Origin of the sequence: Mesorhizobium sp. B1-1-8 (assembly GCF_006442795.2) — a bacterium.
Lineage (GTDB): Bacteria > Pseudomonadota > Alphaproteobacteria > Rhizobiales > Rhizobiaceae > Mesorhizobium.
On record NZ_CP083956.1, the window covers coordinates 1,640,113 to 1,696,265 of the forward strand.

54 protein-coding genes (1 of these 54 running past the window's edge) are annotated in these 56,153 nt (G+C 64.2%); 23 read left to right on the plus strand and 31 right to left on the minus strand.

Annotated features, from left to right (window positions below; all coding sequences use genetic code 11):
• Positions 1-27: 27 nt before the first annotated feature.
• From FJ974_RS08070 to sppA, 4 genes are all read right to left on the minus strand, one after another.
• The gene (locus FJ974_RS08070) at positions 28-999 is read right to left on the minus strand and encodes an ornithine cyclodeaminase family protein (protein ID WP_140534214.1); all 972 of its coding nucleotides are present in this window, start codon (positions 997-999) and stop codon (positions 28-30) included.
• 28 nt (positions 1,000-1,027) lie between these two features.
• Complete coding sequence (locus tag FJ974_RS08075) at positions 1,028-1,360, minus strand: LapA family protein (RefSeq protein WP_140534216.1); 333 nt, start codon at positions 1,358-1,360, stop codon at positions 1,028-1,030.
• Between the two features lie 66 nt (positions 1,361-1,426).
• Entirely contained in the window at positions 1,427-1,711 is a 285-nt protein-coding gene (locus tag FJ974_RS08080; protein WP_027165368.1) for an integration host factor subunit beta, read from the minus strand.
• Between the two features lie 77 nt (positions 1,712-1,788).
• Positions 1,789-2,742, minus strand: coding sequence for a signal peptide peptidase SppA (gene sppA / locus FJ974_RS08085; RefSeq protein ID WP_140534246.1), 954 nt, complete (start codon positions 2,740-2,742; stop codon positions 1,789-1,791).
• 294 nt (positions 2,743-3,036) lie between these two features.
• Between sppA and lptC the strand changes: the two genes are divergently transcribed.
• From lptC to ptsN, 6 genes are all read left to right on the plus strand, one after another.
• The gene (gene lptC, locus FJ974_RS08090; RefSeq protein ID WP_140534217.1) at positions 3,037-3,750 is read left to right on the plus strand and encodes an LPS export ABC transporter periplasmic protein LptC; all 714 of its coding nucleotides are present in this window, start codon (positions 3,037-3,039) and stop codon (positions 3,748-3,750) included.
• On the plus strand, positions 3,737-4,333 hold the full coding sequence (locus FJ974_RS08095) for an LptA/OstA family protein (protein ID WP_140534219.1): 597 nt from the start codon (positions 3,737-3,739) through the stop codon (positions 4,331-4,333). Before lptC ends, FJ974_RS08095 begins: the two co-directional genes overlap by 14 nt.
• Complete coding sequence (lptB, locus tag FJ974_RS08100) at positions 4,333-5,151, plus strand: LPS export ABC transporter ATP-binding protein (protein WP_140534221.1); 819 nt, start codon at positions 4,333-4,335, stop codon at positions 5,149-5,151. The genes FJ974_RS08095 and lptB overlap by 1 nt, the downstream gene beginning before the upstream one ends.
• Before the next feature lie 194 nt (positions 5,152-5,345).
• Positions 5,346-6,872, plus strand: a complete 1,527-nt coding sequence (rpoN, locus tag FJ974_RS08105; protein ID WP_140534223.1) for an RNA polymerase factor sigma-54 — start codon at positions 5,346-5,348, stop codon at positions 6,870-6,872.
• 278 nt (positions 6,873-7,150) lie between these two features.
• The gene (hpf, locus tag FJ974_RS08110; protein WP_140534224.1) at positions 7,151-7,738 is read left to right on the plus strand and encodes a ribosome hibernation-promoting factor, HPF/YfiA family; all 588 of its coding nucleotides are present in this window, start codon (positions 7,151-7,153) and stop codon (positions 7,736-7,738) included.
• Positions 7,739-7,799: 61 nt separating this feature from the next.
• Positions 7,800-8,264, plus strand: a complete 465-nt coding sequence (gene ptsN / locus FJ974_RS08115) for a PTS IIA-like nitrogen regulatory protein PtsN (RefSeq protein ID WP_042641064.1) — start codon at positions 7,800-7,802, stop codon at positions 8,262-8,264.
• Positions 8,265-8,351: 87 nt separating this feature from the next.
• Here the strand turns inward: ptsN and FJ974_RS08120 are convergent, their stop codons facing one another.
• Complete coding sequence (locus tag FJ974_RS08120; RefSeq protein WP_140534226.1) at positions 8,352-8,609, minus strand: DUF1150 family protein; 258 nt, start codon at positions 8,607-8,609, stop codon at positions 8,352-8,354.
• Between the two features lie 63 nt (positions 8,610-8,672).
• Positions 8,673-9,098, minus strand: a complete 426-nt coding sequence (locus tag FJ974_RS08125) for an Hsp20 family protein (RefSeq protein WP_140534228.1) — start codon at positions 9,096-9,098, stop codon at positions 8,673-8,675.
• A 198-nt stretch (positions 9,099-9,296) separates the two neighbouring features.
• On the opposite strand from FJ974_RS08125, the gene FJ974_RS08130 reads away from it, so the two are divergent.
• Both FJ974_RS08130 and FJ974_RS08135 read left to right on the plus strand, forming a co-directional pair.
• Positions 9,297-10,238, plus strand: a complete 942-nt coding sequence (locus FJ974_RS08130) for a nucleoside hydrolase (protein WP_140534229.1) — start codon at positions 9,297-9,299, stop codon at positions 10,236-10,238.
• A 269-nt stretch (positions 10,239-10,507) separates the two neighbouring features.
• Positions 10,508-11,671, plus strand: a complete 1,164-nt coding sequence (locus FJ974_RS08135; RefSeq protein ID WP_140539332.1) for an IS4 family transposase — start codon at positions 10,508-10,510, stop codon at positions 11,669-11,671.
• Between the two features lie 45 nt (positions 11,672-11,716).
• On the opposite strand, the gene FJ974_RS08140 is transcribed toward FJ974_RS08135, so the two are convergent.
• From FJ974_RS08140 to FJ974_RS08155, 4 genes are all read right to left on the minus strand, one after another.
• Complete coding sequence (locus FJ974_RS08140) at positions 11,717-12,331, minus strand: LysE family translocator (RefSeq protein ID WP_140539036.1); 615 nt, start codon at positions 12,329-12,331, stop codon at positions 11,717-11,719.
• A gap of 98 nt (positions 12,332-12,429) precedes the next feature.
• Positions 12,430-13,881: an amidase gene (locus FJ974_RS08145; protein WP_140539037.1), complete on the minus strand. Its 1,452-nt coding sequence runs from the start codon at positions 13,879-13,881 to the stop codon at positions 12,430-12,432.
• Positions 13,882-13,886: 5 nt separating this feature from the next.
• A complete protein-coding gene (locus FJ974_RS08150; RefSeq protein ID WP_140539038.1) occupies positions 13,887-14,789 on the minus strand; it encodes a ribokinase in 903 nt (300 codons plus the stop codon).
• Positions 14,790-14,979: 190 nt separating this feature from the next.
• Positions 14,980-15,885, minus strand: coding sequence for a methylated-DNA--[protein]-cysteine S-methyltransferase (locus FJ974_RS08155; RefSeq protein WP_226891514.1), 906 nt, complete (start codon positions 15,883-15,885; stop codon positions 14,980-14,982).
• Between the two features lie 115 nt (positions 15,886-16,000).
• Here FJ974_RS08155 and FJ974_RS08160 point away from each other — a divergent pair, with 115 nt between their 5' ends.
• Complete coding sequence (locus FJ974_RS08160) at positions 16,001-16,816, plus strand: class I SAM-dependent methyltransferase (protein WP_140539039.1); 816 nt, start codon at positions 16,001-16,003, stop codon at positions 16,814-16,816.
• Positions 16,817-16,881: 65 nt separating this feature from the next.
• On the opposite strand, the gene FJ974_RS08165 is transcribed toward FJ974_RS08160, so the two are convergent.
• Positions 16,882-17,376: a DUF2244 domain-containing protein gene (locus tag FJ974_RS08165; protein ID WP_140539040.1), complete on the minus strand. Its 495-nt coding sequence runs from the start codon at positions 17,374-17,376 to the stop codon at positions 16,882-16,884.
• Between the two features lie 22 nt (positions 17,377-17,398).
• Here FJ974_RS08165 and nth point away from each other — a divergent pair, with 22 nt between their 5' ends.
• Positions 17,399-18,205: an endonuclease III gene (gene nth, locus FJ974_RS08170; protein WP_140539041.1), complete on the plus strand. Its 807-nt coding sequence runs from the start codon at positions 17,399-17,401 to the stop codon at positions 18,203-18,205.
• Here nth and FJ974_RS08175 read toward each other — a convergent pair.
• On the minus strand, positions 18,199-18,654 hold the full coding sequence (locus FJ974_RS08175; protein ID WP_140539042.1) for a DUF2214 family protein: 456 nt from the start codon (positions 18,652-18,654) through the stop codon (positions 18,199-18,201). The genes nth and FJ974_RS08175 overlap by 7 nt on opposite strands.
• A 204-nt stretch (positions 18,655-18,858) precedes the next feature.
• On the opposite strand from FJ974_RS08175, the gene FJ974_RS08180 reads away from it, so the two are divergent.
• Positions 18,859-19,404: a GNAT family N-acetyltransferase gene (locus tag FJ974_RS08180; protein ID WP_140539043.1), complete on the plus strand. Its 546-nt coding sequence runs from the start codon at positions 18,859-18,861 to the stop codon at positions 19,402-19,404.
• 133 nt (positions 19,405-19,537) lie between these two features.
• Here the strand turns inward: FJ974_RS08180 and FJ974_RS08185 are convergent, their stop codons facing one another.
• The 8 genes from FJ974_RS08185 to FJ974_RS08220 all read right to left on the minus strand — a co-directional run bounded on the left by FJ974_RS08185 (position 19,538) and on the right by FJ974_RS08220 (position 23,021).
• Positions 19,538-19,936, minus strand: a complete 399-nt coding sequence (locus tag FJ974_RS08185) for a DUF1801 domain-containing protein (RefSeq protein ID WP_140539044.1) — start codon at positions 19,934-19,936, stop codon at positions 19,538-19,540.
• A gap of 75 nt (positions 19,937-20,011) precedes the next feature.
• Entirely contained in the window at positions 20,012-20,467 is a 456-nt protein-coding gene (locus FJ974_RS08190) for a DUF1801 domain-containing protein (RefSeq protein ID WP_140539045.1), read from the minus strand.
• On the minus strand, positions 20,439-20,693 hold the full coding sequence (locus FJ974_RS08195; protein WP_140539046.1) for a hypothetical protein: 255 nt from the start codon (positions 20,691-20,693) through the stop codon (positions 20,439-20,441). The genes FJ974_RS08190 and FJ974_RS08195 overlap by 29 nt, the downstream gene beginning before the upstream one ends.
• A 36-nt stretch (positions 20,694-20,729) precedes the next feature.
• Positions 20,730-21,122, minus strand: coding sequence for a VOC family protein (locus FJ974_RS08200; RefSeq protein ID WP_140539047.1), 393 nt, complete (start codon positions 21,120-21,122; stop codon positions 20,730-20,732).
• A 75-nt stretch (positions 21,123-21,197) separates the two neighbouring features.
• Positions 21,198-21,653, minus strand: coding sequence for an SRPBCC family protein (locus FJ974_RS08205; RefSeq protein ID WP_140539048.1), 456 nt, complete (start codon positions 21,651-21,653; stop codon positions 21,198-21,200).
• Complete coding sequence (locus FJ974_RS08210; protein WP_140539049.1) at positions 21,650-21,973, minus strand: ArsR/SmtB family transcription factor; 324 nt, start codon at positions 21,971-21,973, stop codon at positions 21,650-21,652. The genes FJ974_RS08205 and FJ974_RS08210 overlap by 4 nt, the downstream gene beginning before the upstream one ends.
• A 58-nt stretch (positions 21,974-22,031) precedes the next feature.
• Positions 22,032-22,532 carry an NUDIX hydrolase gene (locus FJ974_RS08215; RefSeq protein WP_140539050.1) on the minus strand — a complete coding sequence of 167 codons (501 nt, stop codon included), beginning with the start codon at positions 22,530-22,532 and terminating at the stop codon, positions 22,032-22,034.
• A 147-nt stretch (positions 22,533-22,679) separates the two neighbouring features.
• The gene (locus FJ974_RS08220) at positions 22,680-23,021 is read right to left on the minus strand and encodes a hypothetical protein (protein WP_226891516.1); all 342 of its coding nucleotides are present in this window, start codon (positions 23,019-23,021) and stop codon (positions 22,680-22,682) included.
• A gap of 181 nt (positions 23,022-23,202) precedes the next feature.
• Here FJ974_RS08220 and FJ974_RS08225 point away from each other — a divergent pair, with 181 nt between their 5' ends.
• On the plus strand, positions 23,203-23,787 hold the full coding sequence (locus FJ974_RS08225; protein ID WP_140539051.1) for an invasion associated locus B family protein: 585 nt from the start codon (positions 23,203-23,205) through the stop codon (positions 23,785-23,787).
• Positions 23,788-23,899: 112 nt separating this feature from the next.
• On the opposite strand, the gene FJ974_RS08230 is transcribed toward FJ974_RS08225, so the two are convergent.
• The 7 genes from FJ974_RS08230 to FJ974_RS08260 form a co-directional block, all read right to left on the minus strand.
• Entirely contained in the window at positions 23,900-24,592 is a 693-nt protein-coding gene (locus tag FJ974_RS08230) for a response regulator transcription factor (RefSeq protein ID WP_140539052.1), read from the minus strand.
• Positions 24,589-27,312 carry a sensor histidine kinase gene (locus tag FJ974_RS08235; RefSeq protein ID WP_140539053.1) on the minus strand — a complete coding sequence of 908 codons (2,724 nt, stop codon included), beginning with the start codon at positions 27,310-27,312 and terminating at the stop codon, positions 24,589-24,591. Before FJ974_RS08235 ends, FJ974_RS08230 begins: the two co-directional genes overlap by 4 nt.
• A 55-nt stretch (positions 27,313-27,367) precedes the next feature.
• Entirely contained in the window at positions 27,368-27,931 is a 564-nt protein-coding gene (gene kdpC / locus FJ974_RS08240) for a potassium-transporting ATPase subunit KdpC (protein WP_140539054.1), read from the minus strand.
• A gap of 11 nt (positions 27,932-27,942) precedes the next feature.
• Positions 27,943-30,036: a potassium-transporting ATPase subunit KdpB gene (gene kdpB, locus FJ974_RS08245; protein ID WP_140539055.1), complete on the minus strand. Its 2,094-nt coding sequence runs from the start codon at positions 30,034-30,036 to the stop codon at positions 27,943-27,945.
• Between the two features lie 227 nt (positions 30,037-30,263).
• Positions 30,264-31,967, minus strand: coding sequence for a potassium-transporting ATPase subunit KdpA (gene kdpA / locus FJ974_RS08250; protein WP_140539056.1), 1,704 nt, complete (start codon positions 31,965-31,967; stop codon positions 30,264-30,266).
• Between the two features lie 28 nt (positions 31,968-31,995).
• Positions 31,996-32,085 (minus strand): K(+)-transporting ATPase subunit F, encoded by a 90-nt coding sequence (kdpF, locus tag FJ974_RS08255; RefSeq protein ID WP_140539057.1) that lies wholly within the window; start codon positions 32,083-32,085, stop codon positions 31,996-31,998.
• A gap of 80 nt (positions 32,086-32,165) precedes the next feature.
• Positions 32,166-32,543 (minus strand): hypothetical protein, encoded by a 378-nt coding sequence (locus FJ974_RS08260; protein WP_140539058.1) that lies wholly within the window; start codon positions 32,541-32,543, stop codon positions 32,166-32,168.
• Here FJ974_RS08260 and FJ974_RS08265 point away from each other — a divergent pair.
• Entirely contained in the window at positions 32,507-34,300 is a 1,794-nt protein-coding gene (locus tag FJ974_RS08265) for an NAD(P)/FAD-dependent oxidoreductase (RefSeq protein ID WP_140539059.1), read from the plus strand. The two genes, FJ974_RS08260 and FJ974_RS08265, sit on opposite strands and share 37 nt — an antisense overlap.
• A 149-nt stretch (positions 34,301-34,449) precedes the next feature.
• On the opposite strand, the gene FJ974_RS08270 is transcribed toward FJ974_RS08265, so the two are convergent.
• Together FJ974_RS08270 and FJ974_RS08275 are read right to left on the minus strand one after the other, a co-directional pair.
• Complete coding sequence (locus FJ974_RS08270) at positions 34,450-35,676, minus strand: amidohydrolase/deacetylase family metallohydrolase (protein WP_140539060.1); 1,227 nt, start codon at positions 35,674-35,676, stop codon at positions 34,450-34,452.
• Between the two features lie 189 nt (positions 35,677-35,865).
• Entirely contained in the window at positions 35,866-36,231 is a 366-nt protein-coding gene (locus FJ974_RS08275; RefSeq protein WP_140539061.1) for a RidA family protein, read from the minus strand.
• Positions 36,232-36,396: 165 nt separating this feature from the next.
• On the opposite strand from FJ974_RS08275, the gene FJ974_RS08280 reads away from it, so the two are divergent.
• The gene (locus tag FJ974_RS08280) at positions 36,397-36,882 is read left to right on the plus strand and encodes a hypothetical protein (RefSeq protein WP_140539062.1); all 486 of its coding nucleotides are present in this window, start codon (positions 36,397-36,399) and stop codon (positions 36,880-36,882) included.
• Positions 36,883-37,196: 314 nt separating this feature from the next.
• Here FJ974_RS08280 and FJ974_RS08285 read toward each other — a convergent pair whose 3' ends face one another.
• On the minus strand, positions 37,197-37,451 hold the full coding sequence (locus tag FJ974_RS08285; RefSeq protein WP_140539063.1) for a hypothetical protein: 255 nt from the start codon (positions 37,449-37,451) through the stop codon (positions 37,197-37,199).
• Positions 37,452-37,692: 241 nt separating this feature from the next.
• Here FJ974_RS08285 and FJ974_RS08290 point away from each other — a divergent pair, with 241 nt between their 5' ends.
• The 9 genes from FJ974_RS08290 to FJ974_RS08330 all read left to right on the plus strand — a co-directional run bounded on the left by FJ974_RS08290 (position 37,693) and on the right by FJ974_RS08330 (position 55,680).
• Positions 37,693-39,186: an ATP-binding protein gene (locus FJ974_RS08290; RefSeq protein WP_140539064.1), complete on the plus strand. Its 1,494-nt coding sequence runs from the start codon at positions 37,693-37,695 to the stop codon at positions 39,184-39,186.
• A 160-nt stretch (positions 39,187-39,346) separates the two neighbouring features.
• Positions 39,347-45,079: a HAMP domain-containing protein gene (locus FJ974_RS08295; protein WP_140539065.1), complete on the plus strand. Its 5,733-nt coding sequence runs from the start codon at positions 39,347-39,349 to the stop codon at positions 45,077-45,079.
• A 27-nt stretch (positions 45,080-45,106) separates the two neighbouring features.
• A complete protein-coding gene (locus FJ974_RS08300) occupies positions 45,107-47,164 on the plus strand; it encodes a response regulator (RefSeq protein ID WP_226891518.1) in 2,058 nt (685 codons plus the stop codon).
• 205 nt (positions 47,165-47,369) lie between these two features.
• Entirely contained in the window at positions 47,370-47,810 is a 441-nt protein-coding gene (locus tag FJ974_RS08305; protein ID WP_226891520.1) for a helix-turn-helix transcriptional regulator, read from the plus strand.
• A 183-nt stretch (positions 47,811-47,993) separates the two neighbouring features.
• Positions 47,994-53,234 carry a YadA-like family protein gene (locus FJ974_RS08310; protein WP_226891522.1) on the plus strand — a complete coding sequence of 1,747 codons (5,241 nt, stop codon included), beginning with the start codon at positions 47,994-47,996 and terminating at the stop codon, positions 53,232-53,234.
• Between the two features lie 18 nt (positions 53,235-53,252).
• A complete protein-coding gene (locus FJ974_RS08315) occupies positions 53,253-53,876 on the plus strand; it encodes an invasion associated locus B family protein (RefSeq protein ID WP_140529643.1) in 624 nt (207 codons plus the stop codon).
• Positions 53,877-53,889: 13 nt separating this feature from the next.
• On the plus strand, positions 53,890-54,549 hold the full coding sequence (locus FJ974_RS08320) for a hypothetical protein (RefSeq protein ID WP_140529645.1): 660 nt from the start codon (positions 53,890-53,892) through the stop codon (positions 54,547-54,549).
• A 28-nt stretch (positions 54,550-54,577) separates the two neighbouring features.
• The gene (locus FJ974_RS08325) at positions 54,578-55,054 is read left to right on the plus strand and encodes a DUF4189 domain-containing protein (protein WP_140529647.1); all 477 of its coding nucleotides are present in this window, start codon (positions 54,578-54,580) and stop codon (positions 55,052-55,054) included.
• A 125-nt stretch (positions 55,055-55,179) separates the two neighbouring features.
• On the plus strand, positions 55,180-55,680 hold the full coding sequence (locus FJ974_RS08330; protein WP_140529649.1) for an invasion associated locus B family protein: 501 nt from the start codon (positions 55,180-55,182) through the stop codon (positions 55,678-55,680).
• A 12-nt stretch (positions 55,681-55,692) separates the two neighbouring features.
• Here the strand turns inward: FJ974_RS08330 and FJ974_RS08335 are convergent, their stop codons facing one another.
• Positions 55,693-56,153, minus strand: the 3' end of a protein-coding gene (locus tag FJ974_RS08335) for an ABC transporter permease (protein WP_140529651.1). It continues 592 nt past the right edge of the window; the window shows 461 of its 1,053 coding nt (coding positions 593-1,053); the start codon falls outside the window, past its right edge — the gene reads right to left on this strand; the stop codon is at positions 55,693-55,695.

The window sequence follows — 56,153 nt, forward strand, 5'->3', positions numbered from 1 at the left end:
TCCCTACTGCCTTACTGCCCTACTCCCTTACTCCCCTACCTTGAGCGCCTTGTAGACGGCGATGCCGGCGGCGAGGTCCTCGAGCGCGGCACCGACGGACTTGAACAGCGTGATCTCGCCTTCGCTCTGCCGGCCTTGTTTCTCGCCGCGCGCGAGTTCATGCAGGTCGGCGACGATCGCATCCGGCTTCAGCACGCCGGAGGCCAGCGGCTGGACGATATCTCCGGCTTCCTTGGTGGCGCCGGCGCGCGTGTCGACATAGACGCGGGCGCGCCGGATCGCGTCGTCGTCGCTTTCGCGCATTGCCGGCGTGAAGCTGCCGACCAGGTCGACATGGGCGCCCGGCTTCAGCAGTGCGCCCCTTATCAGCGGCGTGGTCGAGATGGTCGCCGAGGAGACGATGTCGGCTTCGCCAAGCTCGCTTTCGAGATCGGTGGCGGCGCTGGCGGCAAGGCCTTCAGCGCGCAAGCCGGCCGCGACCTTTTCGGCGTTGGCCGGCGTGCGGTTCCAGATGCGGATGGATGTGATCGGCCGCACGGCGGCATGCGCCCTGGCGAGAAAGGGCGACAGCGCGCCGGCGCCGACCACCAGCAACCGCGAGGCGTCCTTGCGGGCGAGGTAGGAGGCGGCAAGCGCCGAGGCGCAAGCGGTGCGCCACTGTGTCAGCCTCTGGCCGTCGATCAGCGCCTCGGGCTCGCCGGTGACCCCGTCGAGCAACAGGTAAAGCCCCATCACGGCAGGCTTGCCGATGGCGTTGTTGTCCGGTGACACGGTGACGATCTTGACGCCGATGTGGCCGCCCGCCGAGGCGCCGGCGGCGTTGAAATCCGTCCAGGCCGGCATCAGGAGCAGCGTCGAGGCGGCGCCGTCCGGGCGCTCGACGGCGTGATGATGGCGAACCGGCTGCACGGCGCGGTCGCGGAAAGCGGTGCGCAGCGTCTCGACGAGGCCTGGAAAAGTCAGCGCCTTGTCGACCTCGGCGGCCGAAATGGTCAGCATGGAAGGCTCCGTGTCGCCGTTGCGCCGGTCAGTTGGTCGGCTTCGGCAGCGCCGGTCCGTTCGGCGCCGCGGGCGCGCGGCTCACCGCCTGGCGCAGGTTTTCGGCCTCGAGGCCGCGCTGGCGCGCCAGCTTGCGGTAGCGGCCCTGCTTCACCCAGGTGGCCAGGCTGCCGACGATCATGCCGATTGCGAGCGCCAGGAACAGGAAGATGAAAAGCGGCAGCGTCAGCGTCAGCGCCGGATTGCCCGGATGGAACGGGTCGAGCGTGAAGGCGACCGGCCCGCGATTGGCGACGGCAAGCGCGACCAGGATGATGGCCAGCGGCACGAAGACCACGACGAGCACGAAGCGATTGAACATATGGACTTCCTATGGAAAGGCTGGCGCTGCCGCGGAGGCGTCGGTGGCTGCCCGCGGCGCGGCAGCCTATTTGCCGCCGTTCAGCCTTTCACGCAATTCCTTGCCGGTCTTGAAGAACGGCACCCATTTCTCCTCGACCTCGACGGATTCGCCGGTGCGCGGGTTGCGGCCGGTGCGGGCAGGGCGGTTCTTCACCGAAAAGGCGCCGAAACCACGCAGCTCCACCCGGTTTCCCTCGGCAAGCGCGTCGGTGATCTCGTCAAAGATCGCGCCGACGATGTTTTCGACGTCGCGCAGGAAAAGGTGCGGGTTGCGTGCAGCAATGATCTGCACAAGTTCGGATTTGATCATGAGAAGGTTCCCCGTAAACCACTGCGGTCATTTATCAGAATGATTTTATTGCTTTTTTCATTCGCCTCGACGGCACGTCAAGGGTGCCAGACCGAAACGAGACCGTCAAGAAACAAGCGGTCGGCGCCGAGCTCGTGGATGACATCGCCGCCGGCATCCGGCAGGCCGAGCGCGCTGGCGACGGCTTTTGTCATGCTCCTGGAAAACAGGAAGCCGCGTCCCTCCTTGTCTTTCCATTCGATGACCTTGAGCTTGGCATCGACGCCCTTGCTGGCCAGCCAGTCGATCGCCTCGGTCTCGCCGCCGACGGCGTCGACCAGGTGGTTGCCGAGCGCCTGGCGGCCGGTGAAGATCGAGCCATCGGCCAGGGCCAGCGCCTGCTCGCGGGTCATCTTGCGCCGCTCGGCGACGATGCCGACGAACCAGTCATAGCTGTCGAGGATGAGCTTGCGCACCATGGCGCGCTCGTCGTCATTGGTCGGCTTGAACGGCGAGGGCGAGGCCTTGAGCGGCGAGGATTTCACCTCCTCCAGCTTGATGCCGAGCTTGTCCATCAGGCTGCTGACGTCCGGGTACTGGATCAGCACGCCGATCGAGCCGACGATCGAGGTCTTGCGGGCAACGATATGGTCGGCCGCGCTGGCGATCATGTAGCCGGCGGATGCCGCCAGCGTGCCGACTTCGGCCACAACCGGCTTGTCGCCGGCGAGCTTGCGCACTTCCTCATAGATCGATTCGCCGCCGACCGTGGTGCCGCCGGGCGAATCGATCGACAGGATGACGCCCTTCACCGCTGCGGATTTGCGGATGGTCTCCAGCCTTTTGATCAGCTCCTCGTCCTCGGTGATGGTGCCTTCGATCTTGACCTTGGCGATGTGATTTGATGCCTGGCCGGCGAAATCGCCGCCGTAGATCCAGGCCGAAAAGGCGATCAGTGCCGCCGCCACAATCACGAATGCGGCCACGCGCCAGAATGTCAGTTTGCGGCGCAAGCGGCGGCGGTCGATCAGGTCGTCGGCTCTCATTGCCATCATCAGCCTCACAAGTCGGTGGGAAGAGACGCTTTTAAAGCAAGCGTCCGCGCGCGGCTACCGTTTCCTGACGTGTCCGATACCCCAGGCCTGGCCGGTAACGACACCTCACGAAAAATTAACGCAGCCTGTCCGTATCTGCTATGAAGAGCGACAGTCCTGCCGAATTCGTCTTGGTGGTGCGGTCGTAGCCGTCACATTTTTGCAGTTTTCCTCCGCTTGTGCTTGCTTGCGGGGGCCGGCATACCACCTATAGGCGGTGTTTGGCGGGCAAGGGTTCATTAGAAAACAGTCATGTTGGCACGATCTGACGAAACGAACGATGCCGAGACGGTGTCGGTTGCCGCGATGCAGGACGGCACGCGGGGCGACGCTTTCGATCGCGCGCAACGACACTCGCGGCGCGTCCGCGTGCTGAAATTCGCCGTGCCGCTGCTGGCCGCCGCGATTGCAGTGGCCTTTCCGGTCTATTCCTATCTGGCCGCGCCGGTGTCGGTCTCGATACAAACCGACGGCAGCGCCTTTTCGGACGGCAAGCTGGTGATGGCCAATCCCAAGCTCAACGGCTTCACCAAGCAGAAATTGCCTTATTCGCTGACGGCGACCAGGGCGACGCAAGATGTCGGCAAGCAGGCCATCATCGACCTCGAAGGCATCAAAGCCAAATTGCCCGTCGCCACCGACAATGTCGTGGCGGTCAACGCCTCGCATGGCATCTACAACCGCGACGCCAACACGATGGACCTCACCAGCGACGTCACGGTGACGACCACCGACGGCGTGGAAGCCAAGTTCAAATCGATCTTCCTAGACATGGGCAAAGGCTCTATGAAGACGAGCAACCCGGTCGACGTCAGCCGTAACGGGTCGCGCATCACAGCGGACTCGATGTCGGTCGAGGGGAACGGCAACGTCGTGGTTTTCGAAAACCGGGTGCGCGTCAACATCGATCCGGCCGGCCTGAAGGCGGCAGGGATAAAGAGCGGAGAGCAGAATGCGTCGCAGTAGTTCAGCAAGGCTTGCAGCGGCGGCCTCCATTTTGCTGGTGCTGGGGGCAGCGGCGGCACTTGCCCAGTCTGGCGCGTCCAGCCAGATTCCCGGGCTGAAATTGTCGGGCGACCAACCGATCCAGATCGAAAGCGACAAGCTCGAGGTCCGCCAGGCCGACAGTGTTGCCGTGTTCAGCGGCAATGTGACGGTCAACCAGGGGCCGACGCTGCTCAAGGCCGGCAAGATGACGGTCTACTATGTCAAGGATGCCAATGCTCCCAAGGGGGCCGCGGCCGGTGCGTCGGCGATGACCGGTGCCGCCAATATCGACCATCTGGTGGTCGAGAACAAAGTCTACATCAAATCGAACGACCAGATCGCCACCGGCGACAAAGGCACCTTCGACATGAAGACCCAGGTGCTCGTTCTTTCCGGTAACGAAGTCGTGCTCTCGCAGGGCGACAACGTGCTGAAGGGCTGCATGCTCACGGTGCAGATGAAGAGCGGTCTCGGCAATGTCGAGGGCTGCGGCAAGCGCGTCATCATGTCGATCACGCCCCAGAAGCAGGGCGCGCAGCAGCAGGGAGCGCAGCAGCAGTAATGGCCGGCGTCTCCTCGCTGCTGGCCCGTCTTCCCGGACGGGCCGCCAGCAAACAGGCTGCGCCGGTTACGGTTGGCGCCGACAAAGCGAAGTTCAAGGGCACCCTGATCGCCAAGGGCCTGACCAAGAGCTACAAGGGCCGCAAAGTGGTGAGCGGCGTGACGATCGGCGTGCGCGCCGGCGAGGCCGTCGGCTTGCTCGGCCCGAACGGCGCCGGCAAGACCACGTGCTTCTACATGGTCACCGGCCTTGTTCCGGTGGACGAAGGCATAATCGAGATCGACGGCTTCGACGTGACCTCGATGCCGATGTATCGCCGCGCTCGTCTCGGCATCGGCTATCTGCCCCAGGAAGCGTCGATCTTCCGCGGCCTCAATGTCGAGCAGAACATCCGCGCCGTGCTGGAAGTGGTGGAGAAGAGCCGCAAGGAGCGCGAGCGCACGCTCGACGAATTGCTCGAGGAGTTCCACATCAGCCATCTGCGCAAGGCGCCGTCGCTGTCGCTCTCGGGCGGCGAAAGGCGGCGCCTCGAGATCGCGCGCGCCTTGGCGACGCGACCGGCCTACATGCTGCTCGACGAGCCCTTCGCCGGCATCGATCCGATCGCCGTCGCCGACATCCAGCAGCTTGTGCGCCATCTGACGGCGCGCGGCATCGGCGTGTTGATCACCGATCACAATGTGCGCGAGACGCTCGGCCTGATCGACCGCGCCTATATCATTCATGCCGGCCAGGTGCTGACGCATGGCCGGGCCGACGAGGTTGTCGCCAACGCCGATGTCCGGCGTCTTTATCTCGGCGAAGGTTTCACGCTTTGAGCGGCATTCACGTTTCTGCGTGACGTCCGGGCCGATTTTCCGGGAATTTTTCCCGATTTCCCTTGCATAACGCTCCAGTAAGCCGGATTTGCTAGCGTTGCCTTGACAAGCAAAAGCCGGGCCAGTTTCTATGCCCGACCGGAGATTGTTTTCCGGCACAGTCCGATGCGTAGACGAGGCGTTTGAACAAACCCATGGCTCTGGCGGCCAAACTGCAGCTCAGACAGTCCCAGTCGCTGGTGATGACGCCGCAGCTGATGCAGTCGATCCGGCTGCTGCAGCTCACCCATATCGAGCTCGAACGCTTCATCGACGAGGAGATCGAACGCAACCCGCTGCTGGAGCGTGCCGAGCCGCAGGACGACGCGGCCGGCGACCCGTCGCAAAACAGCGAGGCCGCGCCAGAGCCAGCCGCCGGTGACGACTGGTTCGAGGCCGAGACGGAATGGAGCGCCAAGGCGATCTCGGACAAGCTCGATTCGTCGCTGGAAAACCTGTTTCCCGACGATCCCGGCACCAGCGAAAGGCTGGGGCCCGACCTTACGGCGCAATGGAAGTCGGCCTCAGGCGGCAGCGCCGCCTCCTCGTCGGAGGGCTTCGACGTCGGCGAGATGGCGGCAAGCGCGGTCACGCTGCGTGAGCATGTCGGCGAGCAGATCGCGCTTGCCTTCCCCGACCCTGCCGAACGGCTGATTGCCGGCGAGCTCGCCGACGGGCTCGACGAGGCCGGTTATCTGCGCGCCGACCTGAAAGAGGTGGCAGTGCGGCTCGGTGCGGACGCGGCGGCGGTGGCGCACGTGCTCGGCGTCTGCCAGACTTTCGAGCCGGCCGGGCTGTTCGCCCGCGACCTTGCCGAATGCCTGTCGCTGCAGCTTGCAACCCGCGACCGGCTCGACCCGGCGATGAAGGCGCTGGTCGCCAACCTCGAGCTGCTGGCCAGACGCGACTTCCACGCACTGAAACGCATCTGCGGCGTCGACGAGGAGGACCTTCTCGACATGCTGGCCGAGATCCGGGCGCTCGACCCACGACCCGGAACGGCGTTCTCGGGTGGGGCGAGCGACGCGATCGTCGCCGATGTCGAGGTGCGGGCGGCCAATGACGGCAGCTGGGCAGTGGAGCTCAACGCCGACACGCTGCCGCGGGTGCTGGTCGATCATGTCTATTTCGCCCGCGTCTCCGGACATGCCAAGGGTCAGGTGGAAAAGGATTTTCTGGCCGAATGCCTGCAAAACGCCAACTGGCTGACGCGCAGTCTCGACCAGCGGGCAAAGACAATCCTCAAAGTGGCCTCGGAAATCGTGCGCCAGCAGGACGCCTTCCTCGTCCATGGCGTGCGCCATCTGAAGCCGCTCAACCTGCGCACGGTGGCCGATGCGATCGGCATGCACGAATCGACGGTAAGCCGCGTCACCGCCAATAAATACATGCTGACGCCGCGCGGCGTGTTCGAGCTGCGCTATTTCTTTACCGCCTCGATCGCCTCCGCGGCCGGCGGCGACGCGCATTCGTCCGAAGCCGTGCGCGACCGCATCAAGCAATTGATCGACGAGGAAAAGCCCGTCGACGTGCTCTCCGACGACGCTATCGTCGACATGCTGAGGGAAAGCGGCGTCGACATAGCCCGCCGCACCGTCGCCAAATACCGCGAGGGCATGAATATTCCTTCCTCGGTGCAGCGGCGGCGCGAAAAGCGCGCGCTGGCCAACGTTGGACGCTGACAAGGGGCCGCTCGGCCGGATTTCCCCAAGGGTCCACGCTTCATTGACAAGCCGCAATGAAGTGGCTAGAAGCCCGCCCGCATGAGCCGGGCCACGATGCCCGCTCGCGAATGGGTCCGTCGAAACCAAGGCCTTGGGCGGCCAAGAAGGCGACTTGTGATCAACCGGAAAGTTCGGGTCTAAAATCGGCGCGCGTTCCGCCGCAAAGCTTGTGCGCGCGCACCACGGGTATAAACTCGGGACAGTTTGAAGCCTGAGCAAGGAAGGTCAGTTTTCAGATGAATCTGCGCATTTCGGGAAAACACATGGACATCGGCGATGCGTTGCGTACGCGCATCAACGACCGTGTCGGCGAGGCGATCGAGAAATATTTCGATCGGGGTTTTTCAGGACATGTCACTGTCATCAAATCGGGGTCGCGGTTTTCGGCCGACTGCATGGTCCGGCTCGATTCCGGCGCCTCACTGCAGGCGACCGGCGATTCCCAGGATCCCACGCTTGCCTTCGAGGCGGCGGCCGACCGCCTCGAAACGCGGCTGCGGCGCTACAAGCGCCGGCTGAAGTCGCGCAACGCCGGAAACGGCAATGGCGAGGAGGCTACCGACATCGCCTATACGGTGATGGCGCCGCTCGCCGACGATGAAGAAGATATTCCGGAGGATTTCGCCCCGGTCATCGTCGCCGAATCAACCATGACGCTCCGTACCATGTCGGTGGCGTCGGCTGTCATCGAGCTCGACACCAAGGACAGCCCGGTCTTTGTCTTCCGCAATGCCGGAAACGGCCACCTCAACATCGTCTACCGCCGGCCGGATGGAAACATCGGCTGGATCGATCCGTCGACGACCAAAGTCGCGCAGGGCTAAAAAGCCAGCCGCGCGAGGGGACGACGACTGGCGCGGCAGGCGAACAAGGGATTTTTCAAGCATGGATCTCAGCGATCTCATCAGCGTCCCGGCGATCATGCCGGCGTTGAAGGCGAATTCCAAAAAGCAGCTTCTGCAATTGCTGTCGGAGAGGGCGGCGGCGATTTCGGGCATTCCGGAGCGGGAGGTGTTCGACACCATCCTGCAGCGCGAGCGGCTGGGCTCGACCGGTGTCGGCAACGGCATCGCCATTCCGCACGGCAAGCTCGCGGGCGTCAAGCGGATTGCCGGCGTGTTCGCCAGGCTGGAGACGCCGGTGGATTTCGAGGCGCTCGACGACCAGCCGGTCGACCTGGTGTTCCTGCTGCTTGCGCCCGAAGGCGCCGGCGCAGATCACCTCAAGGCGCTGTCGCGCATCGCGCGCGTGCTGCGCGACGCCGACACGGTGGCCAAGATCAGGGGAACGCGCGACGCCGTGGCAATCCACGCGCTTTTGTCGGACACGCAGGCCTCGCACGCGGCCTGAAGCCTTCGAGATCAAAATCCTGGTTTTTGGATTAAAGCTGTAAGGGGCCGCCGAAAGCGGCCCTTTCCAATTCAGGCCATGACCAGGTCAGTGAATGGCGACCGTGGTCAGATCGTTCTCCCGCGCACCCGCCAGCGCCCGGTCACGGGCGTCGGAAAGCAGGATCGGCTGGCCGTTGGCGGCAAACAGCGCCCACAGCTCCAGTCCGGGAGCGATCTCGTCGAGGCCGGGGAAGCGGCCGCGCAGATCGTCGCTCGATACTTTCCTCAAATAGGCGACCGAACCTTCGCCGAGATGGGCGAATTCGCCACTGGTCATGGTGATAGTTTCATCAGTCCTGGTCATTTCAAGCCTCCTTGCCGCGAGAACGCCGCACAGGGCCGCCTCGCATAGAGCCATCGGCAAAGATCAGTCTTTCACCGATATGTTTATTTTCCGTACCAGCCGCTCGGCCTCGGGCCGATCGAGATCGATCGACAACAGGCCATTCTTCAGCTCCGCCGCGATCACCCGCATGCCGTCGGCCAGCACGAAGCAGCGCTGGAACTGGCGTGCGGCGATGCCGCGATGGAGGAATTCGCGCTCGGTGTCGTCGGTCTGACGGCCGCGCACGATCAGCTGGTTTTCCTCCGTGGTGACATCGAGATCGCTTTCGGCGAAGCCCGCGACGGCCAGCGTGATGCGCAGCCTCTCGGCCTTGCCGTCACCAGCGTTCAGGCGCTCGATGTTATACGGTGGATAGCCGTCACCCGACTTCGCCAGACGCTCAAGGGTCTTTTCCATGGCGTCGAAACCCAACAGAAGCGGGCTGGAGAAAGGCGTCATTCGGCTCATGTTACACTGTCCTCTCAAGAGCGACATAAACTGGAAAAACCCGGATGGCATTTTTCCCGATGGTCTTGATATGGTCCGCCGCGCGGTCAAGTTCAAGCCGTCTTCGTTGGAGCATGATCCTGTCCGAAAACCGGGTCCCACTTTTCGGGATCATGCTCTAAAACCCGCCCAAAAAGACTCCCCCAAAAAGGAATTGAAATGCCCCAATCACGCAGGATCATCATCGACACGGACCCTGGCCAGGACGATGCCGTCGCCATATTGCTGGCGCTCGGCAGCTCCGAGCTGGAGGTCGTCGGCATCGCAGCCGTTGCCGGCAATGTGCCGCTGAACCTTACCGAGAAGAATGCCCGCAAGATCTGCGAGCTGGCCGGCCGGCCCGATATCAAGGTCTATGCCGGCGCGATCCGGCCGCTGGCGCGCGAACTGGTCACGGCCGAAGAAGTGCATGGCAAGACCGGCCTCAACGGGCCGCAGCTGCCGGAACCGACCATGCCGCTGCAGGAACAATACGGCGTCGATTTCATCGTCGAGACGCTGATGAAGGAGCCGAGCGGCACGATCACGCTGTGCGCGCTCGGACCGCTCACCAACATCGCGCTGGCGCTGATCCGCGAGCCCAGAATCGCGCCGCGCATCAAGGAAATCGTGCTGATGGGCGGCGGCTTCTTCGAGGGCGGCAATGTCACGCCGACCGCCGAGTTCAACATCTATGTCGACCCGCAGGCCGCCGACGTGGTGTTCAAGTCGGGCATTCCGATCGTCATGATGCCGCTCGACGTCACCCACAAGGCGCTGACCAGCGCCAAGCGCACGAAAGCCTTTCGCGATCTGGGCAGCAAAGTCGGCACCGCAACCGCCGAAATGCTGGAATTCTTCGAGCGTTACGACGAGGAGAAATACGGCACCGACGGCGGGCCGCTGCACGATCCGTGCGTGATCGCTTATCTGTTGAAGCCGGAGCTGTTCAAGGGCCGGCGCTGCAATGTCAGCATCGAGACCAGTTCGGAGCTGACCATGGGCATGACCGTGATCGATTGGTGGGGGGTCACCAAGCGCGAGAAGAACGCCATGGTGATGCGCGACGTCGACCATGACGCCTTCTTCGCGCTGCTGGTGGAGCGGCTAGGGCGGCTTTAGCCTCCTTTCCTTTCCCCCTTGTGGGCCTTGTGGGGGAAGGTGGATCGGCGCGCAGCGCCGAGACGGGTGAGGGGTGTTGGAAGAAACTCAACACCTCGCTCCGTCCAGCACCCCTCATCCGACCGAGCTTCGCTCGGCCACCTTCTCCCATAACGCAGGGCTGTCCGGGGAAAGTGTTTGGTGAATCGAAATGCCGCAGGCGCATGCCCCGTAAGACGGGGATTTTCCGTCTACCTTCTGGTTGTCGAGACTCAGAAAGGGGACGGGGCATGCGCTTTACGCCTAGCATTCTTGGCAAGCTGGTTGAACCGATCAATCGCCGCCGCTTCCAGACGATTGTGGATAGCCATGGCGGGGACGCCTACGACAAGTCGTTCAGAAGTTGGGACCATCTCATGGTGCTGATCTATGCCCAGCTCAGCGGTAGTGCGAGCCTTCGCAGCCTGGAAGCCGGCTGGAACGCCAACGGCCAGCATCATTACCATCTGGGCAGTGACGTGTTGCGGCGCTCGACCTTGTCGGATGCCGGCCGCAGGCGCCCCGTCGCCGTCTTTGCCGAGATCTTCGGCCTGCTCGCCAACCAACTCGACCGGCAGACACGCCGTGAGGGCACCGCTATGCTGCGGCTGATCGATTCCACACCGATCCCGCTCGGCAAGTTGTGCGGCTGGGCCAAGTCGAACGGTCGCATCCGCGGCATGAAGATGCACGTCGTCTATGATCCCAACGCCGATTGCCCGCGCATCCTCGACATCACCGATGCCAACGTCAACGATGCCCAGGTCGGCCGCACGATCGCCATCGAGAAGGGCGCGACCTATGTGTTCGACAAGGGTTATTGCCATTACGGCTGGTGGACGCAGATCGCCGCAGCCCAAGCTTTCTTCGTCACCCGACCCAAATCCAACATGGGGCTCGAGGTGCTCTCCGAACGTCCCGTCAAGGTCGCGCGGGGCGACGGCTTCACCGTTCTCGACGACGCTGAGGTGAGCCTTGCCGGCAAAACCCACTGCAAGCTGCCGATCAAATTGCGCCGCCTGATCGTCAAGCGCCAGGACGGCGACACCATCACGCTGCTGACCAACGATCTCAAGCGCCCGGCCGTTGAGATTGCCGCGCTCTATAAGGGCCGCTGGCAGATCGAACTCTTGTTCCGTTGGATCAAACAGCATCTCAAGATACGCAGGTTCCTCGGCAACAACGACAACGCCATCCGCCTGCAGCTCTTCGCCGCCATGATCGCCTATGCGCTGCTGCGCATCGCCGCCCGGACCTACCGCATCGCCATGCCCATCCTGCGCTTCACCGATCTGGTTAGCCAATGCCTGCTCGAGCGCCGAAGAATCGAGGCCATCAACAAGCCGCCTCCGATCAATTCGAGCCGCCGAAGGGATCGAACATCCCCAAACCAGTTGGGCTTCGATTATGAATAACTTTCCCCGGACAGCCCTGCCCATAACGGGAGAAGGACAGGATGCTTACTTCGCCTTGGAGAGCGCCAGCCACAGCCCGCCGCCGATCAGGAAGCTGCCGCTGATCCTCGACATCAGCTTGACGCGGCTGGCCGACAGCAGGCGCCCGGCGCGACCGGCGGCGAGCGCATAGGTCGAATCCGACATCGCGGCAAAGATCATGGCGGTCAGGCCCATGACGACGATCTGCAGCGTGTAGTTACCGGCAGGAGCGATGAACTGCGGGAAGAAGGCGCCGAAGAAGACCAGCGTCTTCGGATTGCTGATCGCCACCAGAAAACCCTGCAGGAAAAAGCCGCCGCGCGGTTTCCTTGCCGTTCCGTCGGCGTTCAGCACGCCCTTGGCGCGAAACATCTGCACGCCCATCCACATCAGGTAGGCGGCGCCGATCAGCCTGACCCATTCGAACCAGTGGCCCATGCCGGCGATCAGCGTGTTGAGGCCAATACCGACGATGGCGATCATGATGGCGAGGCCTGCCTGGGTGCCGGCGACATTGGCAAGCCCTGCGCGCGCGCCGTGGCGCATGCTGTTGGCGATGATCAGCGTGACCGTCGGCCCTGGCACCAGGATGATGACGATGCAGGCGAGAACATAGGTGGCGTAAAGTTCCAGCGACATGGGATTTCCTCAACAGGGCGCAGGGATGCGGCTGAGGAAATCAATGCACAGCGCCGTTGCCGGCGCAAGCCGTCCGGACGTGGCAAGGGCTCTCCAGTTCAGCTCGCCCCGGCCCGCCATGGCAGCGTCGCTTCATAGGCAGCGCCGGCTCTCAGCACGGCGAGGTCGCCGCGCGGCCGCCCGATCAGCTGCATGCCCATCGGCCTGCCTCTTTCGTCGAAGCCGGCCGGCACGTTGAGCGCCGGACAGCCGCCCAAAGTGGCGAAGGCGGAGACCTGCATCCAGCGGTGATAGCTGTCCATGGTGCGGCCGGCGACCTCGCGCGGCCAGTGGGTGGCGACCTCGAAGGGAAAGACCTGGGCGGTCGGCAGGGCGATGAGGTCGAAGCGCTCGAACAGAGACAGCAGCGTCCGATGCCAGGAGGTGCGCCTGACGGTGGCGGCGTGGACCTGCGGCGCGGTGAGGCGCATCGCCTGCTCTACTTCCCATATAGCTTCCGGTTTCAGCAGCTTCCGCTTCGCCGGATCGTCATAGTGCGCTTTCAGCGCGCAGCCACTGCTTGCCTGGCGCAGCGTAACGAAGGCCTGCCACAAGGCCTCGAAATCGCCATCCGGCACCAGCGCTTCGCTTCCGTAGGATGCGTCGGCGAAGCGGGCGAGGGCGGCCTCGCAGAGATCGAGGATGCCGGGCTCCATCGGCAACTGGCCTTCGAGATTGCCGAGCCAGGCAATGCGACCGCCGGACGCCTTCGTCTCCAGGCCTTCGAGAAACGAACCCTGCCTGTCATGCGACAGCGGTGCCCGAGGATGATAGCCGGCCTGCTCCTCGAGGAGGAGCGCAACATCGCGCACGCTGCGGCCCATCGGCCCTTCGACGCCCATCTGCGCCTGGAAGACCTCGATGTCGGGCCCGGCCGGCACCAGCCCTTGCGACGGTCGGAAACCATAAACGTTGTTATAGGCGGCCGGATTGCGCAGCGAGCCGCCGAAATCGCTGCCGTCGGCGACAGGCACCATGTCGAGCGCCAGCGCCACCGCGGCGCCGCCACTCGAGCCGCCGGCGGTGAGTGCCGGATCGAAGGCGTTGAGCGTCGGACCGAAGACCGGATTGTAGGTGTTGGAGCCCAGCCCGAATTCCGGGACATTGGTCTTGCCGATGATGATGGCGCCGGCCTCGCGAAGGCGCTCGACGAAGAAGTCATCCTCGCCGGGGACGAAGTCGGCGAAGATTGGCGAGCCGAAAGTGGTCCTCAGGCCCGTGGTCAGGGCCAGATCCTTGATCGCGATCGGCAGCCCGAACAGCGACCCAGTCTGCTGGCCACCGGCCAGATGCGCGTCGGCTCGATCGGCCTCGGCCAGGATATCGGCGCGCTCGCGCAGCGAGACGATGGCGTTGACCAGCGGGTTCACCGCCTCGATGCGGTCGAGGAAGGCGGCGACCACCTCGCGCACCGACAGGCGCCTTTGCCTGATCGCATCGGCAAGATCGACTGCGGACTGGCGGCAGATGTCGCCGGCCGGCGGTACGGCATGTTTTGTCGAAGGGCGCATCGCCGTCACCGCACGGCCAAGGCGGCGTCGACATCCTTCGCCAGCGGAATTGCAGGCTGCGCGCCGGGCTTCAGGCAAGCCAGCGAACCGGCCGCGGCAGCGCGCGCCAGTGCCTGTTCGAGCGGCAGGCCGGACGACAGCCCGGCGCCGAAATAGCCGCAAAAGGTGTCGCCGGCGCCGACCGTGTCGACCGGGATGATCCTCAGCGCCGGAACGGTCAGGAATTGCTCCGGGGTGGCGGCCAGGACGCCGTCGCCGCCAAGCGTGACGACGACGGTGCGGCCGGTCCTGGCCGCAAAGTCGAGCATGCGCGCCGGCCGGTCGCGCCCGGAGAGCGACAGCGCCTCGCCATAAAGGTCGAATTCGGTTTCGTTGGCGACGGCGTAGTCGGCCTTGCCGAGAAAGCCAGCAGCCTCGACACGGAAAGGCGCGGTGTTGAGCACGCTGACGGCGCCCACCGCACGCGCGGCGTCGAGCGTGGCTTCGACCGTCTGCAGAGGGATCTCGTGCTGCAAAAGCACGACATCGCCCCTTTTCAGAAAGGCCTTGGCAAGGTCGCCCGGCACGACCGAATCGTTGGCGCCGGGCACCACGGCGATGACGTTCTCGCCGTCGGCGCCGACCAGGATCAGCGCGGTGCCGGTCGAGGCAAAGCTCTCGCCGACGCCGGAAAGATCGACATTGCCGGCCCTGAGCAGCGCCAGCGCCTCGGCGGCGAAGCTATCCTTGCCGACAGCGCCGACCAGGCGGACCGGGGCGCCGGCGCGGGCGGCGGCCAGCGCCTGGTTGGCGCCCTTGCCGCCGGGGGCTGTGGTGAAGCTGGAGCCGCGCACCGTCTCGCCGGGTTCCGGCAAGCGGTCGACATTGGCGATGAGGTCGAGGTTTATCGAGCCGACAACGATGATCAAGAAGCGCCTCCTGCTGGAGAGGGTCAGCCTTCGATTGAAGGCTGACCCTCTCCAGGTATTTGCTTTTTACGCAATTCCCGACGGAAAACCGCTAACACTTTTCCTGGAATCGCTGACTAAGCAGGAGGCTAGCCGTAAAGAGTGTCCGTTGCCAGATCACGCCGGCTGGAAGCGCGGCTTCTATCGGCATTCAGTGCGCAACCTGACCCGCCTCCCAACCGAGGATGGCGCGCTTGCGCGTCAGGCCCCAGTGATAGCCCGTAAGCGCACCGGACTTGCCGAGCGCCCGATGGCAAGGCACGACGAAGGACATCGGGTTGGCGCCGACCGCGGCACCGACCGCACGACTTGCGGTAGGATGGCCGATGCTGGCCGCGATCGAAGAATAGGTGCAAGCCTTGCCCATCGGGATGCGCAACAGCGCTTCCCAGACGCGCAGCTGAAAGTCGGTGCCGATCATCACCACGCGCAGCGGCTGGTCGGCGCGCCACAGCGTCGGGTCGAAGACACGCGCCGCATAAGGCTGGGTGGCGGACATATCCTCGACATAAGTGGCGTTCGGCCAGCGGCCGGACATGTCGGCGAAGGCCGCCCGCTCGCCGCCCGCATCGCAGAAGGCGAGGCCCGCCAGACCGCGGTCGGTGACCATGACCAGAGCAATGCCGAAGGGCGAGATGTGGTAACCGTAGCGGATAGTGAGGCCGGCGCCCCTGGTCTTGTAGTCGCCCGGCGACATCGCTTCGTGGGTGACGAAGAGATCGTGCAGCCGGCCGGGTCCCGACATGCCGAGTTCGAACGAGGTCTCCAGCAGCGGCATGCCGGAATCGAGCAGCCTGCGGGCATGGTCGAGGGTGACCGCCTGCAGGAAGGCCTTGGGCGACAGGCCGGCCCAGCGGGTGAACAGCTTCTGCAGGCCGGTCGGCGTCTCGCCGACCGCCTCGGCCAGGACCTCCAGCGAGGGCTGGTCGCGATAGTCGAGACTGATCTTCTCGATGGCGCGGCGCACGACTTCGTAGTCGCTGCCTTCAGGAGTGATGTCGTTTTGCAAGATCGCTGACGGTTTCATCTGCGTATTCATGGTCATCTGGGCGTTCATGGCAATATCTCCTTGACCGCGAATATCGTTCTTCCAGCGCTTTGCCACCACCCGAAACTTGCCTTCCCGCCGTCCATACCCAGATAGAGCTGGCTTCGAACCGACGAGGGCAATTGTGGCCGGCGAAAAGGTAAATCTGACCGGGGCCAGGGAGACTTTGCTGATGACGCTCTACGGCAAGGCGCTGGAGAGCCGGCTGCCCCATTCGCTGCTCAAGGATCGCATCGCCGACGAGGCGGTGCGCAAGATCGATTATGATTTCGCCAAGCTGAAGGTCGACGGCAATCTCGGCATAGGCTTCGCCATCAGAGCCAAGACGCTGGACATCGGTGTCCAGGACTTTCTCGCCAGAAATCCCGATGCCATCGTGCTGCACCTGGGGTGCGGGCTCGACACGCGCGTCTTTCGCGTCGACCCGCCGCAAGGCGTGGACTGGTTCGATATCGACTATCCTGAAGTCATCGAACTCAGGCACAGGCTTTACCCGTCCCGTGATAATTATCATCTGGTCGCCTCATCGGTAACCGAGCCGGGTTGGCTGGCGGCAGTGCCCCGCAACCGCCCGGCCGTGGTGGTGGCGGAAGGATTGACGCCCTATCTCCCCGCAGCCGAGGGGCCGCGCCTGCTCTCGCGACTCGTCTCGCATCTTGCCGGCGGCGAGCTGGTGTTCGACGCCTACAGCCGGTTCGGGCTGATGCTGATGCGTCTCAATCCAGCGATCAAAGCGACGGGCGCCGAGGTTCACTGGGCAATCGAGGATCCGCGTGAATTGGAACGAGCCATCCCGAAGCTTCGGTTTATCGAGGAGATCCCAGGCTACAAGCCGGAGCAAGGGGCTCGCATGAGCTGGTCCGCGCGATTGTTCATTGGTATTTGGAAGCTTATCCCGCCGATGCGGAAGGTCGGCAGGTTACTTCGCTATCGATTCTGAGGGGGTCGCTTTGTTTTGAGCATGATCTTGTCCGAAAAACCGGTAGCCACTTTTCGGGATCATGCTCAGCGAACCTTGGCGGTCGCCAATGCGCGCGAAAAGGCGGTGGCGAAGCTTTCGCGGGAATCGGGGTCCAGGAACCCGCCGATCGACACACTTTCCCCTTGTGCCTCCACAGCCATTCTTGTGATGCCGATCTCGGCATGGCGGGCGATCGAAAACCGTGTCCAGAACGGGTTGAAATGATGCGCCACCGAGCGGCCGGACGGCGCGGTCTTGCGGATGTCGAGGCTGGTGCGCGACACCGATATCTCCTCGCGGGCACGCGCGGCGCGGTAATTGGCGCGAAAGGCGACATAGACGGCGGCCACGTCGAGGCCGCAGAAGCCGAAGACCGGCCAGGCGCCGTGCGCCAGGAAGAACGCGCCGGTAACCAGCCAGCCGAACAGCAGCGCGCCCATCAGGATCATGAAGCCGGTGCGGCCGAGGGAGCGGTGGGGTGTCAGCAAGGCCTGGAAGAATGGCTCGTCGGCCTGGAACGAGGCGTTTGTGTCGCTCATGCGGGAATATTATAGGAAGGGAATGGCGCCTCCCAAGTCCAAAAAATCCTTGCCCGTCAAAAAATCATCGGCATCCAGCTCGGGCGGCCGCGCCAAAGCGAGCGCTCGGCCGCGAAAAGGTGCAACGCGCTCGCTCTACAGCCCGGCCGAGGTGCATGAGATCTTCCGGCGCTTTAGCGTGCAGCGGCCAGAGCCGAAGGGCGAGCTCCACTACGTCAACCCCTTCACGCTGCTGATCGCCGTGGTGCTGTCGGCGCAGGCGACCGATGCCGGCGTCAACAAGGCGACAAAGGCGTTGTTCGAGGTGGCCGATACGCCACAGAAGATGGTTTCGCTAGGCGAGGCGAAGGTCGGCGACTATATCCGCTCCGTCGGGCTTTGGCGCAACAAGGCCAAGAACGTCATCGCGCTGTCGAAGGCATTGATCGACGACCATGGCGGCAAGGTGCCTGAGGGCCGCGACGAACTGGTCAAGCTGCCCGGCGTCGGGCGCAAGACCGCCAATGTCGTGCTCAATGTCGCCTTCGGTCAACATACGATGGCGGTCGACACGCATATCTTCCGCATTGGCAACCGGATCGGGTTGGCGCCCGGCAAGACGCCGGAACAGGTCGAGGAGGGGCTGCTGAAGGTCATCCCGGCCGAGTATATGCGCCATGCGCATCACTGGCTGATCCTGCATGGCCGCTATGTCTGCAAGGCGCGCAAGCCCGATTGCCCGGTCTGCGTGATTGCCGACATCTGCAAGTCGGACGAGAAGACGACGAGCGTGCCGGCTCCGCTGGTGGAGATCAAGCCGCTCGACGTCGTCGCCGGCGAAATTCAGTAGCCGTAGCCGCGCGCCATCGCCCCGGCGAAGACCGGGATCAGCAGGAAGACGACGGCTTGCGCCCGGATATAGGTCTGTACCGACGCGAGTTCGGCCGCCGGCACTGCGAAGGACGGATTGGCGGTTGCCTGCCGGTTCCAAGAGATGAAGCGGACGGTCGGGACGATCGACAGCAGGCCGACGGTGGCGAAGGCCGCCATCTTCGCCCAGAACACCCAGTTGTGGACATAGAATTCCCAGCCCTTCAGGCCGTAGATGACGCGGCCGATGCCGACAACGATGATCAGCCCGGCAATGATGCCGTAGTGACGGTCGATGTCGGCCAGCCGCCGGATCGTCGGCGTCGCCAGTTCGCCGCGGATCAGAACCGACTCCATGCCGATGATCGCGGCCAGCGAAAACACCAGGAGATGATGGGCGATTGCCAGGACGAGATCGGTGGTGTCCATGCGTCTTCCTTCCTGTCGAACGGTTCTCGGATGGGCGGATCTGTGGCGGGCTGGTTGAGCCGGTCGCGAAGGTAGCATTGTTGAGCGAAATTCCCACGCCGGCCGCGATTTCCTGGCGCTGGAGGATGACATGCCCCGCCTTGGCCCTTGCCCGGCCCGGACAATTTGCTACGCGCGCCGGGTAGATCAGCGAGGCATTTTGCCATGGGCAATCCGCACTGCGTACCGGTCCTCGAGACGGAGCGAACCATCCTCAGAGCGCATAGGCTCGATGATTTCGATGCTTACGCCGCCATGTGGGCCGAGCCCGCCGTCACCCGTTTCATCGGCGGCAAGCCGCGCACGCGGGAGGAAAGCTGGATGCGCTTCTTGCGCCATGCCGGGCTGTGGTCGCTGATCGGCTATGGATTCTGGGCCGTCGAGGAGAAAGCGACCGGCCGCTTCATAGGCGAAGTCGGTTTCCACGATCTCAAGCGTGCCATCGAGCCGTCGATCGAAGGCATTCCGGAAGCGGGCTGGGCGCTGGCGCCGGAAGCCCAGGGACGCGGTTTCGCGACCGAGATCGTTGGCCGCGTCCTGGCCTGGGGCGACAAGGCATTCGACCGCGCGAAAACCGTCTGCATCATCGATCCGGAAAACACCGCCTCGCTGAACGTCGCGACCAAATGCGGCTACCGCGAAAAGCTGCGCACCACCTATCACGAAGCGGCGACGATCCTGCTTGAACGGCAGGCCAGGCCTGGTTCCTAAAACCTAGAGCGGTTCAGCGTTTGATAGAATCGCTGACCCGCTCTAAGTGTTTGTTTTGACGCAATTCCGGACGGAAAACCGCTACGCACTTTTCCTGGAATTGCGCTAAAGCATGTCGCGTGAATTTTGTGGATCATCGTCTGGCTTTGGCCCTGTTCAGGGCCACGGCGGCGCGAACGAGCGCCTTGAGCGCCTCCTCGTCGATTTCCTCGCCCTGGCGAAAGTCGATGGCACGCCTGGTGTTGCCCTCGAGGCTGGAGTTGAAGAGGCCGGAGGGATCCGGCAGCGCCGCGCCGTTGGCGAAGGTCAGCTTGACGACGGCCTTGTAGGTCTCGCCGGTGCAGATCATGCCGGCATCTTCCCAGACCGGCACCCCGCGCCATTTCCATTCCTCGGTGGCTTCGGGGGCGGCCTGCTTGATCAATGCACGGAGCCGGGAAAGCATCTCGCCGCGCCAGTCCCCCAACTGCTTGATCCTGCCGTCGATCAACTCGGACGGAGACTTGTCTTCCTGTGCACCACTTTCCTTCATGCGTGTTCTCCCTTTTGGATAAATTGATCGCCACCACGCCTCTTCGACGGGGACCGTGCTTGATCAACAGCGCACTTACATCCGCTCGCCCGGCAATTGGCTCGCCTGCTTTACCCAGTCGGCGAATTGCGCTTCGTCGAGCTGATCGCCCTCGCGGATGTTGAGATAGCGCGTGTCCTTGCTTTTGGATTCGCCGGCGGGAACGGGGTTGAGCGCCATGCCGCGGAAGAAAGCCACCTTGATGTATTTGGCAAAGCAATGAATGCCGAGAAACCAGCCCTGGTCTTCGACCCCATAGAGCGGCGAGTTCCACTTCACGGCCTTGCGCACGCCAGGCACAGTGCGCTCGATGATTTCATCGAGCCGGCGCCCGACCTCGCTCTTCCAGCCCGGCATGGCCGCGATATAGGCCTGCATGGGCGCGTCGCCATAGCCCGTGGCGATCCGCGGATTGCCGCCCGAAAGCATGACCGGCTTTGCCGATGTCGCCCTGGCGGCGATATCAGCCGATTTCCCGCGCGCCTTGGCCATCCTGTCCTCCTACGATGCGCTGCCTGTCTCGCCAGCCGACGGCATATGGCAAGACAAACATATAGAGGCCGCTGAACAGCAGCAGGAAGAGCGGCAGCAGCGGCGAGTAGACTACCCAGGCAGGAGGCGCTCCGAATGCCATGGTGGCGAAGTTGGCGACGACGGTCGCGGTAAAGATGATCGACAGCCAGCGGTGAGCCCGCCGTATCCACTTGCTCCAGTCCAAGGTTACCTCCTCTGAAAACGGCTGAAGGGCCAGGAATTACCAGCGCGCCAACTGGGTGATCTGGATAAGGTTGCCGCAGGTGTCGTTGAGCTGCGCGATGGTCGAGCCGGTCACCTCGGTCGGCGCCATGGCGAAGCTGCCGCCATTGGCCTTGATACGCTCATGGTCGCCATTGATGTCGTCGGTGAAGAGCATCAGCGCCGGCTGGCCCTGCTTGAAAATGGCCTGCTGATAGGCCTTGGCCGCCGGATTGTTGTTCAGCGCCAGCTGCAGTTCGGTTCCATCCGGCTCCTCCGCCGAGGCCACCGTCAGCCAGCGAAACGGGCCATTAGTGAAATCGGCTTTCTTGGTGAAGCCGAGCACGTCTGTGTAGAAGCGCAGAGCCTTTTCCTGGTCGTCCACATAGACACTGGTCAGTTTGATCTTCATGGCATGTCTCCGTTGCTTATGCTTGCGGTGAGCCGCTCCCCGCCAGGGTCCTGCTCTGAATTCCTGCTCGGGACTTCAGCTTGTCCGCTCGAGGACCTGTTGCAGATTGGCGAGAAACTTCCGCCATCCGAAGGCGGCGCCCTTGAATGCCTGCTGCTGATATGTCCGGAAGCCGGCCTGCTCCACCCGCAGACGGGTGCCCGCGCTGGTCGGCGCGAGGGTAAAAGTCACCACGCTTCTCAGGTTGAAGGTCTTGTCGTCATGGACATGGTTCCAGGTGTAGGACAGCATCCTGTTCGGTTCGATGGCGAGGACTTCGCAGTCCAGCACGCCGCCCCAGTCGCCACGCAGATTGAAACGGTGACCCACCTCGGGCTTGAAGTCGCTTTTCATCAGCCATTCCTCGATCAGATGCGGCTGCGTGAGCGCGCGCCAGATCTTCTCAGGCGGATGGGGTATTTCCCGCTCGACGACCACCGAGCGCGTCTCTTCCGCATCGGTGGAACGGGTTTCGGCAACACGATTGCTCATTGATCCATCCTATTGAGCAGATCCTCGAGGTTGTCGAACCGGGTCTCCCAAAACCCGGCCATGTGGCGGGTCCAGTCCATGAGCGGCGCAAGCGCTGCGATCTGCGCGCTGTAGTGGGTCTGACGCCCCTCATGCCGGTCGCGCACCAGCCCGGCTTCCTTGAGCACGCCGAGATGCTTCGACACGGCCGGCTGCGAAACCCCGGCCTGCGCCGTGAGCGCCCCGACCGTCTGCTCGCCCTGGCGGCACAGACGTTCGAAGATGGCGCGCCGTGTCGGATCGGCAAGCGTCCTGAAGAGCATGTCGTGCGCGTTCGACATTCCGGATCGATAACCTGTTGGTTATTGATTAACGTATAACCGCAGGGATATATGATCGTCAAGTGGGGGATGTGGAGCGCCGGCTGATGATCCTCGCCGGCGCGGTAGCCGGGATCGTCAAATTCTGCAGCAGCGTCGAAAGTTCCGGCTCATCGATGAGCAGCGCCGCATCGGCCGGCGGCAACCAGGCCCGCTGCCGGTTCGCGGCTTCCTGCCAGTTGGCCAATTCCTCGGTCACTTCCAGCAGGTAGACGGTGACATCGACACGGACGAAACCGTCGGCCATGCGCTTCCAGTAGGAATAGATTCCGGCAGGCTGCTTGGGCGACTTGCCCCGCACGCCGGCCTCTTCCTGAGCCTCGATGGTGGCTGCCTTGCGCCCGCTCTTGCCCTTCATCGGCCAGCCCTTGGGCACGATGAAACGCCTGGTCGTGCGGGAGGTGACCAGCATCACTTCAAGGCTGCCGTCCTCGCGCAGCCGAAAGGGAATGGCCGCCACCTGGCGGATCCGCTCTCCTTTCCTTGCCCTGCGCATTGCTTTGTTTTTGACTGTAGCCATCCCGAAACCCGGCCGGAGCAGCGGCTCCGCCGCGCGCCATCTGTGCACGGCACCTAGCGCCGCCCCTGCAAAACCCCAAAACCACCGCCTTGCAATCCGGCATTCCGGACAAGTAAGTCGGCTAATAAACCGAAAAAAGGCGGAATGTCAGGGGCAAACCCGCGAAATCGTGGTGCCAATCACCTGGGACCGGCAATTTTGCTTGACGACCGGCACTTCAGGGCGAGGCTTCGGCACGTTCTGCCGATCCTGTTCGCGGTACAGCTGCTGCTGTTGCTGGAACTGCTGCCGCTGCAGCTGGTTCCGGAGTGTTTGCAATTCGTTCTGCTGGATCAGCGTGTCGCGGTTCGTCGGGATGACGACCTGAGCCGAAGCATTTGAAGCCACGCCCCAAAGGCTGGCAGCCACCAGAGCCGCCGCGGTCAAAACCGTCAAAAAGCGAGGATGCGACATTGCTTCCTTCCCGCGTGAAAAATAGAACCCAGCCATAATATAGGGCCTTTGTCCGCATGTACCATGATTCAGGCGTGTGCATGCGGTCAGTTGATCGAATGTTCTGCCAAAGAAAATCTGGTGGGCCGTCCAGCATTGCGCTTGACGGGAGCGCTGGTTTCGCCGCCCTATCGCGCGGCCGTCCAGGCGGCTGGGTAGGCCGGGTGAAGAGGAATCCATGAAAACCAGGTACAAATTGTTCGTTGCGACGGTGGCTGTCGTAAGTGTCGCGGGTTTGCCGGCTTTCGCCGCACAGAACAAGGCGGCGCCGGCGGCCAGGCAGCCAGCCGACGCCGCGGCCAAGCCGCAACTACCGGGCGGCGCTTCGGCGCTGTCGGAGACGCATGGCGACTGGACAGTCAACTGCCAGGTCACCGGCACGAACAAGTCGTGCAGCCTGTCGCATCAGCAGTTCAACAAGCAGAGCGGTCAGCGGCTGCTGGCTATCGAACTGACGACCAAGACCGGCCAGGACGCCGCCGGCACGCTGGCGCTGCCCTTCGGGCTGGCTCTGGCCAGCGGCATTTCGCTCGAGATCGACGACAAGAAGCTGGAAGGAACCTTGCAGTTCAACACCTGCCAGGCTGTGGGCTGCCTGGTGCAGGTGTCGTTCGATGCCGACACGACATCGCTGCTGCAGAAGGGCACGACGCTGAAGATCAACGCCACGGCGGCGGATACGGCGCAGCCGATCGCTTTCACCATCTCGCTCAATGGATTTGGCAGCGCCCTCGCCAGGACGGCGGACCTCTCGGTGGATTAAGGCTGATTGTAGTTCCGGAGATGAGAACGATCGGCGGGTGCCGATCGCCGGGACCATCGGCGGGCGCCGATCGCGCACACCGGGACGATCGGCAAAATGCCGATCGCCCGTATCAATCCACCTCGCGCAAGCGGTAGCCGACGCCGGTCTCGGTCGTGATGTAGCGCGGCTGGTCCGGCGTCTTCTCGATCTTCTGCCTGAGCTGGCGGACATAGACGCGCAGATATTGGACGTCGGTGGCGTCACCCCAGATCTGCTTCATCAGGAATCGGTGGGTCAGCACCTTGCCGGCGTGCTGCACCAGGATACGCAGGATGTCGTATTCCTTGGGCGACAGTTTTACCTCGTCGCCCTCGACCTTGACGATGCGTTTGACCAGGTCGACGGAGAGGTCGCCGGTCTGGAAGACAGGCTTCTCGCCCTGCTGCTGGAATTTATGGCGCAGCGCCACGCGGATGCGGGCGACAAGCTCGTTCATGCCGAAGGGTTTTGTCACGTAGTCATCGGCGCCGAGCTCGAGCGCCGCCACAATTCCGGCCTCGTCGGTGCGGCTCGAAAGGATGACGACGGGAATGTCGAGGCCGTCATTGCGCCACGTGCCGAGCAGCTCGAGGCCGGTCATGCCGGGCAGGCCGAGATCGAGCAGTATCAGGTCGGGCTTTTCGGTTTGCATCAGTTCGATCGCCGCCTTGGCATTGGGCGCTTCGGAAATCGCATAGCCCTGGCTGCCGAGGCTGACGCGCAGCAATTTGCGGATCGGCGGTTCGTCGTCGACGACCAGGATGGAGACGTTCTGATGGGTCATGCCGTCTGGTCCAGCCTGGCTTCGCTCATGTCCGGCAGTTCAGCCGGCACCGGCATCTTGATGGTGAAGACCGCGCCCGGCCGGTCGGTGCGGTTTGCCGCCGAGATCGTGCCGCCCATCGCCTCGATGAAGCCGCGGCTGATCGACAGGCCGAGCCCGGTGCCGGCGCGCACCTGGTCGCCTTTGCGCACGCGGTAGAAGGTGTCGAAGATTCGCTCCAGATCGTCAGGCGGAATGCCCGGTCCCTCGTCCATCACCTGCAGGATGACGGAGCCGTTGCCGACCCAGGCCTGCAGTCGGATCGCCGAGCCGGGCGCGGCATATTTCGCGGCGTTGTCGAGCAGATTGAACAGTGCCTGCTCGAACAGCACGGGATCAAGTCGCAGCATCGGCAGATCCGGCGGAATGTCGGTCTCGATTTTGTGCTCAACGGTGATCTTTTCAGCGCGATTGAGCGCCGAACCGACGATGTCGCCGACATAGTGGAAGGCGTAGTTCGGCTCCATCGCGCCGGATTCGATCTTGGTCATGTCGAGCAGATTGGCGATGAAGCGGTTCAGCCGCTCCGATTCGTTGAGCACGGTCGACAGCAGTTCCGCCCGGTCCTTCTCGGGCAGCGCGGGCGCGAATTCCCGCAGCGTGCCTGCCGCGCCCATGATCGCCGCAAGCGGCGTCTTCAGATCGTGCGAAATCGAGGTGAGCAGCGCCGAGCGGAGCCGGTCGGCTTCGGCCGCCAGCCTGGCGCGGTCGACGTCGGCGACGAGCTGGGCGCGCTCGATGGCGACCGCCGCCTGGTCGGCAAGCGCGTCAAGCAGCCGCTGCTGTTCGAGGGTGAGCAACGGTCCCTGCTTGTCGTTGTCGAGGCCGACGACGCCGATCGCGGTTCGCCCCGTCCGCAAAGGCAAATAGAGGCGTTTGGCACCGGGCAGCGTATCGGCGCCGCGGCCGGCGGGGCGATCATGCTCCCAGGCCCAGCGGGCCGCGGCTATGTCGGCCTCGGCCAGCGTGTCGTCCGGTGGATAACCGGCTTTGACGGTGATGGTGCCGTTTTCGGGCAGAAGCAGCACGACGCGCAGTTTCAGCATCGAAGCGATCTGGAAAGCGGTGGCCCAGAGCACGTCGTCGAGCGTGCCGGCGCCGGCGAGCTTCTTCGAGAAAGAATAGATGTCTTCGGTGGCGCGTGCGCGCGAACGGGCGGCGACAGCCTGGCGCTGGACGCGGGCGGTCAGGTTGCTGGCGATGATGGCGACGACAAGGAAGACGGCAAAGGCAACGATGCTTTCCGGATCCCTGATCGTCAGCGTGTAGCGCGGCTCTAGGAAGAAGAAGTTGAAGGCGAGCGCGCTCAGGAAACAGGCGTAGAGCGCCGGCCAGAGCCCGAACGTTACCGCCGATGTCAGCACGGCCAGCAGCAGGACGCTGGCGAGATTGCGGACATCGAGGAACTGATCGAGGATCGAGCTGACGGCCAGCGCGCCGGCGACATAGGCAGTGGAGAACAGATAGGGCCAGATCTGAAAGGGCTTCTGCTCGGCCGCGGCCTTCACCCTCGCGGCCGGCGTTTCCACGTCGCGCTCGGTTCCCGAAATGACGTGGACGCTGATGTCGCCGGCATTGCGGATCAGATCATAGGTGAGCGAGCCTTCGATCAGCTCGCGCCAGCGCGGGCGGGTCGGCCTGCCGACGACGATATGGGTGAAGTTGTTCGTCGTGGCATGGCGAACGATGTCCTGCGCGACGTTCTGGCCCGGGATGGTCGTCACCTCGGCGCCGAGCTGCTCGGCAAGGCGCAGGTTCGTCGCCAGCCGGTCCTTGTCCTGCTCCGACATGCCGGCCAGGCGAGGCGTGTCGATATGAAGCGCCGTCCAGGGAGCGCGCAGCCGGTCGGCAAGCCTGCGCGCGTAACGGATGCGGGCGGCTCCGCCGGGGCGCGGATCGACGCAGACGAGAACCCTTTCGCCGGCAGCCCATGGTCCGGGAATGGCGTGCGACTGCATGTGGTTGAGCAACTGCTCGTCGACGCGCTGGGCGGTGCGCCTCAGCGCCAGCTCGCGCAGCGCCGTCAGGTTGCCTGGCGAGAAATAGTTCTCGATCGCACGCTGCGCGGTCTGAGGGAAATAGACCTTGCCTTCATGCAACCGCTGGATCAGGTCGTTGGGAGTGAGGTCGATGACCTCGATATCGTCGGCCTGGTCGATGATGGAGTCGGGAACGGTCTCGCGCACCCTGACGCGGGTGATCTGCGCCACGACATCATTCAGGCTTTCGACATGCTGGATGTTGAGCGTGGTGTAGACGTCGATGCCTTGCGACAGGATTTCCTGCACATCGAGGTAGCGCTTGGGATGCCGGCTGCCGGTCACGTTGGTGTGGGCGAGCTCGTCGACCAGGACCAGCGCCGGGCGCCGCTTCAGGACGGCGTCGATATCCATCTCGTCGAGAGTGCGGCCTCTGTACTCGACCTTGAGGCGCGGGATCACCTCATAGCCGTCGACCAGCGCCTGGGTTTCCTTGCGGCCGTGCGTCTCGACGATGCCGATGACGACGTCGATGCCGTCGGCGCGCCGGGCGCGGCCCGCCATCAGCATCTCGTAGGTCTTGCCGACGCCGGGCGCCGCGCCGAGGAAGATGCGCAGACGGCCGCGACCCTCCCGCTCGGCATGCTCCAAAAGCGCGTCGGGAGAAGGTCTGGTTTCGTGGTTGGTCCTGTCGTCGGCCATCAAGTCCAATCATGAATTGCGCCGGAGATCGTGTCGATCCCCGGCGCGGTGCAGACTACTTCAGGTCGTCCAGCGCCAGGTTGAGGGCCAGCACATTGACCACCGGCTCGCCAAGGACGCCAAGTTCGCGACTTTCAACATGGCTGTCGACGAGTGCCTTAACCTTGGCTTCGTCGATGCCCCTGGCCTTGGCGACCCTCGGCACCTGGAAATAGGCGGCCTCCGGGCTGATGTCGGGGTCGAGGCCGCTGCCTGAGGTGGTGACGAGGTCCATCGGCACCGGCGCGTTCGGATTTTCCGTCTTCAGCTTCTCGGCATCGCCCTTGATGCGCTCGATCAGCTTGGGATTGGTCGGCCCGAGATTGGAGCCGCCCGAGGAGGTGGCGTTGTAGCCGTCGCCAGCGGCGGAGGGGCGGCCATGGAAATAGCGGTCGCTGGCAAAAGCCTGGCCGATCAGTTCGGAACCGATGACCTTGCCGTCCCTGGTGATCAGGCTGCCATTGGCCTGGTTGGGAAACAGCGCCTGGGCGATGCCGGTCATGCCGATCGGATAGATCAGGCCGGTCAGCACGGTGAAAAAGACGATCATTACGATCGCCGGGCGGAGTTGCTTGAGCATCGGAGTGGTCCTTATGCGAGGCCGAGGGCGGTGACGATCATGTCGATCACCTTGATGCCGACGAAAGGCGCGATGATGCCGCCGAGGCCGTAGACGAGAAGATTGCGGCTGAGCAGGGCGCCGGCGCCGATGGCGCGGTATTTCACGCCCTTCAGCGACAGCGGGATCAGCGCGATGATGATCAGCGCGTTGAAGATGATGGCCGACAGGATGGCGCTCTGCGGCGTCGCCAGATGCATGATGTTGAGCGCCTGCAGCGGGCCGGCGGACAGGCCGGGCACGACATAGAAGACGGCGAACATCGCCGGGATGATGGCGAAATATTTGGCGACATCGTTGGCGATCGAGAAGGTGGTCAGCGAACCGCGCGTCATCAAAAGCGCCTTGCCGATCTCGACGATCTCGATCAGCTTGGTCGGGTCGGAGTCCAGGTCGACCATGTTGCCGGCTTCGCGCGCGGCGACCGTGCCGGTGTTCATGGCGACGCCGACATCGGCCTGGGCGAGGGCCGGCGCATCATTGGTGCCGTCGCCGCACATGGCGACCAGCTTGCCCTTGGCCTGCTCCTCGCGGATCAGCGACAGCTTGTTCTCGGGCGTCGCCTGGGCGAGGAAGTCGTCGACGCCGGCTTCCGCCGCGATTGCCGCCGCCGTCAGCGGATTGTCGCCGGTGATCATCACGGTGCGGATGCCCATCTTGCGCAGCTCGGCGAAACGTTCGGCGATACCACCCTTGACGATGTCCTTGAGGTACACGACGCCAAGCAGGCGGCCGTCGCGCTCGACCGCCAGCGGCGTGCCGCCGGCTTTGCCGATCTCGTCGGCGATGGCCCGCAGGTCACGGATCGTCTCGCTGCTGGGCCGCGTGCCGTGGGCGGCGACGGTCGCCTGGTTGACATGAGCGAGCACCGCGTCGACCGCGCCCTTGCGCACGGATGAGCCGTCGATGTCGACGCCGCTCATGCGGGTTTGCGCGGTGAAGGGCACGAAATTGGCGTGCAAAGTCGCCATGTCGCGAGCGCGGATGGCGTATTTTTCCTTGGCCAGCACGACGATCGAACGGCCTTCCGGAGTTTCATCGGCCAGCGAGGCAAGCTGCGCGGCGTCGGCGAGCTCCTGCTCGGTGACGCCCTTGACCGGGCGGAACTCCGTCGCCTGGCGGTTGCCGAGCGTGATGGTGCCGGTTTTGTCGAGCAGCAGCGTGTCGACGTCGCCGGCGGCCTCGACGGCGCGGCCGGACATGGCCAGCACGTTGAAGCGCACCAGGCGGTCCATGCCAGCGATGCCGATGGCCGAGAGCAGCGCGCCGATCGTGGTCGGGATCAGCGTCACGAACAAAGCGACGAGGATCGTCACCGGGATGTAGCCGCCCGAATAGGCGGCGAAGCTCGGGATGGTCGCGGTCGCCAGCACGAAGATCAGCGTCATGCCGACCAGCAGGATGTTGAGCGCGATCTCGTTCGGCGTCTTCTGGCGCTCGGCGCCCTCGACCAGCGAAATCATGCGGTCGAGGAAGGTGTGGCCGGAGGCGGCGGAAATGCGCACGCGGATCCAGTCGGACAGCACCTGGGTGCCGCCGGTGACGGCAGAACGGTCGCCACCGGATTCGCGGATGACGGGGGCGGATTCGCCGGTGATCGCCGCTTCGTTCACGGAAGCCACGCCTTCGATCACTTCGCCGTCGGACGGGATGATGTCGCCGGCTTCGACCAGCACGACGTCGCCGACTTTCAGGCTGGTGCCGGGCACCAGCTTGAACTTGGTCCGGCCCTCGCCGTTGAGCAGCTTGGCCTGGGTCTCGGTGCGCGCCTTGCGCAGCGAATCGGCCTGCGCCTTGCCGCGGCCTTCGGCCACCGCTTCGGCGAAATTGGCGAACAGCACGGTGAACCACAGCCAGATGATGATCTGCAGGGTGAAGCCGAGATCGCCGCCGCCGGCGATCAGGTCGCGGAGGAAAAGAACGGTGGTGAGCAGCGAGACGACGGCGACGACGAACATCACCGGATTGCGGATCAACGTGCGCGGATCAAGCTTGCGGAAGGCGCCACCAACGGCAGGCGCCAGGATGCGGGCATCCAGAATGCTCGCGGATTTGGACTGGCTCATTTGGTGGCTCCGGTATCGGTGATGTTGGACGGCGCCGGGTGCTCGGTCTTCGGAAACAGGCGGGAAGGCCGGTGGCCAGCAGCCAGAGCACGAGCAGCACGGCTGCCATGCCGAGGAAGGTTGACAGGGTCGGGAAGGGACGAGGCTTCTCGTCCCTTCCGTCATCAGGTCTTCCGTCACCGGATTGGTGACGATCGCCTCGACGTATGTTGTTGAACCAGGGCATCTCAGAACGTCTGTCCATGGATCATCGCCAGGTGCTCGACGATCGGCCCGACGGCAAGCGCCGGGAAGAAGGTGAGACCGCCGACGATGACGATGACGCCGACCAGCAAGCCGACGAACAGCGTGCCGTCGGTAGGGAAGGTGCCGGTGGAAGCGGGCACCCTCTTCTTGGCGGTCAGCGAGCCGGCAATGGCGAGCGCCGGGATGATGACGAAGAAGCGGCCCATGAGCATGCCGATGCCCAGCGTGATGTTGTACCAGGGCGTGCTGCCGGTGAGGCCGCCGAAGGCCGAGCCGTTGTTCGCGGCCGCCGAGGTATAGGCATAGAGCACCTCGGAGAAGCCGTGCGGGCCGCCATTGGCCATCGAGGCCACGGCGCTCGGCAGCACCACGGCGATCGCCGTGAAGACCAGCATGGCGAGCGGCAGGCACAGGATTGCCAACATCGCCATCTTGATCTCCTTGGCTTCGATCTTCTTGCCGAGATATTCCGGCGTGCGGCCGACCATCAGGCCGGCGACGAAGACGGCGACGACGATGAACATCAGGATGCCGTAGAAGCCGGCGCCGACACCGCCGACGATGACCTCGCCGAGCTGCATATTGATGAGCGGGATCATGCCGCCAAGCGCGGTGAAACTATCATGCATGGCATTGACCGCGCCGCAGGAGGCCGCCGTGGTGATGACTGCGAACAGCGCCGACAAGGCAATGCCGAAGCGCGTCTCCTTGCCTTCCATGTTTCCGCCGTCGATGCCCAGCGCATGGACCAGCGGGTTGCCGGCAGCCTCGGCCCAGTAGCAGACGGCGACGCTGGCGACGAACAGCACGCCCATCGCGGCGAGGATCGCCCAGCCCTGGCACTCACTGCCGACCATGCGGCCGAAGACATTGGTGAGAGCTGCACCAAGCGCGAAGATCGTCACCATCTGGATCAGGTTCGAGATCGCGTCCGGATTCTCGAAAGGATGCGCAGCGTTGGCGTTGAAGAAGCCGCCGCCATTGGTGCCGAGCATCTTGATGGCGACCTGCGAGGCGACAGGGCCAAGCGCGATCGTCTGCCTGGTGCCTTCCAGCGTGGTGGCGTCGACATACGGCCCAAGCGTCTGCGGCATGCCCAGCCAGACATAGGCGAGCGTCAGCACGATGCAGAAGGGCAGGAGCATGTAGAGCGTGCAGCGGGTCATATCGACCCAGAAATTGCCGATCGATTTGGCGGAAGCGCGGGCGAAGCCGCGGATGAGCGCGATGGCGATAGCGATGCCGGTGGCGGCCGAGACGAAGTTCTGCACGGTGAGGCCGGCCATCTGCACGAGATAGGACATCGTGCTCTCGCCGCCGTAGTTCTGCCAGTTGGTGTTGGTGACGAAGCTGGCGGCGGTGTTGAAGGCGAGCCCTGGCTCGACCGTTGTCATACCGGCCGGATTGTAGGGCAGGCTGCCCTGCAGTCGCTGCATGAAATACAGCACCAGGAAACTGCCAAGGCTGAAAAACATGATGCCGGCCGCGTAGGTGGTCCAGTGCTGCTCTTCGCTCTCACTGGTTCCCGAAACGCGATAAAGACGCCGTTCGACGGGTCGAAGAACGGGCGACAGGAATGTGCGATCGCCGTTGAAGACACGATGCATATAGCCGCCGAGCGGCTTCACGAGCAAAACGACGATCCCGCAATAGACGAGGATCTGTATCCATCCGTTGATTGTCATGGCTTTGCGTGCCTTGCGCCAGTTGCGGTCAGAAGCGTTCTGGGCGAACGAGGGCGTATGTCAGGTAGACGAGCAGGAACAAGGTCACGCCGCCGCCGAGGATATATTCAAAAAGCATGGTTCGGCCCTCCCGCTAGATTCTGTCGCAAACTTTGATGTAGGCGAAGGAGAGTGCAAAAAACAAAACACCGATCCCGATTACAACAATGTCCATTGTGCTTTCCTTGCCTCGGCATGTGCTTGATTACCGCTGCCGCCCGGCCATAATTCCATGATGGCCACCGCCAGACCTTGTTCGATCACGGCGGCCGGAGCTGTTTTGCTCGTGGCGAATATGGACCCGATGGCCATAAAAGTTCGAGACGGGGCCGGGCGGAAAGAAATAAAATTCCTATAAAGATTTCCGGCAGCTAGAGCGATCGTGCGCCGGCAATCGATCGAGTTCAGCGGTTCGACGCGGCGCCCGAACGATCTCCGAATGCCTCTTGCGGCGACGCCGCGTTTCGAAACAATGGAAGAAGAAGACAAGGGAAGAACGGATGCTCGACATGGCACCATCGAAACAGGCGGCGGCATGGCTTGCCTCGCTAGCGCAGGCGCTTGAGAGGGACGACGTCGAGGCGGCGGCGAACCTGTTCGTCGAGGATTGCTACTGGCGCGACCTGCTGACCTTCACCTGGAACATCAGGACCATGGAAGGCCGGGACGCCATCGCCGACATGCTGAAAGCGACGCTGTCGGTCGCGAAGCCTTCACACTGGAGGCTTTCCGGGGAGGCGACCTCCGACGAACGCACAATCGAGGCGTGGTTCACGTTCGAGACAGCGGTGGCGCGGGGCGAGGGGGTTGTGCGGCTCAGGGACGGCCGCTGCCGCACGCTGTTCACGGCGATGAGCGAGCTCAAGGGGTTCGAGGAGCAAAAAGGCCCGGCGCGGCCACTCGGCATTCGTCATAAGGCCGATCCCGAGCGCGAGACCTGGGCGGAGGCAAGAGCGCGCGAGGCGCGCGACCTTGGCGTGCACCAGCAGCCTTACTGCCTGGTGATCGGCGGGGGGCAGGGCGGCATCATGCTGGGCGCGCGGTTGCGCCAGCTCGGCGTTCCGGCGCTCATCGTCGAGAAGAATGCGCGCGCCGGCGATTCCTGGCGCAACCGCTACCGCTCGCTCGTGCTGCACGATCCGGTCTGGTACGACCATCTGCCCTATATTCCGTTCCCGGAAAACTGGCCGGTATTCACGCCCAAGGACAAGATGGGCGACTGGCTGGAAATGTATGCCCGCGTGATGGAGCTCAACTACTGGGTCGCCACCAAATGCATCAGCGCCGTCTATGACGAGGCCGAACAGGTATGGACGGTCGTCGTCGACCGCGTCGGCCAGCGCATCGCGCTGAAGCCGAAACACATCGTCTTCGCCACCGGCGCCTACGGCCCGCCGCGCCAGATCGATCTGCCGGGCGCCGAGACCTTCAAGGGCGAGCTGCTGCATTCCAGCCAGTATTCCAGCGGCGACAAATTCCGCGGCAAGCTGGTCGCCGTGATCGGCGCCGCAAGCTCAGGCCATGACGTCAGCGTCGATCTCTGGGAGGGCGGCGCCAAGGTCACCATGATCCAGCGTTCGCCGACGACGGTGGTGAGGTCGGACACGCTGATGGAGGTCGGCTTCGAGATCTTTTCCGAGAAGGCGCTGGCGCGCGGCATCACCACCGACAAGGCGGACATGATCGTCGCCTCGACGCCGTTCGCGCTGGTGCCCAAGGGCCAGCGGGCGCTCTACGACATCATCCGCGAGCGCGATGCGGAGTTCTACAAGCAACTCAGCGACAGCGGCTTCGCCATCGATTTCGGCGAGGACGAGACCGGGCTTTTGATGAAGGCCTACCGCACCGGCTCCGGCTATTACATCGATGTCGGCGCCTGCGAATTGATCCTGAGCGGCGAGATCGCGGTGAAGAGCGGCGTCGGCATCAAGTCGCTGACGCCAACCGGCATCCTGTTCGAGGACGGCAGCGAGCTCGCGGTCGATGCGATCATTTCCTGCACCGGCTATCAGTCGATGAACGAGACAGTGGCGGCGATCGTCTCGCGCGAGGTCGCCGACAAGGTCGGCCCGTGCTGGGGCCTGGGCTCGGGCGTCAAGGGCGACCCGGGCCCTTGGCAGGGCGAATTGCGCAACATGTGGAAGCCGACGGCGCAGGACGCGCTGTGGTTCCACGGCGGCAATCTGGCGCTGTCGCGCTTCTATTCGAAGTTCGTGGCGCTGCAGCTCAAGGCGCGGCTGGAGGGCATTGCGACGCCGGTTTATGGGGAGCCGAGTAATTCGCGGCGGCGCTGATCTCCCCCCTTGAGGGGGAAGATGTCGCCGAAGGCGACAGAGGGGGTCGCCGCGCGTGGAGCGCCAGCCTTCAACTGCCGTAAGGAGGTCGCATCCCGTCGAACCGACCCCCTCTGGCCTGCCGGCCATCTCCCCCTCAAGGGGGGAGATCACTCACGCCCGAAATGCCTGGCCGCGACATCGACATGGGTATGATGTGCATGCGCCTCGAAGCGCTCGGTCTCGTTGTGGTCGAGCGCTTCGTTCGGCCACCACTTTCCGCCAAGGACGATGCCGTCCGAGGTCAGCCGCCGATCCGCAACCAGTGAAGCGCCCACCGCATCGACGAAGGTGAAGCGGCCGGGCTTCAGCCTGAGCACCGCGACATCCCCGGTGCCGCCGACCTTCAGCGCGCCGAGCTCGGGCCGGGCAATCGCCTGCGCGGGGTTAACCGTCGCCGCGCGCAGCACCTCGATCAGCGGCATGCCGAGCGCCAACAGCTTCGACATGCAGACGAGGATATCGAAGGCGGGGCCGTCGATGCAGTAGAGATGCACGTCGCTCGAGATGACATCCGGCGCCAACCCCTCGGCAAGCATGGCTTTCGCGACCTCGAAATCGAAAGAGCCCATGCCGTGGCCGATGTCGAAGACGACGCCGCGCTCGCGCGCCAGCCGCATGTCCGGCCGCACCGCGCCCGAAGCGAAGACCGGCGCGTTGGGAAACGGGCGGAAGCAGTGGGTGAGTATGTCGCCGCGGCGCAGGCGCGGCAGCACTTCCGAACGGCCGGGCGGCGGCTCGTCGATATGGGTCATCAGCGGCAGGCCGGCCTTGTCGGCGGCCTCCAGCGCCAGGTCGACCGGCGCGATGCCGCTGCTGCCGCCGGCATGCCGGCCGGCCCGCACCTTGACGCCGACGACGACATCGGCGTGCTCGCGCACCGCCGCCACGGTCTCGCGCGGCTCGCAGAGCCTGAGGTCGCTGCATTCGCCGACGGACACGGTTTTCGAAAAACCGAATATGCCGGCGAAGGAAATGTTGACATAGGCGAGGATGCGGACCTTCGAGCGCTCGATGACATGGCGGCGAAAGCCGAGGAAATTACCGGCGCCGGCGCTGCCGGCGTCGACGAAGGTGGTGGTGCCGCTCTTGGCGGCGAGCCGGTCGGCATCGACGCCGAGCGAGGTGCCGCCCCAATAGACGTGGCTGTGCAGGTCGATCAGGCCGGGCGTGACGATGCAGTCCCTGGCATCGACGACCTGCGTGGCGTGTTCGGCATCGATAGCCGCTTCGATCGCGGCGATGCGGCCGTCGGCAATGCCGATGTCACGCTGCGCATCGAGCCCGGAGGCGGTATCGATGAGGCGGCCGCCCTTGATCAGCAGATCGAATTGCATCGGCGCCTCCTTCCTTGCCTGTTTGTTTTCACGCAATTCCGGACGGAAAACCGCTGAGCGATTTTCCTGGAATTGCTCCTAAGCGTGTCGCGTGAAAAAGGATTCACGCGACATGCTTTAGGTCTTTGATTTGAAGCATGTCTTTGTCCCGAAACCGCTGCACACTTTCGGGAGACATGCTCCTGGCGATCAGACCGGCCGGTAGGCGACGGCCTCGATCTCGATCTTGATGTCGATCATCAGGCGCGACTCGACGGTGGTGCGCGCCGGCGGCTCCTTCGGAAAGTGCCTGGCATAGACCGTATTGAAGGTGCTGAAATCGCGCGCGTCTTCCAGCCAGACCGTAGTCTTGACGACATCGTCCAAACCGCAGCCTGCAAGCGCGAGTGCGGCCTTGACGTTCTGCAGCACCTGTTCGGCCTGCTCGGCAATGCCGCCCTTGACCACCAGCCCATCGCTGCCCACCGGCACCTGGCCGGAGATGTAGACGAAATCGCCGGCGCGGACGGCTGGCGAGAGCGGGACATGCGATGTTCCGAAACATTGCTTTGGCAAGAGAGCCTCCTTGCATTTTGATGGGTTGTCTTTGCAGCCGTCCAGGCTTGTCGCCGTGATCCTCATGGAGGTCTTGTTGGAAAGCAACATTTTTTCGAAATCCATGTTGCTTTATTACAAATGCCTGAGCATCTTGCGGTCCCGTTCAAGAGAGGGAGATCGAGAATGACCTTCGACAGGAATCCGTTTCCGGAAGGCGATGCCGATCGTCACGCGCTTTGGGAAATGCTGGTGCGGCGCGACATCGACGCCTTCATTGGCCAGGACTGGGCGATGGTCGAGGACGATTTCATTGCCGAGAGTTTTTTCGGCATGCATGCGCATTTCCTCGACAATGCCGATGCCTGGCGGCTGCAATTTCCGAGGCTGGAGGTCTATCGCGACGAATGGCTGCGCCAGGCCAGGGAGACGGCGGCAACGAAATTCGCCGAGCCGCTGCGCGAGGCGTTGTTCCGCGTTACCAATATGCGCGACATCGACGTCGACGGCGACCGCGCGGTGCTGCACAAGAAATTCGACGGTTCGGTCGCCAAGGCCGATGGCAGCGTCGACCGGCTCAAATGGCAGACGCTCTATTTCTGCCGCAAGGTCGGCGGCCGCTGGAAGATCGCAGGGTTCGTCGGCTATATGCCGCATCCGCTAGGCGGCTAGGCGGGGCTTATCGGACAGCCTGCGTTGGCAAAATCGCCCATTGTGGAGCTTAGCCGAAGCGCCAGTTGGCTCGTCATTCTAGGGCGAAGCAAGGAGCGAAGCGATGCGCGCAGACCCTAGAATCCATTCCGTGACGACTGTCGAAGAGCGGGATGGTTCCAGAATATCATCGCAACGGCGCAACCCCGAGTGAAGTTCTGAACCGCTGCGACGCTTCGAAGTCACGGAATGGATCCTCGGGTCTGCGCGCGTCGCTTCGCTCCTTGCTCCGCCCGTGGATGACGACGTTAGGGAGGCTTCAGCCGACGAGCTCGCTAGGAGAGGCGCGGCAGCCGTTCATCCGGCGAGCGGTGGTCGAACACCACGCCCATGGTCTTACCAATTGCCGCCATGACGATCAATTCGACCAGATGGTCGTCGCTGTCCTCGCAGGCCGGGTCGGAACGGCGGATCAGGTCGAGCATCGCGCGGGTCGAGACGGTGTCACCGGCGCGGAATTTCGAAATGGCAGACGAAACAAGATCTTGAGCCGTCAGATCGATGACGGGCACTTCCGCAACAACGTTCATCGGCTTCCTCCTGCCATGAACCCTCCTGCCAAGAATGATACTCCAACGGCCGGCCGGCGCCAGCAAAATGGTGGTCCGACCAGTTCGTTGGCGCGCGCTGCTGACAATGGCGCGTCGTGGTCGCGGTCGGCACGGCGCTGCAATGTGTGGGAACACCTGTCGGCCGGTCACGCCGCGCTCGACGCATGGCGCTTGGGTTGGTAAGCCCCTGCCCGCGCAGGAGACTTTTTTGAGTCGAGACATGACCGTTGCGATCGAGATGGGGCAGACGAGCGCCGGCGCGCCGGCGGCCCTCGACCTTGAGGAATTGCTGGCGACACGCCTGCTGGTGCAGGGCAATTCGGGCTCCGGCAAGTCGCATCTGTTGCGGCGGCTGCTCGAACAAAGTGCTGCCTGGGTGCAGCAGACGATCATCGACCCGGAAGGCGATTTCGTGTCGCTCGGCGAGCGCTACGGCCACTTGGTGATCGATGCCGAGGACCATACCGAGCGCGGCCTGCAGGCGGCCGGCGAGCGGGCGCGCATCCACCGCGTCTCGACGGTGCTCAACCTCGAGGGGCTCGACGCCGAGAACCAGATGCGGCGAGCCGCTGCTTTCCTCGGCGGCCTGTTCGATGTCGCACGCGACCACTGGTACCCGATGCTGGTGGTGGTGGACGAGGCGCAGCTGTTCGCGCCGGCCGTCGCCGGCGAGGTGTCGGACGAGGCGCGCAAGCTTTCGCTTGGCGCCATGACCAATCTGATGTGCCGCGGCCGCAAGCGCGGCCTTGCCGGCATCATCGCCACGCAGCGGCTGGCCAAGCTTGCCAAGAACGTCGCGGCCGAAGCCTCCAATTTCCTGATGGGGCGGACCTTCCTTGACATCGACATGGCGCGCGCCGCCGATCTTCTAGGCATGGAACGGCGGCAGGCGGAGGCGTTTCGCGACCTGGAGCGGGGGCATTTCATGGCGCTTGGGCCGGCGCTGTCGCGCCGTCCGCTGGGCCTGCGCATCGGCCCGACCGAGACCAGTCCGCGCAACGGCACGCCGCGATTGATGCCGCTGCCGGAAGCCGTATTGGAGGATGCGCGCGCGATCATCCTGGCGGCGCCGCCGGCCGAGGCCGCGCGGCCGCAGCGCCGGCCTTCGCCCGACCTGCTGGACCAGCTGATGGCGGCGAAATCGGCGGCGCGCGAGATCCGCCCCGAGCCGCTGGAGGCGCCGCCAAGCGCCGAGGATCTGGCGGAGCGGCGCGAGCGGGTGGACCGTGTCCTGCAAGCGCTGCTGGTGGAACCCGAGGCCGGCTTCCGCGCCGTCGGCGTGCTCTACCAGGAATTCGTCGTCCGCTGCCGCATCGAAGGCCTCGGCTTGGCCGTGCCTGACCTGGCCGAATTCCGCCGCATGCTGACCCACGCCCGCGCCGGGCTCGGCTCCGACATGGCCGACGGCGACGCCTGGCAGGATGTCTCGACGCGCGCTTCGCTGCTGCCCGACGACATGCAGGGCGTCTTCATGATGATCGCCCGCGCCGCCAAGGAGGGCTGGCCCTGCCCGAGCGATGCGGCGATTGCCCGCGCCTATGGCTCGCATTCGTTGCGCCGCGCGCGGCGGCTGCTCGACTACATCGAGGAGCAGGGCCTGATCGTCTGCCAGCTCGACGGCGCCGGCCGGCGCACGGTGACGCTGGTCGAACTCGCCTGGGCGACAGCGCCCGGCGATCCGAACTCCGCGGAGGCGGTCGATAAGGCCGGGTGAGGCGGACGAGGCTGCTCGGCCCTTCGGGCGATCAGCCGGCAAACGCAGATGCGCTGCGAAGCTCAGCAAATTCCCTGGAACCCTTTTGCTATCGGCCACGGAACCAAACGCGCCGAAACGCGTTGTTGGCCTCGGCTAATTGTAGCCATGGGAGGGGACTGTGGCGGTAGCTCGTTCATCCAGGGAACAACTCGATCCGCGACAGATTCTCAACGCTCTCAAAGCTTTCCGAAACGGCGATTTTTCCGTTCGCATCGACAATGCCTATGACGGATTGAGCGGCGAGATAGCCGACACGTTCAACCAGATCGTCGAGCTGAACGACCAGGTTACGCGCGAATTTGCGCGCCTGAGCCGCGTGGTCGGCAAGGACGGCCGTATCGGCGAACGCGGGCATGTACGAAACGCAAAGGGCAGCTGGGAATCGAGCGTCAGATCGGTCAACGACCTGATCGAGGACATGGTCCAGCCCACGGCGGAGGTTGCGCGCGTCATCGGCGCGGTGGCCAAGGGCGATCTGTCGCAAACCATGATGGTGGAGATCGACGGAAGGCCGCTGCGCGGAGAATTCCTGCGCATCGGCAAGATCGTCAACACCATGGTTGGCCAGCTCGCCTCCTTCACCTCGGAGGTGACGCGCGTGGCGCGCGAGGTCGGCACGGAAGGAAAGCTCGGTGGTCAGGCCAGGGTCAGGGGCGCTGCCGGCACCTGGAAGGATCTGACAGACAATGTCAACGCAATGGCCACCAACCTTACCAGCCAGGTGCGCAACATCGCCGAGGTGACGACAGCCGTCGCCTCCGGCGACCTGTCGAAAAAGATCACCGTCGACGTGAAGGGCGAGATCCTGGAGTTGAAGAACACCATCAACACGATGGTGGACCAGCTGAATTCCTTCGCCTCGGAGGTGACGCGCGTCGCCCGCGAAGTCGGCACCGAAGGCAAGCTCGGCGGCCAGGCGCGGGTCGAAGGCGTAGGCGGCACCTGGAAGGACCTGACCGACAGCGTGAACCTGATGGCCGCCAACCTCACTGGCCAGGTGCGCAACATCGCCGACGTGACGACGGCCGTGGCGCTCGGCGACCTGTCGAAGAAGATCACCGTCGACGTCAAGGGCGAAATCCTGGAGCTGAAGTCGACCATCAACACCATGGTCGACCAGCTGAACTCGTTTGCCGGCGAGGTGACGCGCGTGGCGCGCGAGGTCGGCACCGAAGGCAAACTCGGCGGCCAGGCCCAGGTGCGCGGTGTCGCCGGCACCTGGAAGGACCTGACCGACAACGTCAATTCGATGGCCGCGAACCTGACAGGGCAAGTGCGCAACATCGCAGAAGTGACGACGGCGGTGGCGCTGGGCGATTTGTCGAAGAAGATCACCGTCGACGTGAAGGGCGAGATCCTGGAGTTGAAGAACACCATCAACACCATGGTGGACCAGCTGAATTCCTTCGCCTCGGAAGTGACGCGCGTGGCGCGTGAGGTCGGCACCGAAGGCAAGCTCGGCGGCCAGGCCCAGGTTCGCGGCGTCGGCGGCACCTGGAAGGACCTGACCGACAACGTCAACCTGATGGCGGCGAACCTGACCGGCCAGGTGCGCAACATCGCCGAGGTCACGACAGCCGTCGCAAGGGGCGACCTGTCGAAGAAGATCACCGTCGACGTGAAGGGCGAAATCCTGGAACTGAAGAACACCGTCAACACGATGGTGGACCAGCTCAATTCCTTCGCCTCGGAAGTCACCCGCGTTGCCCGTGAAGTGGGCTCCGAGGGCAAGCTTGGCGGCCAGGCGCATGTCGAAGGCGTCGGCGGCACCTGGAAGGACCTGACCGACAACGTCAACGCCATGGCCGGCAACCTGACCGTGCAGCTGCGCGACGTCTCCAAGGTGGCGACCGCGATCGCGACCGGCGATTTGACCCAGAAGATCACTGTCGACGCGCTGGGCGAGATCCTGCAGATCAAGGATGTCATCAACACGATGGTCGACCAGCTGAACTCCTTCGCTTCCGAGGTGACGCGCGTCGCCCGCGAAGTGGGTTCGGACGGTAAGCTCGGCGGCCAGGCGCAGGTGCGCGGCGTCGCCGGAACCTGGAAGGACCTGACCGATAACGTCAACGCCATGGCTGCCAACCTGACGGGCCAGGTGCGCAATATCGCGGAAGTGACGACCGCGGTTGCGCTCGGCGATCTGTCGAAGAAAATCACGGTTGACGTGCGCGGCGAAATTCTCGAGCTCAAGGACACCATCAATACGATGGTGGACCAGCTTAATTCCTTCGCCTCGGAGGTGACGCGCGTGGCGCGCGAGGTCGGCACCGAGGGCAAGCTCGGCGGCCAGGCGCAGGTGCGTGGCGTTGCCGGCACCTGGAAGGATCTGACCGACAACGTCAACTCGATGGCCGAGAATCTGACCGGCCAGGTGCGCAACATCGCCGAGGTTACCACCGCCGTGGCGCGCGGGGACCTGTCGAAGAAGATCACAGTCGACGTCAAGGGCGAGATCCTCGAGCTGAAGTCGACCATCAACACGATGGTCGACCAGCTGAACTCGTTTGCCGGCGAAGTGACGCGCGTGGCGCGCGAGGTCGGCACCGAAGGCAAGCTCGGCGGCCAGGCACGGGTGGAAGGCGTAGCCGGCACGTGGAAGGACCTGACCGACAACGTCAATCTCATGGCGACCAACCTGACCAACCAAGTGCGCGGCATCGCCGACGTCGTCACCGCCGTCGCCCAGGGCAATCTGAAGCGCAAGCTCGCGGTTGACGCCAAGGGCGAAATCGCCTTGCTGGCGGACACCATCAACGGCATGATCGAAACGCTCGCGACCTTCGCCGACCAGGTGACCAACGTCGCTCGCGAGGTCGGTATCGAAGGCAAGCTCGGCGGTCAGGCCCGGGTGCCCGGCGCCGCCGGCCTGTGGCGCGACCTGACCGACAACGTCAACCAGCTCGCCGCGAACCTCACCACTCAGGTCCGCGCCATTGCGGAGGTATCGACCGCGGTGACCAAGGGCGACCTCACGCGCTCCATCAGCGTGCAGGCCTCCGGCGAGGTCGCGGCGCTGAAGGACAACATCAACGAGATGATCCGCAATCTCAAGGATCAGACGCTGAAGAACGCCGAGCAGGACTGGCTGAAGACGAACCTGGCGCGCTTCTCGCGCATGCTGCAGGGCGAGCGCGATCTCGCCACCGTTTCGCGCATGATCATCTCGGAACTCGCTCCGCTGGTGAATGCGCAATACGGCCTGTTCTACGTCACCAATCGCGACGAGGAGGAATCCTACCTGGAGCTCGCGGCCTCCTATGCCGCCGAAAGCAAGGCCACGATCCGCCAGCGTATGGATTTCAGGGAAGGCCTGCTCGGCCAGAGCGCGGCCGACAAGCGAGCCATCATGCTCGACGACGTTCCCTCAAGTTTCCTGCGCATCACCTCGGGGTTAGGCGAAGCGCCGCCGGCCAGCGTGATCGTGCTGCCGGCATTGTTCGAGGAGGAGGTCAAGGCCGTCATCGAGCTCGCCTCGTTCAGCCGGTTCAGCGACACCCATCGCTCGTTCCTCGATCAGCTGATGGAATCGGTCGGCATCGTGCTCAACACCATCGCCGCCACGATGCGTACGGAAGGGCTGCTGAAACAGTCGCAGCTGCTGACGTCCGAGTTGCAGTCGCGCCAGACGGAACTCACCAAGAAGCAGGAAGAGCTCCACGCCACCAACGAGGAGCTGCAGGAAAAGGCGCAGTTGCTCGAGAACGAGAAAAAGCAGGTGGAGAACAAGAACCTCGAGATCGAGATGGCCAGGCGGGCTCTCGAGGAAAAGGCCGAACAGCTCGCGCTGACGTCAAAATACAAGTCCGAATTCCTGGCCAATATGAGCCACGAACTGAGGACGCCGCTCAACTCGCTGCTGATCCTGTCCAATCTTCTGGCGACCAATCAGCAGGGCAACCTCAACGACAAGCAGATTGAGTTCGCGCGCACGATCAACTCGGCCGGCACCGACCTGCTCAGCCTGATCAACGACATTCTGGACCTGTCGAAGATCGAGTCCGGCACGGTGTCGATCGAGATCAATGACATGCCGCTTGCGCATCTGCGCCAGCACATGGAGCGGACCTTCCGGCAGCTCGCCGCGGACAAGGGGCTGGGCTTCACCATAAAAATCGATTCGGCCCTGCCGGAAACGATCCGCACCGACGAAAAGCGGCTGCAGCAGATCGTGCTCAACCTGCTGTCGAACGCTTTCAAGTTCACTTCCGATGGCGAGGTCGTGCTCAGCATCCATGCCGACAGGACGGGCCGCGGCAACGGCGCCGCGGCCGCCCGGCCGCGCGCGCTGGCGATCGCCGTCACGGACACCGGCATCGGCATCCCCGAGGACAAGCAAAAGCTCATCTTCGAGGCGTTCCAACAGGCCGACGGCACGACCAGCCGCAAATATGGCGGCACCGGGCTCGGTCTTTCGATCAGTCGCGAAATCGCCCGCCTGCTCGGCGGCGAGCTACGCGTCGAAAGCGAACCCGGAAGGGGGTCAACCTTCACGCTTGTGATTCCTTTCGATGGGCCGCGCAGCAACAGCCTGTCGCCGCAGATCGAGCTGTCGCCGGCCACGGAGGCGATCGCGGCCGCCATCCAGCCCGGCAGCACCGCCGGCACGCCCGAACTTGCCGACGACCGCGACACGATCAATCCGACCGACCGGGTCGTGCTCATCGTCGAGGACGATCCGACCTTCGGGGGATTGCTGCTCGGTCTTGCCAGGTCGGCGGGCCTGAAGGGCGTTCTTTCGACGGCGGGATCGGGCACGCTGGGGCTCACCCGCAAGCTCATGCCGGATGCGATCACGCTCGATCTCGGCCTGTCGGACATAGATGGCTGGGTGCTGTTCGACCTGCTCAAGCACGATCAGAAGACAAAGAACATTCCGATCCATGTCATCTCCGGAGCTGAGGACATCGACATACTCACCCGCAGGGGCGCCGCCAGCGTTTCGAGCAAGCCGGTCTCGGCGGGTGAGTTGACACGCGTTTTCGAGGACATCCAGTCGAGCAGCCTGAGGATACAGCGCAAGGTGCTGGTCGCCGACCCCGACTCCGAGCGGCGCCTGGCGATGGTCGAAGCCATCCGCGACGGCATCACCTCGGTTACCGCCATCGGCCGCGTTGCCGCCAACGCCGACGAGGTTGGCATCGCCACCTATGACGCCATTGTCTTCGGCTTCGGCCGCTCGGCCAAGGACAACGCGCAGATGCTCGACGAAATCATATCTCAATTCGGGGAATCGCTGCAGCGCCTGCTGTTCTTCACGCCGCACCCCGACGCGTTCCTGCAGCAGGCCGCGCTGCACCCTGGGCTTGCCGACGTCCCGCGGGCCGACAATTTCGCCCAGCTTGCGCTGCTCATTTCAGCGGCACTGCCTAGTGAGCCGCACAATGATGAAATCATTGCCGCGGGCCAGTTCGACAACGCCGGGCTCGCCGGCGCGAAGGTTCTGATCGTCGACGACGATATCCGCAACATCTATTCGCTGACCAGTGTGCTGGAGACCTACGATATTCGCGTGCAGCATGCGGAGCGGGGGCGGGACGGCATCGCCTTGCTCGAGGAAACGCCGGACGTGGATGTGGCGCTGATCGATATCATGATGCCGGAAATGGACGGCTACGAGACCATGCGCAGGATTCGCGCCACGCCGGAGATCGCCCATATTCCGCTTATCTCGGTTACGGCCAAGGCGATGAAAGGCGACCGCCAAAAATGCCTCGACGCCGGCGCGTCCGATTATATCGCCAAGCCGGTCGACCTCGACCTTTTGCTCGCCTTGTTGCGCGTCTGGGTCGGCCGTTCGCGATCGCGAGCCGAAAGCTCGGCGCAGAATTTGATGACCGCAACCTGACGCCCGGCAGTGCAGCAAATGGCAGCCATGGAGGCAGAGAGAATCGAACCGGGCGAGGACGCGATGCCGGCGCGCATCCTCGCCGTCGACGACGACGACCGCAACCTGCTGGCCATCGCCGAGGTGCTCGAGGGGGTGGGCGAGGTTGTTTGCGCCCAATCCGGCGAGGAGGCGCTGCGCTTCCTGCTCAAAGAGGAGTTTGCCGTCATCCTGCTCGATGTGTTGATGCCGGATCTCGACGGCTACGAGACCGCGGCGCTGGTCCGCAGGCGCGATCGCTCGAAAAGCACGCCGATTATCTTCCTGACCGCCATCAACAAGGAAGAGGCGCATATGCTGCGCGGCTACGACGTCGGCGCGGTCGACTATCTGTTCAAGCCGTTCGATCCGGTGATGCTGCGCTCGAAGGTAATGGTGTTCGTCGATCTCCACGAAAAGACGCGCGAAATCGAGCGAAACGCGGCGCGGGAGCGGCGGCTGCTCGAACAGGCGTTCAAGGCGAAGTCGGACAAGCTCGACGCCGAGCGCGCGTTGCGTCACTCCGAGGCGCGGCAGGAAACGATCCTGACCTCGCTTCCGGTTTGTTTCCACGCCCGTTCGGCGGAGCCCCCTTTTGCCGCAAGCTATGTGTCGAAGGGGGTCGAGTGTTTGACGGGCTTCGCGCCGGGCCGCTTCCTGGCGGACGCCGGTTTCGGCCTTGGCCGAGTTCACCCCGACGACCGCGACGAGGTGATCAGATCGCTGTCGGGCGCGTATGAGACGGGCTCGTATGCCTGCGAATTCCGCTGGCGCTGCGCCGACGGAAATTACCGCATATTCTTCGACCAGGGCGTGGCATCCCGGGACGGCGCCCGCCTCGAGCTGCTCGGCACCATGCAGGACATTACCGAGCAGCGCCGCCTGGAGAGCCAGCTTCTGCAGTCGCAGCGTCTGGATGCAATCGGCAAGCTGACGGGCGGGCTCGCCCATGACTTCAACAATCTTCTCGCCGCCATTCTGTCCGGTCTCAGCTTGCTCGAACGACGACTGACGCTCGATGGCAAGACGGCCCAGATTCTCGACATGACGCGCCGCTCGGCCACTCAGGGCAGGGATCTCATCCAACGCATGCTTACTTTTTCGCGTCGCCAGGACCTGAAACCGGTGACGGTCCGGCTGTCGACCCTCGGCGACACGATGAACGGCCTGGTTGCTCCGGTTCTGGGAGGTCTCGTGCGCTTCCATTGGCTGGTGGGCGACGACATCTGGCCGGTGCATGTCGATGCGGCACAACTCGAATTGGCTCTCATGAACCTTATCTTCAACGCGCGAGACGCCATGCCTTCCGGCGGGACCTTGACCGTCAAGGCCGGCAACCGCAGCGTCGAGCTCGAAAGCGACGAACTCGTCGCGGGCGACTATGTCGTGCTGGCGATCGAGGATACGGGTTCCGGCATCCCCGGCGACATCATAACAAAGGTGATCGAGCCCTTCTTCACCACCAAGCCGGTGGGAAAGGGCACCGGGCTCGGCCTCAGCACCGTCTACGGCTTTGCCAAGCAATCGGGCGGCACCCTGGCGATCGACAGCGAGGTCGGCCGCGGCACCACGATGGAGCTTTGGCTGCCGCGCTCCCGGCAGCCTCTGGACGCCGCGCCCGAGACGGAGGAGACGGTCACGGGAAAGCCTGACGGGGCAACAGCGGCCGCGCCTGAAGCGGCGGCCGAAGAGCGGTTGCCGACGGTGCTGCTGGTCGACGACAGCAATCCCCTGCGGGAAATGACGGCCATGTCGCTCAGGCAGTTCGGCTTCGAGGTCATCGCGGCCGCGGGTGGCGCCGAGGCGCTGGCCGCCATCGAACGGGAACCTGACCGGTTCGACGTGATCGTCACCGACTTCGCCATGCCGCTGGTCTCGGGCGTTGACGTGATACGCTTTGCCCGCAATCTGCGGGCCGGCTGGCCAGCTGTCATCATCACCGGCTATGCGGATGCCGAAAAGATCCTGGCACTTCCTCCCGACGTGGCTCTGCTCAACAAGCCGCTCGACGAAGAGGAGCTTGTCGCGGCGATCCGTGCCGCGCCCGGGCGACAGGCTAAGCACTAGCCGTTCGGCGTCTGCTTCGACGCCGCAATTTCTTGAAATACCGTCCGCGGAAATCGTGATCTTGCTCGCCGCATGACGAATTGTCAGACGAATCGGATATGGGGCACAAATCCGGTCCGGTCAGTCACGATTTTGCTTTGCCAGGGAACCGGGGGCGGGCGCTCAGGTTGATCTTCAGCGGGGGAGGTATCAGGAGGCCGAAAAAGTGCGGCGCGATGACTCCACCGAATGGGTTTCCGGAACCAATGCGGCGCGACAGCCGCTGATGAACGTGAAAGGCGGGCTTTCCGCACGCAGTTCGCGCAAGGTGCAGGAGTTCCTGAATGAGAATTTTTCGCGCAAGCTCACGCTTGCCGAGATTGCGGCCGTCTGCGGGCTTTCGCCTTATCACTTCGTGCGGGCTTTCTCCAAGACGTTCGGGGCATCGCCGTACCAGTACGTTCTCGACCTGCGGCTCGACTTTGCCGAGGGGCTGCTTGCCGACAGCAGCATGACGATCGCGGACATCGCCCATGTGAGCGGCTTTTCAAGCCAGAGCCATTTCACCACCACGATGAAGAAATACCGGCATGTAACGCCGTTGCAGGCGCGGCTGCGGACGGTCAAATCAAGATCGGGCGAGAGACCTCGTCGTAACAGCCCTTGATAATTTAATGGATGCTTATCAAGCAATTCTCTAAAGTAACAAATCATTCATCTTCTGCAATCCGCTCCTCGCTTTTCTTATGAGACAGCAAAATCTTGGAATACTGCGAACAGGAATCATGCCTTCTTGAAGTAATCTCCAGTTGTGCGGCGTTTTTAGCCGCCAAATGAGCAGAGAGGGGCCATGACCGACAATTGCGTTTCGAAGGGTTCGTTCGTTCGGCGCCGGGCGGAGCATTTTGCCGGACAGTGGATCGCGAACGCAGGTCCCGGCTCCCGCTCGCTGCGCCGCCGTTTGATGGCGACGCTACGCATGGCGCATCGGGTGCTTGGCATGCGGCGTAGAGGTTTGGGGCTCGGGACTTTTGGCGCCGGCGGGGCGGCCGGCGCGCTGCTCGCCGTGATTGGGATGCTGTTCCCGCAGACGGCGTTCGCGCAGGTTGTCGTCGGCAATGGCGTCTACAGCAACCCTGCCAACTGCACCAATCCCACCGGTGCAACTGCAGGCAGCACTGCTATTGGTTGTGGCGCCGCCGCCGGTGCCAGTTCAACCGCCATCGGCGTAAACACCAAAGCCAATGGCCAGAACGCCTTGGCGATAGGCGACTCAAACAGCACAACCGGCGACGGTTCGATCATCATCGGTTATGCAAATTCGGCCAATGGTCTGAATGCGATAGGCATGGGTGTCTTCGCGAGCGCCATTGGCACCAACGCACTTGCGGTAGGCGGAAACGCCCACGCCAACGGGGACGGATCGTCAGCCTTTGGCGTCAACACCACTGCGAACGGTGCAGGTGCCACCGCGGTCGGCAATGGGACGAGCGCCGCGCAGAATGCCGCGGCGCTCGGCCTTGCTGCCGCGGCGAGCGGCCTTCGCAGCGTCGCAATCGGAAATGGAGCAGCGGCGCCCGGCGTGGATGCCATTGCCCAGGGCACCAGCGCCAGCGCAAGCAACCAGAATGCCGTAGCTATCGGCTTCCAGGCGGTCGCTTCACAGATCAACTCCATCAATATCGGCGGGCGCACTGTCGCGGGAACGGGTGCCCTGGCACAGGGCGCCATCGCCCTTGGCACGGATGTGCAGGCATCTCAGCAAAACACCGTTGCCATAGGCATCCTGACCAAGGCAACGGGAACGAGTGCTACCGCACTGGGCAACACAGCCAGCGCCTGGGGCAACCAGTCCATCGCACTCGGCTTGGGAGCGCAGGCGGGCGTTCAGGCCAACACGGCCCTGCCCAACAGCATCGCGATCGGCACCAATTCGCTCTCTTCCGGCGCTTTCGCCGTCGCGATGGGTACTACCTCAGTTGCGAGCGGCGCCGCCAGCACGGCAATCGGCAACACGGCCGTTGCCAGCGGCGCAAATGCCTCCTCATTCGGGTCCGGATCCAAGGCGACGGGAGACAATTCGCTTGCCGCCGGCGTCAGTGCCAACGCCAGCGGGGTCGCCAGTACCGCACTCGGCATCGGCGCCGCAGCGTCGGCGCTGAGCGCCATCGCCGTCGGCAACAATGCCAAGGCCGATGCCGCCAACGCGGTGGCCATGGGCACCAACGCGGTGGCGACTGGCGGCCAGGCAGTCTCCATCGGCGCGAACAACACCGCCTATGGCAATGGCGCGGTCTCCATCGGCGATCCGAGCTATGCCAGCGGCACCGGCGCCTTTACCGGCGGCGCCAACAACATCGCCAACAGCGACGGCACGGCAACCGCCACCGCCGCCAACCAGGCCGCCGGCGCGGTGGCGATCGGCAACAACAACAAGGCGATCGGGCAAGGCTCCGTGGCGTTGGGTAACGGTTCCACCGCAGGTGCTGCCGGTCTCGCCGGCAATGTCGCGCTGGGCAATGGCGCGACGGCGGCGGCAAGCTCCGGCGACGTGGCGCTTGGCTCGGGCTCGGTGACCGCTGTGGCGGTGGGCACGGCCAGCGCGGTGATCAACGGCACCACCTACGCCTTCCAGGGCACCACTCCGACCTCGACGGTCAGCATCGGCGCGCCCGGTGCGGAACGCACGCTAACCAACCTGGCGGCGGGTCGGATCAGCGGCTCCTCGACGGATGCGGTCAACGGTTCGCAGCTCTTTGCCACCAACCAGGCGGTCGACGCCATCGGCGCCACGCTCAACAACATCACCGTCGGCGGCGGCATCAAGTATTTCCATGCCAATTCGACGCTGGCGGATTCGTCGGCCACAGGCACGGATTCCGTTGCGATCGGACCTGTCGCGACCGCGACGGGGACACGCGCCATCGCGGCCGGCGCCAATGCGAGCGCCACCGGCACAAACTCCTCCTCATTCGGGTTTCAAGCGAGCGCGGCGGGAGACAATTCTCTTGCTGCCGGCGTCAGCGCCAATGCCAGCGGAATCGGCAGTACCGCACTCGGTATCGGAACCGTAGCTGGCGGTGTCCAATCGGCAGCCGTGGGCTTCCTTGCCAGTGCGACGGGGCAAAGTTCCCTCGCGCTGGGGGCAAATGCCGCCGCCAGCAACGCCGGCGACGTGGCGCTTGGCTCGGGCTCGGTGACCGCTGTGGCGGTGGGCACGGCCAGCGCGATGATCAACGGCACCACCTACGCCTTCCAGGGCACCACTCCGACCTCGACGGTCAGCATCGGCGCGCCCGGTGCGGAACGCACGCTAACCAACCTGGCGGCGGGTCGGATCAGCGGCTCCTCGACGGATGCGGTCAACGGCTCGCAGCTCTTTGCCACCAACCAGGCGGTCGACGCCATCGGCGCCACGCTCAACAACATCACCGTCGGCGGCGGCATCAAGTATTTCCATGCCAATTCGACGCTGGCGGATTCGTCGGCCACAGGCACGGATTCCGTTGCGATCGGACCTGTCGCGACCGCGACGGGGACACGCGCCATCGCGGCCGGCGCCAATGCGAGCGCCACCGGCACAAACTCCTCCTCATTCGGGTTTCAAGCGAGCGCGGCGGGAGACAATTCTCTTGCTGCCGGCGTCAGCGCCAATGCCAGCGGAATCGGCAGTACCGCACTCGGTATCGGAACCGTAGCTGGCGGTGTCCAATCGGCAGCCGTGGGCTTCCTTGCCAGTGCGACGGGGCAAAGTTCCCTCGCGCTGGGGGCAAATGCCGCCGCCAGCAACGCCGGCGACGTGGCGCTTGGCTCGGGCTCGGTGACCGCTGTGGCGGTGGGCACGGCCAGCGCGGTGATCAACGGCACCACCTACGCCTTCCAGGGCACCACTCCGACCTCGACGGTCAGCATCGGCGCGCCCGGTGCGGAACGCACGCTAACCAACCTGGCGGCGGGTCGGATCAGCGGCTCCTCGACGGATGCGGTCAACGGTTCGCAGCTCTTTGCCACCAACCAGGCGGTCGACGCCATCGGCGCCACGCTCAACAATATCGGCGGCTCCTTGACCAACATCGCCGGCGACACCTCAACCGCCTATACCGACGCCAATGGCGTGGGCATCCGCTACGCCCGCACCAACGAGGCCGGCCTGGCGCAGACAGACGCCTTCGCGCAAGGGATAGGCTCCTCCGCCGTCGGCTACCAGGCGACCGCGTCGGCCGGCAATTCGCTGGCGCTCGGCCGCGACAGCCAGGCCAGCGTGGTCGGCGGGGTGGCGCTCGGTTCCGGCTCCGTTTCGGATCGTGCGGTAGCACCCACATCGGGATCGATCACCGCCGGCACCAGCGTCATCCCCTTCAACACCACCGACAGGAACCTGCTCGGCGCCGTTTCGGTGGGCAACGCCACCGATTTTCGTCAGATCACAAACGTGGCCGACGGCACCCAGGACCAGGATGCGGTCACGCTTCGCCAGTTGAAGGGCGCCCTGAGTTCCTTCGCGGTGACGCCGACCCTTTATTTCCATGCCAATTCGACCGCTTCCGACTCGCTTGCGGTCGGCGCCGAGTCCGTCGCGGTCGGTCCGACCACCGTCGTCAATGGCGACAACGGCGTCGGCATCGGCAATGGCGCCATCGTCGACCAGACCGCGCCCGGCGGAACGGCCATCGGCCAGAACGCGCATGTGATGCTGGCTGACGGCATCGCGCTCGGCACCAATTCGACCGCCAGCGGCATTCAGTCTATTGCGCTCGGCGCCGGCGCGCAAAGCACGTTCGCCGGCAGCGTCGCGCTCGGCGCCCAGTCCATAACGACGGTCGGAGCGCAGGCGGGCTACACGGCCTTCGCTCTCACCGCCCCGCAAACCTCGGTCGGCGAGGTGTCGATCGGCTCCGCCGGGGCCGAGCGCAAGCTCACCAATGTCGCGGCGGGTTCCGCCGACACCGATGCCGTCAATGTCTCGCAGCTGCGAGGCGTGTCGCAGAACGTCGCCAACCTGTTCGGCGGCACCACAACGATCAATCCCGACGGCTCGATCACCGGCCCGACCTACACCATCCAGGGCAACAATTACTCGACCGTCTTTGACGGCTTCACCGCCGTCGACAATGCGCTCACCAACATCACCAATGGCGGCGGCATCAAATATTTCCACGCCAATTCGACGCTGGCCGACTCGGTCGCCAGCGGCACCAACAGCGTCGCGATGGGGCCGGAGAGCGTGGCGAGCGGCACCGACAGCGTGGCCGCGGGCCATGGCTCGACCGCCACAGGGCAGGGCGCCGTCGCGCTCGGCCAGGGCGCGCAGGCCAACAACGCCAACGACGTGGCGCTCGGCTCCGGTTCGGTGTCGCAGACTGCCGTCGGCACCTCCGGCACCACCATCAACGGCAAAACCTACGCCTTTGCCGGCACGACTCCGGTCGGGACGGTCAGCGTCGGCGACGCCGGCGCTGAGAGGACGATCACAAATGTCGCTGCCGGACGCATTTCTGCCGACAGCACCGACGCGATCAACGGCTCCCAGCTCTTCGCCACCAACACGGCGATCGATGACCTGACCAAAGGCGTCGGAAACCTCACCCAGAATGCGGTGACCTATGACACCAATCCGGATGGCAGCAAGACGAACCAAATCACGCTGCAGGGCGGCGACGTGAACGCGCCGGTCGTCATCTCCAATGTCGGACCCGGCGTCGCCGGCACCGATGCGGTCAACGTCAACCAATTGACCCAGAGCCTGACCGTAGCCAAGAGCTACACCGACCAGGTGGCGGTCACGACGTTGCAGCAGGCCAACAACTACACCGACCAGAAGCTCAGCCAGCTCAATTCCGACATCGGCGGCATCAGGGACGAAGCACGTCAGGCGGCGGCAATCGGTCTCGCGGCCGCCTCGCTGCGCTACGATGACCGCCCTGGCAAGCTGAGCGTTGCGGCGGGCGGCGGTTTCTGGCGGGACTCCAGCGCATTGGCCTTCGGCGCCGGCTACACCAGCGAGGACGGGCGTGCCCGAGCCAATGTGTCGGGCACGACAGCGGGCGGGCACTGGGGCGTTGGCGCCGGCCTGAGCTTCACCTTGAACTGAGGCGGGGACCGAGGGGGAATGGACAGGCGGACCAGCCATGCTGGGCTAGAGGGAATTCCGGACGGAAAACCGCTGCGCACTTTTCCCGGAATTGCTGCGGCCGTTCTAACCTGCCTGGCATTTGCCGGCGGGCTTGCGCCGGCTGCCGGGCAGGTGGCCTCGCCCTACCGGATCAAGCCCTCCGACGTGGTCGTGCCGCCTGATGTGAAGCTCGGACAATACCAGCGCACCATTCGCCCGTTCGAAAACTGGACGCTGATCTGCGATGAGAACATCAAGGCCCGCAAGAAGGTCTGCAACGTCTCGCAGATTATCGAGGACGGGTCCGGCAAGATGGCCTTCAGCTGGTCGCTTGCCGCCACCCAGGACGGCAAGCCATACATGATCCTGCGCACCGCGCCGAACGCCAGGAGCGACGGCCTGGTGACGGTGAAGTTCGACGGCAAGCAGCCGATCGACGTCCACTTGAACGGCTGCAACGAAACGGTCTGCGTCGGCATGTTGCCGGTGGGGCCCGTGCTGCGCCAGCAGATCGCGCAGAGCGCGACGCCGGCGATCTCCTATCCGACCGTCGACGGCCAGACGATTACCGTGACCGCAACACTCAAGGGGCTGACCGAAGCCCTTTCGCCACTCAAGTGACCGGGGCAGCACCATGAGCCAGCAAGATCCTTTCCTGTCCGCGACACGCGGCGGCCCGAACGTCCAGGTGGATCGGCAGGCCGAGCCGATGCGGCGGTGGCCGCGCATCGCCGGGCTTGCGCTGTTGGGGCTGGCGATGGCCGGTCTTGGCTATGCCGCCGCGAACTATGTCGCGATCGCCGGCCTCGTCGGCAGCCCGATGGCCGCACAGGCCGAGGCGGCGGCGCCTGCGCTGCCGGACACGCCTTTCCTGCAGCACGTCAAGCAGGCCGGCGTGCAGTCCTGTTCGACGGTCTTTCCGGTGCTTGGACAGCTTTTGACGACCGGGACAAAATACAGCGTCAAATCGTCTTGGAACGATCAGGCTGCCGACAAGCACGCGGTCGAGGCGTTTGTCGGCATGGATTATGCGACGGACCGCTATAGCGGGCCGGCGGCCGGCGTCGTCTTCGCATCGCCCACCGCCTCGGGGTGCGAGGGGACGATGGTGCGGGTGGCGCCGTTCGCCAGCCCGTGTGCCGACATCACGGGCATGCTTCCGCAAGGCAGCAAGATCACCGACCATCTCGGCCAGGTCGAAGTGTACGAGCTTGGCGGCAACACGGGTCAAGCCATGCTGCTGCCGACGGGCAGCAGCTGCGTGGTGATCTCCGTGGCGTCGGCGGCGAAGTGAAGACGCAGGGCGTTGGAAGGGATTGGTGATGAGACCGGGATATAGGGCTGCCGTTTTCGGCCTCGCCTTGCTCTGGACCGGGCAGGTCATTTCGGCCGACATGCCGGGACCGGAGGAGCCGCCCGCGCCGCCGCCACAGGAGGAAAAAGGCATCTGGGCGGCGATCGCCTATTCCAGCGCCGATGTCAGGTATGGCTTCTTCTGGGGCGCCGACAAGCGGCAGGAGGCCATGGATATCGCCCTCAAGCATTGCGAGAATGCGGGCGGAAAGGCCTGCAGCGTGGTCAGCGTGTTCCGCAACCATCGCCATTGGGATGACGACGACCAGACCGGCTTTCCCTACAATCACTGCGGCGCGCTCGCCCTCGGCAAGAAGGAAGCCAACCGGTTCACGCCCTGGGGTGCGAAGTCCGCCGAGACCCGCCGGGAAGCGGAAGACCTCGCTCTGCAGGCCTGCGAGGCGGCGGGAGCCCAGTGCAAGATCCGCGAGTGGGTCTGTACGTGACGGCCGCCACGAGGCGGTAGAGCGGTGTCAGTTCGACCGCGCGCCAATCAGACAAGAGAAAGTTTCAAGCATTGTTCGATCTTAGACCCACCTCCTTGAGGGCGGCCGCCATCTGCGCGGCTGCCATGGTCGCGTCGGTGCCGCCTGCATCCGCGCAGCAACAACAGCAGGCGGCCACGCTGCCGAACGGCGCATCGTCGCTCCAGGAAACCTACCAGGATTGGCAGCTGGCCTGCGGCATCCAGGACAATGCCCGGGTCTGCATGGTCTCGCAGGACCAGACGCAGAAAAACGGCCAAAGGCTTCTGGCGCTGGAACTGCGCCCGGGTGCGAAGGGCGGAATGACCGGCACCTTGCTGCTGCCCTTCGGCATCCTGTTCGACCCCGGCGTGACGGCTGAGATCGACGACCAGCCGCCCGTCGGCCCGCTGAAATTCCGAACCTGCCTGCCCAATGGATGCATTGCGCTGTTTCCGGTCGATCGGGCGCTGGCGCAGAAACTGAAAGCAGGCACGGCGCTGAAGCTCACCGTCACCACCGCCGCCGATACCAAGCTGAGCTTTCCGGTATCCCTGAAAGGGCTCGGCCCGGCGCTGGATCGCGCAGCGGCGCTGAGCGGGCGGTGATTTTTTCCGCGCTTATCTCTCCTCGATAATCCGCAAATACGCCGCCGTCACGAACAGCACAATCAGGCCGAACAGAATGCGGCGGCCGCCTTCGGGCATTTGCAGGATGGTCAAAAGCGTCGTCAGCACGGTGAGAATCAGCGCGCCGATGATGGTGCCGGTGTAACCGCCGCGGCCGCCGAAGATCGAGGTGCCGCCGATGACGGCGGCGGCGACCGAGGGCAGCACCAGCGGCTCGGCCAGTGACAGGGACGGCGCCTTGATCAGGCCGATATAGAGCAGCCCGGTGATGCCGGCGAGCAGGCTGGAGATGACGTAAAGCGCCGTGATCACCTGCCAGTAGCGGACGCCGGAAAGCCGCGCCGCGCGCTCATTGTCGCCGACGATGTAGAGCAGCCGGCCGAAGCCGGTGCGGTTCAAGGTAAAGACGATCAGCACCGCGACCGGCACGAACAGGAGCAGTGCGTTCGGCA

What these genes read in the sequence shown, in the direction of transcription:
- lptC (WP_140534217.1), top strand. Translation starts at nt 3,037, where the DNA reads ATGTTGGCACGATCTGACGAAACGAACGATGCCGAGACGGTGTCGGTT.
- FJ974_RS08325 (WP_140529647.1), top strand. Translation starts at nt 54,578, where the DNA reads ATGAGACCGGGATATAGGGCTGCCGTTTTCGGCCTCGCCTTGCTCTGG.
- FJ974_RS08145 (WP_140539037.1), bottom strand. Translation starts at nt 13,881, where the DNA reads ATGCGCCCTTCGACAAAACATGCCGTACCGCCGGCCGGCGACATCTGC.
- FJ974_RS08235 (WP_140539053.1), bottom strand. Translation starts at nt 27,312, where the DNA reads ATGGCCGACGACAGGACCAACCACGAAACCAGACCTTCTCCCGACGCG.
- FJ974_RS08080 (WP_027165368.1), bottom strand. Translation starts at nt 1,711, where the DNA reads ATGATCAAATCCGAACTTGTGCAGATCATTGCTGCACGCAACCCGCAC.
- FJ974_RS08165 (WP_140539040.1), bottom strand. Translation starts at nt 17,376, where the DNA reads ATGAGCGACACAAACGCCTCGTTCCAGGCCGACGAGCCATTCTTCCAG.
- FJ974_RS08190 (WP_140539045.1), bottom strand. Translation starts at nt 20,467, where the DNA reads ATGGCCAAGGCGCGCGGGAAATCGGCTGATATCGCCGCCAGGGCGACA.
- FJ974_RS08125 (WP_140534228.1), bottom strand. Translation starts at nt 9,098, where the DNA reads ATGAGCCGAATGACGCCTTTCTCCAGCCCGCTTCTGTTGGGTTTCGAC.
- FJ974_RS08120 (WP_140534226.1), bottom strand. Translation starts at nt 8,609, where the DNA reads ATGACCAGGACTGATGAAACTATCACCATGACCAGTGGCGAATTCGCC.
- hpf (WP_140534224.1), top strand. Translation starts at nt 7,151, where the DNA reads ATGAATCTGCGCATTTCGGGAAAACACATGGACATCGGCGATGCGTTG.
- FJ974_RS08290 (WP_140539064.1), top strand. Translation starts at nt 37,693, where the DNA reads ATGACCGTTGCGATCGAGATGGGGCAGACGAGCGCCGGCGCGCCGGCG.
- FJ974_RS08185 (WP_140539044.1), bottom strand. Translation starts at nt 19,936, where the DNA reads ATGAAGGAAAGTGGTGCACAGGAAGACAAGTCTCCGTCCGAGTTGATC.
- FJ974_RS08260 (WP_140539058.1), bottom strand. Translation starts at nt 32,543, where the DNA reads ATGCCGCCGCCTGTTTCGATGGTGCCATGTCGAGCATCCGTTCTTCCC.
- nth (WP_140539041.1), top strand. Translation starts at nt 17,399, where the DNA reads ATGGCGCCTCCCAAGTCCAAAAAATCCTTGCCCGTCAAAAAATCATCG.
- FJ974_RS08265 (WP_140539059.1), top strand. Translation starts at nt 32,507, where the DNA reads ATGCTCGACATGGCACCATCGAAACAGGCGGCGGCATGGCTTGCCTCG.
- kdpC (WP_140539054.1), bottom strand. Translation starts at nt 27,931, where the DNA reads ATGCTCAAGCAACTCCGCCCGGCGATCGTAATGATCGTCTTTTTCACC.
- FJ974_RS08215 (WP_140539050.1), bottom strand. Translation starts at nt 22,532, where the DNA reads ATGGCTACAGTCAAAAACAAAGCAATGCGCAGGGCAAGGAAAGGAGAG.
- rpoN (WP_140534223.1), top strand. Translation starts at nt 5,346, where the DNA reads ATGGCTCTGGCGGCCAAACTGCAGCTCAGACAGTCCCAGTCGCTGGTG.
- kdpA (WP_140539056.1), bottom strand. Translation starts at nt 31,967, where the DNA reads ATGACAATCAACGGATGGATACAGATCCTCGTCTATTGCGGGATCGTC.
- kdpB (WP_140539055.1), bottom strand. Translation starts at nt 30,036, where the DNA reads ATGAGCCAGTCCAAATCCGCGAGCATTCTGGATGCCCGCATCCTGGCG.
- FJ974_RS08300 (WP_226891518.1), top strand. Translation starts at nt 45,107, where the DNA reads ATGGAGGCAGAGAGAATCGAACCGGGCGAGGACGCGATGCCGGCGCGC.
- FJ974_RS08220 (WP_226891516.1), bottom strand. Translation starts at nt 23,021, where the DNA reads ATGGCTGGGTTCTATTTTTCACGCGGGAAGGAAGCAATGTCGCATCCT.
- FJ974_RS08200 (WP_140539047.1), bottom strand. Translation starts at nt 21,122, where the DNA reads ATGAAGATCAAACTGACCAGTGTCTATGTGGACGACCAGGAAAAGGCT.
- ptsN (WP_042641064.1), top strand. Translation starts at nt 7,800, where the DNA reads ATGGATCTCAGCGATCTCATCAGCGTCCCGGCGATCATGCCGGCGTTG.
- lptB (WP_140534221.1), top strand. Translation starts at nt 4,333, where the DNA reads ATGGCCGGCGTCTCCTCGCTGCTGGCCCGTCTTCCCGGACGGGCCGCC.
- FJ974_RS08175 (WP_140539042.1), bottom strand. Translation starts at nt 18,654, where the DNA reads ATGGACACCACCGATCTCGTCCTGGCAATCGCCCATCATCTCCTGGTG.
- FJ974_RS08070 (WP_140534214.1), bottom strand. Translation starts at nt 999, where the DNA reads ATGCTGACCATTTCGGCCGCCGAGGTCGACAAGGCGCTGACTTTTCCA.
- FJ974_RS08140 (WP_140539036.1), bottom strand. Translation starts at nt 12,331, where the DNA reads ATGTCGCTGGAACTTTACGCCACCTATGTTCTCGCCTGCATCGTCATC.
- FJ974_RS08285 (WP_140539063.1), bottom strand. Translation starts at nt 37,451, where the DNA reads ATGAACGTTGTTGCGGAAGTGCCCGTCATCGATCTGACGGCTCAAGAT.
- FJ974_RS08315 (WP_140529643.1), top strand. Translation starts at nt 53,253, where the DNA reads ATGGACAGGCGGACCAGCCATGCTGGGCTAGAGGGAATTCCGGACGGA.
- kdpF (WP_140539057.1), bottom strand. Translation starts at nt 32,085, where the DNA reads ATGCTTTTTGAATATATCCTCGGCGGCGGCGTGACCTTGTTCCTGCTC.
- FJ974_RS08205 (WP_140539048.1), bottom strand. Translation starts at nt 21,653, where the DNA reads ATGAGCAATCGTGTTGCCGAAACCCGTTCCACCGATGCGGAAGAGACG.
- FJ974_RS08155 (WP_226891514.1), bottom strand. Translation starts at nt 15,885, where the DNA reads ATGAACGCCCAGATGACCATGAATACGCAGATGAAACCGTCAGCGATC.
- FJ974_RS08330 (WP_140529649.1), top strand. Translation starts at nt 55,180, where the DNA reads ATGGTCGCGTCGGTGCCGCCTGCATCCGCGCAGCAACAACAGCAGGCG.
- FJ974_RS08320 (WP_140529645.1), top strand. Translation starts at nt 53,890, where the DNA reads ATGAGCCAGCAAGATCCTTTCCTGTCCGCGACACGCGGCGGCCCGAAC.
- FJ974_RS08210 (WP_140539049.1), bottom strand. Translation starts at nt 21,973, where the DNA reads ATGTCGAACGCGCACGACATGCTCTTCAGGACGCTTGCCGATCCGACA.
- FJ974_RS08075 (WP_140534216.1), bottom strand. Translation starts at nt 1,360, where the DNA reads ATGTTCAATCGCTTCGTGCTCGTCGTGGTCTTCGTGCCGCTGGCCATC.
- FJ974_RS08180 (WP_140539043.1), top strand. Translation starts at nt 18,859, where the DNA reads ATGGGCAATCCGCACTGCGTACCGGTCCTCGAGACGGAGCGAACCATC.
- FJ974_RS08310 (WP_226891522.1), top strand. Translation starts at nt 47,994, where the DNA reads ATGACCGACAATTGCGTTTCGAAGGGTTCGTTCGTTCGGCGCCGGGCG.
- FJ974_RS08230 (WP_140539052.1), bottom strand. Translation starts at nt 24,592, where the DNA reads ATGACCCATCAGAACGTCTCCATCCTGGTCGTCGACGACGAACCGCCG.
- FJ974_RS08130 (WP_140534229.1), top strand. Translation starts at nt 9,297, where the DNA reads ATGCCCCAATCACGCAGGATCATCATCGACACGGACCCTGGCCAGGAC.
- FJ974_RS08270 (WP_140539060.1), bottom strand. Translation starts at nt 35,676, where the DNA reads ATGCAATTCGATCTGCTGATCAAGGGCGGCCGCCTCATCGATACCGCC.
- FJ974_RS08095 (WP_140534219.1), top strand. Translation starts at nt 3,737, where the DNA reads ATGCGTCGCAGTAGTTCAGCAAGGCTTGCAGCGGCGGCCTCCATTTTG.
- FJ974_RS08135 (WP_140539332.1), top strand. Translation starts at nt 10,508, where the DNA reads ATGCGCTTTACGCCTAGCATTCTTGGCAAGCTGGTTGAACCGATCAAT.
- FJ974_RS08280 (WP_140539062.1), top strand. Translation starts at nt 36,397, where the DNA reads ATGACCTTCGACAGGAATCCGTTTCCGGAAGGCGATGCCGATCGTCAC.
- FJ974_RS08225 (WP_140539051.1), top strand. Translation starts at nt 23,203, where the DNA reads ATGAAAACCAGGTACAAATTGTTCGTTGCGACGGTGGCTGTCGTAAGT.
- sppA (WP_140534246.1), bottom strand. Translation starts at nt 2,742, where the DNA reads ATGGCAATGAGAGCCGACGACCTGATCGACCGCCGCCGCTTGCGCCGC.